Consider the following 57,671-nt stretch of genomic DNA (forward strand, 5'->3'; position numbering starts at 1 on the left):
GCCATCGCCGCCGTGCTCGCCCCGCGGCTGACGGGCCCCGCCGGATGACGCCCACGGGCCCCGCGCCGCACCTCGCACCGGCGGGCGGCCCCGGCCCCCGCGCCGCGGAGTTGGCGCGGGGCCCGTGGCTGCGCCTCGTCACGGCGGAGGCGCAGGGCGAGGACGGCGTGGCGCTGCTGGACGCGCGGGAGCGGCAGCGGGCGGCGGCGCTGCGCCGCCCGGCCGACCGTGCGCTGTACATCGCCGTCCACGCGGAGCTGCGCCGGGTGCTGGGCGGGTTGCTGGACACGGCGCCGGACGCGGTGGAGCTGGTGCGGCTGGCGTGCCCGGGGTGCGGCGGCCCGCACGGGCGTCCGGCGGTGGCGGGCGGGGCGGTGCACTTCTCGCTCGCCCACGGCGACGGTCTGGCGTTGCTGGGGCTGGCCGCCGACCCGATCGGCGTCGATGTGGAACGCGTCCCCGGCGCCCGGTTGGCGGCGGACGCGTCCGCCGCGCTGCACCCGGCCGAACGGGCGGCGTTGGCGCACCTGCCGGCGGACGCCCGTCCGGCCGCCTTCGCCCGCTGCTGGACCCGTAAGGAGGCGTACCTCAAGGCGACCGGCGAGGGCCTGTCCGGCGCCGCGCTGCACGGCCGTCACCTGGGCTGCGGCCCCCGCCCGGAGCCGGTCCCCGGCTGGACGCTCATCGACGTACCGGTCCCCGGCGGCTGGGCGGCGGCCTGCGCGGTCCGGGGCCGGGGCGCGGCCCCGCCTCCTTAGACTCGCGTCCATGGGTACGGGGCGAGGCGGGACGGCGGGCACGGTCGCGCGGCTGTGGACGGCCGGTGAGATGCCGTACGGTGACGCGCTCTACCGGCCGGACGACACCGCTCTGGAGCTCCATGTCGAGGGCCCCGGGCGCTACCACCCGGACGCCGGACAGCCGATCCCGTTCCGTCTCGGCGGGCCGGTCGAGGTGGCCCGGATCGTCGCGGAGTGCGGCACCACCGAGGTGGATCCGGCGTTCGAGAGCGCCCTGCCGGACGGTTCCGGGTGGCTGTGCGGCGGCGGCAGCGGTATGGGCAACGTCGGTTATCTCGCCCGCCTCGCCCCCGACCGGTCGCTGCGGTGGGTGGCCGTGATGTGGAGCTCCAACCCGTTCGTGGCGGTGCGTCACGAGGGCACCACCGCCGTCTGCTTCAACGACTGGGGTAACCGGCTCGCCCTCGACCTCACCGCCCCCGCGCTCGCCCGGGACGGGTGCGGGAGCTGATCCCGCTCACGGAGGAAGCGGTCCGGGAGGCGGGTCAGCGGTGGGCCAGTACGTTGACCACCCGGCCGCCGGGGTCGCGGACGAAGAACCTCCGCACCCCCCACTCCTCGTCCTGCAGCGGGTGCACGATCTCCGCGCCGCTCGCCCGCAGGGCGGCGTAGGCCGCGTCCACGTCGTCGACCTCCACGCTCATGTCGGGGACGAGCGGCGCCGTCCGGTCCTCGGCCATGACGCTGATCTGCGCCGCCGGGCTGGTCGGGGAGGCGAGCGTCATGATCCAGCCGTGGTTCATCACCTCCTCGAACCCCAGCAGGCCGTAGAACTCCCGGCTCTCCTGCGCGGCTTCCGATCGGATGGTGGGCACGACGCGGCGAACGGCCATCGGACGACTCCAAGGGAGGGAGGGCGGATGTGTCTCGGGAACCCCCAGGAGTACTACGGCACCGGCGCCACCGCACGCACTTGTGTCCCGGACGCCGGGGCGCGGCAGGGCGGGACACGGTCCGGCCGCGAGTTCAGTCGATCGTTTTGATCACCCGGGCGGGGACTCCCGCGACCAGGGTGCGGGCGGGCACATCGCGGGTCACCACCGCACCCGCCGCGACCACGGCACCGGCGCCGACGGTCACCCCTTGCAGGATCACGGCGGACGTGCCGATCCAGACGTCGTCCTCGACGACGATCGGGGCGAGGGAGAGGTAGGCGCGGCGCTCGGCGAGGCGCAGCGGGTGCCCGCCGGTGATCAGGCTCACCTTCGGGGCGATCATGACGCCGTCACCGATGCGGATCCCGCCCCGGTCCATGAAGGTGCATCCCTGGTTGACGAAGACGTTCTCGCCGAACGCCGTGTTCAGCCCGTACTCGGTGAAGAACGGCGGATAGATCGTCACGGACTCCGGGAGCGGGCCGCCGAACACCACGGACAGGAGTGCGGCACGGCCCTCGCCGTCGCCGAACGGCAGCACGTTCAGCCGGGACGTCGCGTCCGTCACCTCCGCGACGCGCTCCACGTGGCGGGCGAACTCGGGCGTGGGGACGGGGAGGACCTGCTCGGTACGGGGAGACATGCGGCGATCCCACCACCGGCGGAAGGCGCGATCAAACAACCGCACGGCCCACCGGCACCACCTCCCGTTGTGTCCGTAGCCTCGGGGCATGGATGTGGAAGCGCTGCGGACGTTCGTGGCCGTCGCCGAGGCCGGTCAGTTCCAGGCGGCGGCGGACGCGCTCGGGATCAGCCAACAGGCGGTCTCCAAACGGATCGCGACCCTGGAGAGACACCTCGCGGTCACGCTCCTGGTACGCACCCCGCGGGGCTCGCGGCCGAGCCGGGACGGGCAGGTCCTGCTGCCGCACGCCAGGAAGGTCGTCGCCGCCGTCGAGCAGGCGGAGCGGTCGGTGCGCCCCGGCGGTCGGCCGTTGCGTATCGACGTCCTCCACCGGCGCATCGCTCCGGCCCGGGCCGTCCACCGGTTCTACCGCGCCCGTCCCGGGACGGCCCTGGACGTGGTCACGCTGAGCGACGAGAACGCCGCGCAGGCCGCGCAAGCGGTGCTCGAAGGGACCGTCGACGCTTCCTTCCGCGCCCTGCCGGTGGATCAGGTCCCGGCCGGGATCAGCGCCGAACGGCTCCTGAACGCGCCCCTGGAGCTTCTCGTCGGGCCCGGCCACCCCTTCGCGGACGCCCCCTGGGTCAGGCCCGCGGACCTGGCCGGTCACCGCATCTGGATCCCCGGGATCAGGCCGGGCACGGAGTGGGCGGCGTTCTACCGGGCGCTGTCCGGGGCCTTCGGGCTGAGCATCGACGCGCTCGGCCCCCACTTCGGTGACGACGCCCTGATGGACGCGCTGGCCGACTCGGACTCGTCGGCCACCCTGGTCGGCAGGGGCGACCGGTACCGGTGGCCCCGGAGCCACGCTCTGCGGCGCATCCCGCTGCGCCGACCGACGCCGGTCTACCCGCACCTGCTGCTGTCCCGCACCGGAGACCGGCACCCCGTACTGACCGCGCTGCGGGACCAGTTGCGCACGTCAGGGCCTCGCCTCCCGGACGACGCCTGGGTACCGGACGGGTTGGACCACTGACGGCGGGCCCCGGGCGCTACCGGACCGGGAGGTCGGCCCCGTGTTCCGCCGCGGGCCGGGGGCCGTGGATCCGCCGGTCGGCCTCGGTGATTTCGAGGTCGTTGATGCTCGCCTCCCGGCGCCGCATGAGCCCGCGCGCGTCGAACTCCCACTGTTCGTTGCCGTAACTGCGCCACCATCGGCCCTCGGTGTCGCGGCACTCGTACTGGAAGCGGACGGAGATGCGGTTCCCCTGGAACGACCAGAGGCTCTTGCGGAGCGCGTAGTCGAGTTCGCGCTCCCATTTCCGGGTCAGAAAAGCGACGATCTCCTCGCGCCCGCTCAGGAACGTGTCGCGATTGCGCCACACCGAGTCCGGTGTGTAGGCGAGCGCCACCCGGTGGGGGTCGCGGGTGTTCCACGCGTCCTCGGCCGCCTGGACCTTCTGCCGGGCGGTCTCCTGCGTGAACGGCGGGTGGGGCGGGCGGTCTTCCGGCACGGTGGCCTCCTCCGGTCGTACGCGTACGGTGTCCGCCGCGGCCCGGCGCGCCGTACGCTCCGGCCGCGGCGGCGACCACCCTATGCGGAAGGACCGGCCCCGATCCGGCTGCCCGCGCCGAGCAACTCCACGAGTCCGTCGGCGAGTTCGTCGCGCCAGCAGAGGTAGTCGTGGCCGCCGTTGAACTCGTGGTAGGTGGCGTCGTCGTACCCGGCGGCGGCGAGCGCGTCGCGCAGCCGCCGGGCGGCGGGCAGGGCCACCCACTCCTGGGCGCCGGAGGAGAGCCGGAAGCGGACCGGCCGCCGCGGGGTGGCGGCGAGGCGGGCGGTGAACCATTCCGCGTCCGGGCCGACCGGCCACCAGAACGAGCCGGACTGGGAGAGGACGTTGCCGAACCGGTGCGGTGCGGTGAGCGCCGCGTACGCCGCGGTCAGTCCGCCCAGGCTCTGCCCGGCGACGACCGTACGCGCCGGGTCGGCGGTGAGCGGGAGCCGTCCGGCGGCCCACGGGAGCAACTCCTCGTCGAGGAAGGCGACGAACTCCGGGCGGCAGGTCAGCTCCCGCCAGCGGGTGGTGGCGTCGACGGACTCCGGGAGGAGGGCGGCGACGGGCGGGATCCGGCCGTCGGCGACGAGATTGTCGAGGAGGTGCGCGAGGCCGAGCCGGGGCTGCCAGTGTTCGCCGTCGAGCAGCACCAGGACCGGCAGCGCGGCGTCCGGTGCGGTGTGCGGCGGCCGGTAGAGCCGGACCCGGCGGGCGCCGCCGAGGTGGCGGCTGGGCACGTCGTGGGTGGTGACGGTGCCGCGGGGGACGCCGGGCCGCGGCTCCCATCCGGCGTCCCGCGGCGCGCCGGGCAGCCGGGCGCAGGAGACGCCCGGACCGCCCCAACGGCCGGGCAGTGTACGGGAGTTGAGCGGGTCGGGGTGGCGCCGGGTGCGGAGCCAGGAGGCGTAGCCGTCGTCGTCCGGTGCGGGTCCGTCGCCCTCGTCCACACAGAACTCGTAGGTGCCGTACCAGTCGCGGCGCAGCCGGAGCGTCCAGTGCCAGACGTCGGTGCCGGGCAGGTGCTCCATGGAGTTGGCGTCGGGGGCGCGGGGGTCGACGAGCTTGTTGGGCAGCACCTGGACGGCGCGGGTGGCGGGGGTGCCGCGCCACAGGAAGGTGACGGCGGCGTGGTCCGGGTCGCCCTGCGGGTCGGGCCCGACGAGCGGGGTGCCGGTACGCGCCGCCTCGGCCCAGAACTCCGCGACGCGGTCCGGTGCGGGCAGGGCGGGGCCGGTGGCGATCCTCGGCAGCGGCTGCGGACGGGCCACGCGGGGCGGGTGGTGGGCGGTGCCCTCGGGCGACGCGGACGCGAGCATGCGGCGGAACTCCGGTGACGGGGGCGGGCGGCCGTGGGGCCGCGCGCCCGGGCGGACCTCCGGGGCGCCGCTCGGACACCCCAGACACTTAGGGTCACCTTACCTTTGCCGCCACGGCGCGCCCGAGGGAGGCCACCCGCACCTCACCTGTGACACGAGCCACACCGTTTCGGGCTCAAAGTTAGGTAAGCCTAAGCTAATTTTATTGCCAGCTCGCTTCTCCGCGAACACCCCCAAACGGCATCCCTGCCAAGGAGACTGACGCCGCATGTCCGCACTGCCCCTCCGCATCCGCCGACTCGCCGCCACCGCCGTGGCCCTCGCCGCGGGCGGCACACTCACCCTCACCGGCGCCGCCCACGCCGCCACCGCGACGCCCGCCGCCCACCCGGTGGCCGCCACCAAAGCGGCGCCCGCCACGGCGGCGCCTCTGGTCAAGGGCCTCTACCAGTCCGCGTACTCCGAGCGGAACCACGTCCTGTGGGCGACCGCCTCGGTGGGCCGCCCGCCGGTGACCCAGTCCGCGCTGGTGAAGGTCGACCCGCGGACGATGGCGGTCCGCGCCTCCTACACCCCGCCCGTCACCGACCGGGCCACCGGCGCCGTCGAGGCGGTCTACGGCATCGACGTCGACGACCGGCACAACACCGTCTGGACCACCAACACCCGCGACAACTCCGTCGCCGTCTACAGCCAGCGCACCGGCAAGCACCTCGCCACCCTGCCCGGCGTCAACCACGCCCGCGAGGTCGTCGTCGACGAACGCCACCACACCGCCTGGGCCAGCGGCTTCGGCGACGGCACGCTCGTCGCGTTCGACACCCGCACCTACAAGGAGAAGAAGCGCGTCACCGTCGAGGGCGCCGGTACCGCCGGACTCGCCGTCAACGAGCGCACCGGCACCGCCTACGCGACCGACCTGAACGGCAACCAGATCATCGAGGCGAGGCCCGGCGCCAAGAAGCCCCGGCTGATCCCCACCGGCGAGGGCCCGATCTCGCTCGCCCTCTCCCGCGACGGCCGCACCGCCTACACCGCCGACCAGAAGGCCGGTACGGTCTCCGTCGTCGATCTGCGCAAGGGCTCCGTCGTGAAGACCGTGGCGACCGGCGAGGGCACCCTCGCCGTCGCCAGCGACCCGCGCACCGGCACCGTCGCGGTCGCCAACCGCACCGCGGCCACCGTCTCCCTCATCAACCCCCGCAAGGGCACCGTCGTACGGACCGTGACCACCGGCGCCAACCCGAACCACATCGAGATCGCCCACGGCACCGCCTACGTCGTCGACAAGTCGGGCACCGGCCCGCAGGGCGAGGACCAGCTCAACCGGATCCGCGTCACCCGCTGACCCGCTCCCCCGGTACGCCGTGGCCCCGGTGCCCCGCCCCCACGGGCGGGCACCGGGGCCACGGCACATCCGGGCGGGCGCGCCGCTACCCGCCGCCGCCCAGCGTCTCCCGGAGCAGCGCCGCCAGTTCATCCGACGCCACCTCGCCCAACTCCTCGAACGCGCCGGAGCGGCGGCCCAGCACGATGCCGATGACGGCGGCGACCACGATCTCGGCGCGCAGCCGGGGCTGCTCGCGGCCCTCCGCCGCGAACCGGCGGTGCAGCGGCTCCACGAGCCGGTCGTGGAGCGCGGCGCGGGCCGCCTCGTCCGCCGCCGGATCGCTCAGCGGCTGCACGCCGACCTGGAGGATCGGGACGAAACCGCGGCGGGCGGCGCCTTCGAGGACCTGTTGCAGCCGGTCCGGGGCGAGGAGGTCGCTGACCGGCGCGTCGCCCCGTTCGGCCTCGACGGCGGCGAGGTAGAGCTGCGTCTTGCCGCCGAAGTAGCGGGCGATCAGCGCCGGGTCCACGCCCGCGCGGCGGCCGATGTCCCGGGTGGTGGTGCGGTCGAAGCCGCGTTCCGAGAAGAGTTCGCTCGCCGCGTGCAGCAGCGCCTCGCGGCTGCGCGCGGAATCCCTGCGGCGCGCCTCCTGAGTGCCGGTCACCGCCGTGCCTCCACATCCTCCCGCCCCGCGGGCTCACCCTCGACCGGTGCCACCCTATGCGCCGCGGCGACCGGCACCGCCCCCGGGGAGCCGGGTGTCGTCCGCGCGGACCCGCCGCGGACCAGCAGATATCCGAGGAGGGCGGTGACCACCCAGACACCGCAACCGGCGATCCCGGCCACCCGGTAGCCGTGCTCGGCGGGCAGTCCGCCGGTCCCGGGGTGGGCGGCGAGGACCGCCGCGGTGAAGGCGCTGCCGGAGGAGTAACCGATGTACTTCACCACCTGGTTGAAGCTGAGCGCGCTGCTGGTCTCGTGCGCCGGGACCGCGCCCACGATCAGCGCGGGCATCACGGACACGGTCACCCCGGCGCCCAGCCCGATGATCCCCATCGCGACGAACGCCTCCCACAGCCCGCCCCGCACCCAGGTGAACAGCGCCGTGCCGCCCAGGCAGACCAGACAGCCAAGCGGCAGCATCCGGCCCGGCGACACGGAGCGGGACGCCAGCCGCACCAGCCGCCCGGAGACCATGCTGGCCACCGAGAACGGGGTGAGGATCAGCCCGGCGATCACCACCGAGGCGCCGAAGCCGTACCCCGCCGAGCGCGGCGTCTGCACGTACTGCGGCACCATCGACAGCATCACGTACATACCGACGCCGGAGAGGACCGCGGTGAGGTCGGCGGCGAGCACCGGCCGGTCGCGGACCAGACGGACGTCGACGAGCGGATGCGGGGTGCGCAGTTCGTGCACCACCCACCAGGCGAGCAGCGCCACGGACACCCCGGCCAGCGCGATCAGCTTCGGCGAGGTCCAGCCCCAGCGGCCGCCCGCGGTGGTGGTGAGCAGCAGCCCGGCCATGCCCACGGCGAGCAGCAGCGCCCCGGTGAGGTCCAGCGGATGCTTGGGCCGGGCCGGTGAGGGCGGCAGGATCACGGCGAGCGCCACCAGCGCCAGCGCGGAGGCGAGGGTGGCGAACCAGAATCCGGCGTGCAGACCCAGGTACCGGGCGAGGACGCCGGTGAGCGGATAGCCGAGGCCGACGCCCGCGGCGGCGGTCAGCGAGAGGGTCGCCACGGTGTGCCGGGCCTTCTCGGGCGGCAGCGCGTCACGGGCGGTGGCCATGGTCAGCGGGGTGAGGGCGATGCCGACGCCCTGGAGCGCCCGGCCCACGAGCAGTCCGGAGAAGCCGGTCGGCAGCGCCGCCAGCAGGCTGCCGACGAGCGCCAGCGTCAGCCCGCCGAGGATCACCCGGCGCCGGTGCGGCCCGTCCCCCAGGCGTCCCATCAGCGGGGTGACGACCGCGCCGACCAGCATCGTCACCGTCAGGGACCACTGGGCCACCTCCAGAGAGACATGGTCGACCCGGGCGATGGTCGGGATCAGCGGTGCGCCCAGGCTGCTGATGATCGCCACCAGCATTCCGACCGACACCAGCACGGGCACCAGGGCCCGTTCCTTCCACGGGGACCTCGTTCGGGCGGCTTCCACGCCGGCTCCTCCTGTTCGGTGGCGCCGCCATGTCAGCGGCTGATGTCATCGTACGATGACATGTACGAATTCCGGGCGCCGCGGCCCCCCGGAGTGACCCAGGACACGTGGGCGGGAACGCGGAAAGGGCGGCGGCGCACGGTGGGAACCGTGCGCCGCCGCCCTTGGGGGCGACCGGCCGCTACTCGGGCCGGATCGCCTGGATGTCCAGCTCCACGCGGATCGTCGCGCCGATCGCGGCGATGCCCTTGGCCAGCATCTTGCGCCAGTCCAGGGTGAAGTCCTCGCGGTGCAGCTCGGTGACGGCCTGGCAGGCGGTGCGGGTCTCGCCCGCGATGCCGGTGCCGATCCCGAGGTAGCGGGTGTCGAGCTGCACGGTGCGGCTGACGCCGTGCAGCTGGAGCACGCCCTGCACCGTCCAGCGGCTGCCGCCCTTGTGCACGAACCACTCCCCGGCGAACTGCAGATACGGGAACCGCGTCACGTCCAGGAACTCCGCCGACCGCAGATGCTCGTCCCGCATCCGGACGCCGGTGTCGATGCTCGCCGCCTCGATGGCCACCTCGACCCGCGAGTCCTCCATCCGTTCGCCGATCCACAGCCCGCCCTCGAAGCGGTTGAACCGGCCGTGGATCTCGGCGAGCCCGATGTGCCGGGCGGTGAAGCGGATGGCGCTGTGGTCGGGGTCGATCCGCCACTGTCCGGCGGCGGGCAGCGGCAGCGCCGGGGCGGGCTCCAGGGCGATCGGGCGCGGCGCGGTCCGCTCGCCCGCCACCACCTCGACCTCGCTCCGCTCCGGCCGGAACCCGTCGGAGGTCACCACGAGCCGGTACGTACCGGGCCGCAGCGTCACCGTCAGCCGCCCGTTGGGGTCGGTCCGCCCCCGCGTCACCTCCTGACCGCCGAGGTTGCGGACCGAGACCGCGACCCCCGCCATCGGCAGTCCGACGGGATCGTCCACCCGCAGATCCAGCGCGCCCGCCCCGCCGGGAAGCGGCGAGGGAGGGCTGTACGGCATTCGGTCGCGCAGACGGTTCAGGAAGGCGAGAGGCATGGCAGGACGGGGCCCATCGGTTGTGCGGTACGGCGGGAGGGAGCGGAGCGCGGAGGGGAGCGCGCAAATGGTGCGGTTTCCCCCCTCTTCCCCTTCCATCCTTTCATTGCCGCCACGGCGAAATGATCCCGAGCTGTCATGAGCCGCCCAAAGGTGACCTTTCTCGCACCTCGCCACCGACGGGAGCCGATCACCCCGTTCCACCGTCGCGGACGCCCGCCACTCCCCCGTCCACCCCCTGCCACACCGCGGACGGTTCCGCAACCCCCGTACGGATCCGGGCACTACACGATCGTGCACCGCGGTGGCCGCCCGTGGTCCGCGCAACGGACAGGCTGGAGAGGACCGCTGGAACCGATCCCGCGGGTCGTTCCGGTCTCCCCCGCTCACGGAAGGCGGTTCGCCTCAATGTCCGCGACTGTGCTCCCACCGCACCCCGACGACCTCGGCGGCATCCCCGTCGTCGACGTCTCCCACACCCCGGCCCGCACCCCGCTGCTGCGGACCATGGCCCTGGCCCGGCAGCACGGTCCGGCCTTCATCCAGCGGCAGCACGGCCGGGACACGCTGTTCGTCAGCAGCCTGGAGCTGGTCACCGAGCTGTCCGACGAGCGACGCTTCGGCAAGGCGATCGGACCGGCGCTGGAGAACGTCCGGGAGTTCACCCACGACGGACTCTTCACCGCGTACCACGACGAGCCCAACTGGGCCAAGGCGCACGACATCCTGATGCCCGCCTTCGCGCTCGGCTCGATGCGCACCTACCACCCGGTGATGCTGCGGGTCGCCCGTCGGCTGATCGCCTCCTGGGACCGCCGGTGCGCGGACGGCATCCCCGTCGACGTGCCCGACGACATGACCCGGATGACCCTGGACACCATCGGACTGGCCGGATTCGGCTTCGACTTCGGCTCCTTCGACCGGGACGAGCCGCACCCCTTCGTCGGGGCGCTGGTGCGCTGTCTGCACTGGGCGATGACGAAGCTCAGCCGCGACCCGGAGCTGGACCACACGGAGACCGACGCGGCGTTCCGCGCCGACGCCGCCTATCTGGCGTCGGTGGTGGACGAGGTGATCGCGGCCCGCACCGCACCGGACGCCCCGGCGCCCGACGGCGAGGACCTGCTGGGCCTGATGCTCGGCGCCACCCACCCCTCGGACGGCACCACCCTCGATCTGGCCAACATCCGCGACCAGGTCATCACCTTCCTCATCGCCGGACACGAAACCACCTCCGGCACCCTCTCCTTCGCCCTCCACAACCTGCTCAAGCACCCGTCCGCGCTGCGGCGGGTGCAGCGTGAGGTGGACGAGCTGTGGGGCGACGAGCCGGACCCGGAGCCGACGTTCGAGGACATCGGACGGCTGCACCACACCCGGCAGGCGCTCAACGAGACGCTGCGGCTCTTCCCGCCCGCCCCCGGCTTCTCCCGCCGGGCGCTCGTCGACACCGAGCTGGGCGGCGTACCGCTGCGGGCCGGGCAGTGGGCGACGGTGCTGACACCGATGCTCCACCGGGACCCGGCCTGGGGCGACAACCCCGAGCTGTTCGACCCCTCGCGCTTCTCCCCCGAGGCGGAGGCGGCCCGCTCCCCGCACGCCTTCAAGCCGTTCGGCACCGGCGAACGGGCCTGCATCGGGCGGCAGTTCGCGCTGCACGAGGCGACCATGATGCTGGCCATGCTGGTCCACCGCTACCGGCTGCTCGACCACGCCGACTACACGATGGACCTCAAGCAGGCACTCACCATCAAGCCGGACGGCTTCACCCTCGGCCTCGCCCCGCGCACCCCGGCCGACCGGGCCGCCCACCGCGCCGCACGGCCCGCCGCGCACGGGACGGAGACCCCGACCGACGCCACCCTGCCCACCCGGGTGCGGCAGGACACCGGGGTCCTGCTGCTGCACGGCTCCAACTACGGGACCTGCCGCGACCTCGCCGCCCGGCTGGCCGACACCGCCGCGGAGACCGGCTGCGCCACGGCCCTCGCCCCGCTCGACGCGCACACCGGCGCCCTCCCCACCGACCGGCCCGTCGTCATCGCCGCCGCCTCGTACAACGGCCGCCCCACCGACGACGCCGCCGCGTTCGTCCACTGGCTGGAGACCGCCGGGCCCGGCGCCGCCGAGGGGGTCACCTACGCGGTCCTCGGCGTCGGCGACCGCAACTGGTCCGCCACCTACCAGCGCGTCCCCACCCTCATCGACGACCGGCTGGCCGCCCTCGGCGGCACCCGGCTGCTGCCGCGCGCGGCGGCGGACGCCTCGGGCGACCTGAACGGCGCGGTCACCGCGTTCACCGGCGCCCTGCGCACCGCGCTGCTCACCGGCTACGGCGACCCCGCGAGCGTCGGCGCCGCCGCCGCACCGGAGGGCCCCGCCTACACCGTCACCGAACTCACCGGCGGGCCGCTGGACGCGCTCGCCGCCCGGCACGGCATGACCGCGATGACGGTCACCGAGACCGGCAGCCTCACCCACCCCGACCACCCGCGCGCCAAGCGGTACGTCCGCCTCGCCCTGCCCGACGGGCAGACGTACCGCACCGCGGACCATCTGACGGTGCTCCCGGCCAACGCCCCGGAGCTGGTGGAGCGGGCCGTCCGGATCCTGCGGGTGGACCCGGAAGCCGTCCTGGGGATCACCGCCCACCGGCCGCGCCGCGACGGCCTCGCGCTCGACCGGCCGGTCACCGCGCGCCATCTCCTCACCCGCCACGTCGAGTTGCAGGACCGGCCGACCGCCGGACAGCTGACGCTCCTCGCCTCGCTCAACCCCTGCCCGCCCGAGCGGACGGCCCTCGCGGCGCTGGCCACGGACGAGGCGGCGCGCGCCGCCGACCCGCGCGGGCTGCTGGACGTCATCGAGGACCATCCGGCGCTGGCCGCGGAGCTGACCTGGCCGGTGCTGCTGGAGCTGCTGGAGCCGATCCGGCCGCGCCACTACTCCGTCTCGTCCTCGCCGACCGCCGACCCGCACCACGTCGACCTGATGGTCTCGCTGCTCCAGGCGCCCGCCCGCTCGGGCCGCGGCACCTACCGCGGCACCGGCTCGGGGTATCTGCACACCGTGCGCCCCGGCGACACCGTGTACGCGCGGATCCAGCCGTGCCGGGAGGTCTTCCGGATCCGGCACGACGCACGGACCCCGCTGATCATGGTCGCGGCCGGTACCGGTCTGGCCCCGTTCCGCGGCGCCGTCGCCGACCGGCTCGCCCTCGCCACGGACGGCGCCGAACTCGCCCCCGCGCTCTGCTACTTCGGCTGCGACGCCCCCGACGCCGACTATCTGCACTCCCGGGAGCTGCGCGCCGCCGAACTGGCCGGGGCGGTCCAGATGCGCCCGGCCTTCAGCGCCGCCCCCGTCGACGGCCGACGCTTCGTCCAGCACCGCATCGCCGCCGAGTCCACCGAGGTCTGGAAGCTGCTCGACGCCGGGGCGCGGGTCTACGTCTGCGGCGACGGCGCCCGGATGGCCCCGGGCGTCCGCGACGCCTTCCGCGCCCTCCACCTCGCCCACCACCCCGGCGCGGCCGACGCCGACGCCGCCGCCTGGCTCGACACACTGATCGCCGACGGCCGGTACGTCGAAGACGTCTACGCCGCCGCCTGAGCCGCCCCTCCCCGCCTCGGAACCCGGAGGTTCCTCCCATGACCACCATGCTCGCCGGACGGCTGCACCTCGCCGACACCACCTTCCGCGTCGAAGAGGTACCGGTGCCCGAACCCGGGCCCGGTGAGGTCCTGATCGAGGTCAGGGCCGCCGGGGTGTGTCTGTCCGACGTCCATCTCATCGACGGCAGCCTGAAGCCGTTCGTCCCGGTCGACGCGATCACCCTCGGCCACGAGGTCGCCGGGGTGATCCACACCCTGGGCCCCGGTCTCCTCGGCGACTGGACCCCGGGGACGCGGGTGGCGCTCCAGGCGGGCCAGAGCTGCGGCCGGTGCGCGAACTGCGCCATGCGCCGCACCCCGTGCCTGAGCCCGCACACCCGCGGTGTCGACTACGACGGCGGCTGGGCGGAGTACGCCCTCGCCCGTGAGGACACCCTCTGCCCGATCCCCGACCACCTCCCCTTCGACCAGGCGGCGATCATCCCCGACGCCGTCTCCACCCCGTACGCCGCGGTCGTGGAGACCGGCGGGGTCCGCCCGGCGCACGCCGTGGGGGTCTGGGGCGCGGGCGGTCTGGGCGCCCACGGCATCCGCCTCGCCCGGCTGGCCGGGGCGGCGCCGGTGATCGCCGTCGACCCGCTGCCCGGCGCCCGCGACCGCGCCCTCACCTTCGGCGCCGACCTCGCCCTGGACCCGGCCGACCCCGGCTTCGCCGCGGCCGTACGGCACGCCACCGGCGGACGCGGGCTGGACTGCGCGTTCGACTTCGCCGGGGTCCCGGCCGTCCGCGAACAGGCGGCGACCGTCCTGCGCCGCGGCGGGATCATGGTCCTGGCCGGGCTCACCCCGCACCCGCTCACCGTCACCGACGGCACCCGCTTCAGCTGGAACCGGAACGAGATCCGCGGCCACTACGGGTCCTCGCCGGTCCATGTCGAACAGCTCATCCGGCTGGCCTCGACCGGCCGCCTGGATCTGGGCCCGTCGATCACCGGCCACCTCCCGCTGGCCGACGCCGCGGAGGCGGTGCGCCGCCTGGAGAACAAGGAGGGCGACCCGATCCGGCTGATCCTGGTGCCGTAGCGGACCCGGGCCGGACGCCGGTCCCTCAGGCTTCGTCGGCCGCGGCTGCCTCCCGCGCGGCCGACGAGGCACGTCGGCGCCGGTACACCACGGCCCCGCACACCGCGGCGAGCAGGACGGCGACCACCGCGACGCCGAGCGCCGTCCGCTCGGCGAAGAGCCGGGTCACCACTTCCAGCACACCGACCCCGACCGTCGCGTAGAGCAGCGCCCAGCACGCCCCGCCCACGAAGAGCGCGGGCAGATAGCGCGGCAGCGGCATCCGCATCGTCCCGGCGAGGAAATTGGCGGCGGTCTGGAACCCGACGGTCAGGAACGAGACGGCCACCACCGGCGCCCCCCACCGCTGGATCGCCCGCTCCGCCCGTACGAACCTGGCCGACGACAGCCGCTCCGCGAACCGGCTACGCCGCGCCCCGGCGGCGGCCAGCCACCCGACCGCAAAGGTCCCACCGGCCCGCAGCAGAACGATGACGTACAGACCGGCGGCCGCAAACACCACCTTCTCCACGCCACACCGCCCTCACCGCCGGCCCGCCCCTACCGGGACACCGCCGACTCCCGACCCGGCGCGGCTCAGCGCCCCGCCCAGGTTTCCGATACGACCCTGACCAGGGCCGTCCGCCACAGCCAGGGTAAGCGAACGGCCGCACCGGACAGGCCGCCCGTCGGCCATCCCCGAAGCGCGCGACCGTCCGGCCGGAAACCGGCGGCCCGCCTGCCCGGCGGTGCGGTCAGCCCTCCCGCCAGGGCCCCGAGGGCGCGCCGTCCGGTTCGATGCCGTCGGGCCGGCGGAGGGCCCACAGCGGCTCGAAGCCGCGCAGCCGCCACACCGCCGGTCCGCGGTCCGCGGCCTCCCGCGCCGCGGACTCGGCGCTGTAGTGATCGCCGTCCCGCAACCGCAGCCGGGCGATAGGGGCCCTGATCGCCTCCCAGCAGGCCCGGGTCCTGCCGGTGGACGCCTCCCCCACCAGGACACACAGCTGGCTGCGGCCTCCCGCGGCGGCGGAAACCACCTCGGCGAGATTCGGCATCGTGCTCCCTCGGCACATAGGCCGGAAGCGCGTCCGCCGTTCCCTCCGTACCGAGGGAACGGCGGACTTCGAGAGCGGTCGGACAGCAGGAACTGATACGACGGCGGAGGATTTCCGGCGGTATCGAGGACCCGGCATGCGTGCCACCGCGGCCGAACGTCAGGTCTCCGTGGATCGCCCCGTCCGGATCACGACCTCGGCACCACCACCGACCGTGTTGCCGACCGCCTCCGCCCCACCATGGGCGCTCTTGTCCGTCGGTGCCTTCGCCGTGGCCGTCCAGCATGTGAATGACCACATCCGGAAGGCTTCAGCAAATTTTGAGAGTGACGTGAGGGTTGCTTGACCCTGTCTTGAAAAGACCCTTCCCCGGCCTCCCTATGGTGACAGCGGACCGAGTACGACCCGAGTTGGGGGGCTCACACCATGGGCGGGGAATTCCGCACCGATCCGGACACGCTGTTCCATTACGCGACCCATACCGAGCAGCAGAAGGACGAAGTTCCCCGCATCGGGCGGGCGTTGGAGCATGTGGAGATTCCGTCGGGGGCCTTCGGCAAGCTGCCGGAATCCGATGAGCTGCACTCCTCGTACAACGAACACGCCACCGCGGCGCAGCAGAACATCCACGATCTCGCCGAGCTGTTGCAGGGTGTGGCCGAGGGGCTGCGGGCGACGGCGGGCGGGTACGTCCAGACCGAGTACGCGCAGCAGCAGACGTTCGGCGGTCACGGCGGGGGTGCGGCCGGATGACCGCCACCGATGCCTACGCGTGGGTCAACAAGGAGATCGAGAAGCTCCCCGACATCGAGCAGATCCACAACAACGAGGAGCACGGCCTCGACTCCGGTCTGGACGACGCCATCCGGTGGTTCCTGGACAAGGTCGGGCTGATGGACAAGCTCGAACAGGTCACCGGCATGCCGACGCAGCTGACGCTGGCCGCCCAGGAGTGGAAGGCGCAGGGCGAGGCGCTGCACCGGGTGTCGGCGGAGCTGCGGTCGGGGGCGCGGCGGCTGCCCGAGCAGTGGGAGGGCGACGCCTCCGAGGGCTTCGGCCACAGCATGGGCAAGATCATCGACGCGTTGGACGACACCGGCAAGGACATGGGCAAGACCGCCCAGATCCTCAGTCAGGCCGCCAAGGAGAGCAAGTTCGCCGAGGACTCCATCGTCGCCATCATCCGTGAGGCGATCGAGTGGGCGGCGATGACGCTGGCCGCGATGGTGGTCACCGACATCCTCACCCTCGGTCTGGCCACGGTGGTCGACGGGCTGGTGGCCGAGGCCGAGGTCGCGGTCTTCCTGGCCCGGGTGGAGAAGGTCTCGGCGGAGCTGGCGAAGACGCTGCGTGAGTTGATGAAGGCGGTCAAGGAGTTCAAGAGCGGCGCCAAGTCCTTCAACGAGGCGCGCAAGGCCGCGGGTACGCTGCGGAAGTTGGGCGGCCCGATGGGCAAGGGGGCCTTCCGCAGCAAGGACTGGTGGGCCCACCACATCGCGAGCGGGCAGATCGCCAAGCACGGCTCGAAGCCCCTGATCAACGAGGTCACCGGGCTCACCGGCGACTACAAGACCCCGGCGGAGGACGCGATCAAGCACTTCGGCGGGGAGGCGCTGGACGACAAGGGCCCGCAGGAGCCCGAGCCGTACCACGTGCCCAAGCGCAGTATCGAGGACACCTTCGGCTGACCGCCCGGGCCGACGGGCGGGCCGGATCCCGTGACGCGACGGCGACGTCGCAGCAGAGCGAAGAGAGGGACATGCACCCCACCCCCCTGGTCCCGGAGCGGGACGGCTGGCTCGTGTCGCACTCCGCGCCGTTCCTCGGCCCCGGTGAGACGCTGCGCGGGGCGCTGCCCGTCCGGCTCGATCCGCTCGCCCCGGACACCGTTCCGAAGGCGCTCCGCAGGCCCAAGCCGGAGGCCGAGCGGAAGGCGCGGTTCACCGGGTGGCAGCGGATCTTCCTGCCGGTGACGTTCGTGATGTGGCTGGTCTCGCTGCCCGCCGGTTTGCTGGAGGTCGGCGCCCGCCGCACCTGGCGCGGATTCCGCCGGATCTTCCGGGGCCGGGTGTGGGCCGGCGGCTGGGAGAGCGCCGCGGGCCGTTTCGTCGTCGACGCCCGTACGGGGACGGCGGAGGTCGCCGGGTACGACCACACCCGGCTGGCGCTGGCCGTCACCGACCGGCGGCTGTTGCTGCTGACCGAGCCGACGCTGCCGGAGCGGGAGGCGGCGCAGCTGCTCGGCGCGGTCCCGCACGGGAGTTACGGGCCGCGCCGGGAGCCGCACCCGCCGCGCCACCGGGGCCGGGTGGACCTGGCCTTCGCCGACGGGTCGTGGCTGGCGCTGGACGTACCGGACCGGCGTCAGGTGGCGTGGCTCGGCGAGCTGTTGGCGGCGGGGCGGTAGCGTCCCGGCGGCGGGCGGGCCCGGGCGTCAGGGGGTCTTCGGTGTGCGCCCGGCGCGGCACCGCAGCAGCGGTTGGATGCGGGTCCCGAAGTTCTCGATGCCTTCCAGGAAGTCGTCGAAGACCAGCATGATCCCCTTGGTGCCGGGCACCTCGGCGATCTCGTCCAGCATCCCGGCGACCGTCTCGAACGAGCCGACGAGGGTGCCCATGTTGAAGTTGACGGCGCCCTCGGGCAGCGCGATGGTCCGGGCGGTGGCGGAGGCGTCGTCCGTGGCGTCGGCGTCCGTCTCCCCCGACATGTAGGCCAGCGCCGCGTGGTCGGCGTGGTCGTGGTAGTCCCGCCATTTCGCGTGGGCGGCCGCGTCGGTTCCGGCCGCGATGATCATGAACAGGGAGAGCGCGCCGACGTCGCGGCCGGTCCGCCGTGCCTCGGTCATCAGCGCCGCGGTGGTGTCCGCGAGGGCGAGCGGGGTGTTGACGCCGCTGCCCAGGACGAAGTTGTAGTCGGCGTGTTCGGCGGCGAACCTCATACCGTTGCCGCTCTGGCCCGCGGCGACGATATCGATGTGGCCGTCGGCCGGTCGTGGGGAGAGCACACAGCCGTCCATCGTGTGGAACTCGCCCCGGAAGTCGCTGCGCCCCTCGCGCCACAGCTGCTTCAGCACGGTGACGTACTCGGCGGCCCGGGCGTAGCGGTTGCCGAAGTGGGCGTCGCCGGGCCAGAGGCCCATCTGGGCGTACTCGCCGGGCGCCCAGCCGGTGACGATGTTGACGCCGAACCGGCCGGGCGCGATGGCGTCGACCGTGGCCGCCATCCGCGCCGCCATCGCCGGTGGCAGGGCGAGGATCGGCGCGGAGGCGTACAGCTTGATCCGCTCGGTGACGGCTGCCAGCCCGGCCGTCAGCGTGAACGATTCGAGGCAGTGGTCCCAGAACTCCGTCTCCCCGCCGAACCCCTTGAGCTTGATCATCGACAGCGCGAAGTCGAGGCCGTACGCCTCGGACTTCTGCACCACCGCCTTGTTGAGGGCGAAGGTCGGCAGGTACTGCGGGGCGCTCTTCGAGATGAGCCAGCCGTTGTTGCCGATGGGGAGGAACACGCCGATGTCCATACCGCTCCTGTACGGGTCCGGGGAATCGTGCGGTCCCTTCCCCGCGCCGCCGGAAAGACACCCGGGCCGGGGTGGCGTCACCCGGGGAGGGTGAGGCGGAAGGTGGTCCGTCCGGGGCGGCTGGTGACGGTGGCGGTGCCGCCGTGGGCGGTGGCGACGGCGTGGACGATGGCGAGGCCCAGCCCGGTGCTGCCGGTGGCGCGGGAGCGGGCGTGGTCGGCGCGGACGAACCGGCCGAAGACCTCGGGCCGGTCCTCCTCGGGGATGCCGGGGCCGGTGTCGCCCACCGCGACGGAGACGCCGTCCGGCCCGGTGGTGAGGGCGACGGTCACCTCGGTGCCGGGCGGGGTGTGGGTGCGGGCGTTGGCGAGGAGGTTGCCGATGGCCTGCTGGAGGCGGTGGGCGTCGCCGGTCACGGTGACGGGTTCCTCGGGGAGGTCGAGGATCCAGTGGTGGCCGGGGCCCGCGGCGCGGGCGTCGTCCGTCGCGTTCAGGATGAGCAGGGTCAGATCGACCGGTTCGTGTTCGAGGGGGCGTCCGGCGTCGAGACGGGCGAGGAGCAGCAGATCGTCGACGAGGCGGGTCATCCGCCGCGATTCGCCGTCGATCCGTTCCAGGGCGTGCCGGACGTCGGCGGGGACGGGGCCGCGGTGGCGCAGGGCGAGTTCGGCGTGGCCGCGGATGTTGGCGACGGGGGTGCGCAGTTCGTGGCTGGCGTCGGCGGCGAAGTGCCGTAGCCGCTCCTCGCTCGCCTGACGGCGGGTCAGCGCATCCTCGACATGGCCGAGCATGTGGTTGAGGGCCGTGCTGACCTGGCCGACCTCGGTACGGGGGTCGGTGTCGGGGAGCGGGCCCGGCATGGCGATCTCCCCGCTGGCGAGCGGCAGTCCGGCCACCTCCGCCGCGCGGGTGGTGACGTTGCGCAGCGGGCGCAGGGAGATCCGCACCCACTGGGCCCCAGCGATACCGGTGGCCACGAGGGCGATGCCGAAGAGCGTGGCCTCGACCGCTTCGAGGCGTTCCACGGTCTCCTCCACCGGGTGCAGGGGCAGGCCGGTGAGGAGCACGTCCCGGTCGTCGCCCCGGACGGCGGTGACGCGGTAGGAGCCCAGCGCGGAGAGGCGGAGGTGGTGTCCGTGTCCGTCGGCGGGGACGGCCGCCAGGGCGCGGCGGTCCCCGGCGGTGAGGGTGAGCGTGTGGTCGGTGGCGTCGCGGACGACGGCGGCTTGGGTGACGGTGCCGTTCAGCAGGCGGGCGCCGAAGGTGGCGTCGGCCTGGCCGCGGGTGTCGGGGCGGTTGTCGGCGTCCGGTCTGGCCTCGTGTTCCAGGCTGGCGGCGAACCGGCCGCCGGACGCGGTGAGTTGCTCGTCCAGGCGTCCCAGGAGGAAGTCGTGGAGCGCGAAGGTGGTGATGGCGCCGACGCCGAGGCAGGCGAGGGCGAGGAGGGTGACGAGCCCGGCGGTGAGCTGACCGCGCAGGGTGCGGGGCAGCAGCCGCCTCACGGTGCTTCCGGCTTGAGGACGTACCCGACGCCGCGCACCGTGTGGATCATCGGGGCGCGTCCGGCGTCGATCTTCTTGCGCAGATAGCTGATGTACAGCTCGACGATGTGGGCGCGGCCACCGAAGTCGTAGGCCCAGACGCGGTCGAGGATCTGGGCCTTGGAGAGCACCCGGCGCGGGTTGCGCATCAAGAAGCGCAGCAGTTCGAACTCGGTGCGGGACAGATCGACGGCGGTCTCACCGCGCCGGACCTCCCGGGCCTCCTCGTCCATGGTCAGCTCCCCGACGACGAGCCGGTTGGTGCCGGGCTCGGCGGTCATCCCGGCGCGCCGCAGAAGCCCGCGGAGCCGGGCGAGGACCTCCTCCAGGCTGTACGGCTTGGTGACGTAGTCGTCGCCGCCCGCGGTGATACCGGCGATACGGTCCTCGACCGCGTCGCGCGCGGTGAGGAAGAGCACACAGATGCCCGGCTCCTCGCGGCGCAGCGCCCGCAGGACCTCCAGTCCGTTCAGATCGGGCAGCATCCGGTCGAGGACCACGGCGTCGGGGCGGAAGTCGCGGGCGGCGGCGAGCGCGCCCGCGCCGTCCGCGGCGGTACGGACCTGCCAGCCCTCGCCGGTCATCGCCCCGGCCAGGACCTCGGTGACATCGGGCTCGTCGTCGACGACGAGGACCCGTACGGGATCTCCGTCGGGGCGGTGCAGGGGCGGTGCGGTGTGCGGCTCGTTCATGGTGTCTTCAGCATGCCTCGGCGCCGGTCACGGCGGGGCACGGCCTTCCTCTGAGTTTCCTCTGAACCGGCGCCGGGAGAGGTCGGCGGCGCCTTTTCAGAGGCGGCACAGAGCGGAGGCTGTGAGGCTGGGCCGCCCTCACCGGGACGCGTCCGCCGAGAGAAACCCGGCATTCACTGCCCGTGCGGTAGAAATCGGACGCCCGCCCGTGGCCGACGCACCGTCGCGGGCGTCGCGGCACCCCGCCCGCCTCCCGACCGGCCCGCACACCGACCCCGAAGGAGCCCCCCGTGGGACTCGACCTGATCAACGGCCTCCCCGCGCACGTCCTGCTCGTCCATGTCGTCGTGGTCCTGGTACCGCTCACCGCCCTCGCGCTGATCCTCTCCGCCGCCCTGCCCTCGGTCATGCGCCGGTTCGGTCTCGCCCTGCCGGCCCTCGCGCTCGTCTCGCTGATCAGCGTGCCGCTGACGACCGACGCGGGCGAGTGGCTGGAGCGGCATGTGGCCGGCGATCCGCTGGTCCGTGCCCATACGGAGCTGGGCGACGGGCTGCTCCCCTGGGCGCTGGCGCTCTTCGTGGTGGCCACCGCGGTGTGGTGGTGCTACCGCCGCGCCGCCCACCGCGCCCCCGCCGCGCCGGGCCCCTCCGGCGGGGTGGCCCTACCGCTGCGCCTCGCCGCCGCGGTGCTGTCCCTGGTCGTCGGGGTCGGCGCGGGCGTGCAGGTCTACCGGATCGGCGACTCGGGCGCCAGGGCCGCCTGGCACGACAGCTTCTCCGCCAAGGGCTGACGGGGCCCGCCTCGCCGGGACGAGGACGGCGGGCGTCGGCCCGTGACGTGGTGTCCTCGCCCCTCCGGGAATGCCCCGGAGGGGCGGTGCGTTACCCCTGGGGGTATCGAGTGAGGAGTCGTGATGGAACTTGATCTGGCGGCGGAGCTGAAGTCCGTGCTCAACCGGCTGCGGCGGGCACAGGGGCAGATCTCCGGGGTGATCCGGATGATCGAGGAGGGCCGGGACTGCGAGGACGTCGTCACACAGTTGGCCGCCGCCTCCCGGGCCCTGGACCGCGCCGGATTCGCGATCATCGCCACCGGTCTCCAGCAGTGCCTGACCGACATGGAGAACGGCAACCGCTCCGGCGAGGACCCCGACGAGATGCGCGCCAGGCTGGAGAAGCTCTTCCTCTCGCTCGCCTGACGGGCCGCACCGGGCGCGGGACGGGGCCGGGGCACTCCCGGAGCCACCCGGCACCGGGTCCCGGCCTCGGTCCCCGGTCTCCATCGCGCCGACGGACACCGCGGGCGGCACGCCCACCGCGATGCTCCTTTCGCGCGACACCTCGCCGGGGAGAGCGGAGCCGCCGCGCTCTCCCGTCCCCGCCGGGGTACATTCCGCCGCTGTGCCCGCCCTTCCCCGGCCCGTCCGGACGGGAGACCGCGGGCCTCCCGAAGACCGGCACCGGCCCACGGCCGCTCCCCCACGAAGAGGCGATGACCATGCCGTACGACCGCACCGTGCGCCTGAGCGGCGGCTTCGACGAGACCGTCACGGCCGTCCGGGCGGCGCTGGCGGACCAGGGTTTCGGCGTGCTCACCGAGATCGATGTGCGCGCGACGCTGAAGGCCAAGCTCGACCACGAGATGGAGGACTATCTGATCCTCGGGGCGTGCCACCCGCCACTGGCGCACCGGGCGCTGCAGGCCGACCGTTCCGTCGGGCTGCTGCTCCCCTGCAACGTCGTCGTCCGCGCCGAGGGCGACCACACCGTCGTCCAGGCCATCGACCCCGGCACCATGGTCACGCTCTCCGGTGTCGCCGCCATGGCCCCCGTCGCGGAAGAGGCCACCCGCCGCCTCGACGCGGCCCTCGCCGCCCTGCGGGACGGCGGCGTCTGAGGGTCCGGCGCCCCGCGGACGACCGGACCGTCGGCGGCCGGTCCGCCCCGCTAACAACGGCTCCGTGGACCATAGTTGGCGGCGCCGGTATGGCTCCTCCGCACATATTTCTCCCCGGCCGACCCGCCTAGGTTCGACAGCTCCAGGAGTCGGCCGGGCCGTGGATACGGGCGGTTCCCGGTCGGTGGAAGATTCCCCCACACAAGGGAGCCGGTCATGTTCTCCGCACGCCCTCGGCGCCTCGCGACGGGTGCCGCTCTTGCCGCAGCCGCGCTGGTGGCGCTCGGTGTCCCGGCGCGGTCCGCCGCGGCGCAGCCGGTCAGCGGCTCGTTCGAGCAGGTCACCGGCTTCGGGTCCAACCCGGGCAACCTACAGATGTACACCTACGCCCCGGCGGCGCTGCCGAAGGGCGCGCCGGTGGTGGTCGCCCTGCACGGCTGTACCCAGAGCGCCGCCGACTACTACGGCCACTCCGGCTGGCCGGAGCTGGCCGACCGGTACGGATTCGCGGTCGTCTTCCCCCAGACCACCGCCGCCAACAATCCGCAGTCCTGCTTCCGGTGGTTCGACGCGGGCGAGAGCCGACGGGACAAGGGGGAGGCCGCCTCCATCAAGCAGATGGTGGACAAAGCCGTCACCACGTACGGCTCCGACACCACTCGGGTCTTCGCCACGGGGCTCTCGGCCGGGGGCGGCATGACGGCGGATCTCCTGGCCGACTATCCGGACGTCTTCGCCGGTGGCGCCGTCAACTCCGGTCTCCCCGCGCAGTGCGCCACCACCATCCTGGGCGCGAGCGGCTGCCAGCTGGCCGATCAGCATCTGTCGCCGCGGCAGTGGGGCGACAAGGTCCGCGCCTCCGCCCCCGGTCATGAGGGCGGTTGGCCGCGGGTGGCGATCTGGCAGGGCGGCGCCGACCACACGGTCGCCCCCGTCAACGGCACCGAGCTGCGCGACCAGTGGACCGATGTCCGCGGGGTGGGCAACCGGCCCACGGCCACCCGCCAACTGCCCGGTGACACCACCGAGACCGTGTACGGCGCCGACCCGGACCGGCCCGATGTGGCGCTGTTCTCCGTCGCCGGGATGGGGCACGGGCTGGCCGTCGCCCCCGGTGACGGCGACACCCGGTGCGGTTCCACCGGCGCCTACTTCCTCGACACGATCTGCTCCTCGTACCACACCGCCGTGTTCTGGGGCCTCGACAGCCGGTAGACGGGCCGGGGCTCAGCCGTGCGGGGCGGCGACCGTGTGCAGGCGTAGGGCGAGGTGGAGTTCGAGGGCGCGGTCGGGGCTGTTCCAGTCGGCGCCGAGCAGGTTCTGCACCCGGGCGAGGCGCTGGACGACGGTGTTGACGTGGACGTGGAGCAGGTCCTTGGCGCGGGTGAGGCTCCGGCCGGTGGCGAAGTACGCCTCCAGGGTGCGGACGAGTTCGGTGCCGCGCTCGGCGTCGTAGGCGAGCAGCGGGCCGAGGGTGGCGGCCACGAAGGTGCGTGTGTCCCGGCTCTCGCCCAGGACGACGCCGAGGAAGCCGAGTTCGCCGATGTGGGCGCCGTCGCCGGTGCGGCCGAGCGCGTGCAGGGCGCGCAGGCAGCGGGTGGCCTCGGCGTGCGCCTCGACGACCGCGGTGAGGCCGGAGGCGGGACCGGCGGCGGCCACCGTGACCGGGGCGCCGACCGCGCGGCCCCACTGCCGGGCGAGGTCGCGGGCGAGCCGCCCGGGTTCCGCGGCGAGGGCGTCCGGGCCGTCCGCGCCGTCCTTCCGGGCGAGCGACCGGAGCAGGACGAGGGAGCCGTGGTGCTCGGCGCTGACGGTGCCGGGGTGGTGGGTGAGGTGGGAGAGGCTGGCGAGGTTGAGCCGTTCCCGGGCGCCCTGGGCGGTGCGGGCGACGAGGACGAGGTGCGGGCGGCGCAGGTCGATGCCGAGCCGACGGCCCCGCTCGATCAGGGCGCCGGGGTCCTGACCGGGGGCGTCGAGCAGGTCGGCGACGAGGTTGCCGCGCAGCCGGTTCTCGGTCTCGGCGGCCCGGCGGCGCAGCATCACGAGCAGACCGGTGACGACGGAGGCCCGTTCGAACAGGCGCCGGTCGCTGTCCTCCAGCGCACGCGGGCCGTGCAGGACGAGCGTGGCCAGGATCTCCGGCCCGGCCAGCACCGCGCACACCCAGTGCCCCGCCCGGTGCACGGCGCGCGCCCGCCGCCGGGAGTCCTCCGACGCCGTCGGCAGCCACTCGGCCACGGTGTCGTCGAGCGGGAAGGCCGCGCCGTGCCCGTCGGTCGCCGCGAGGGGGACGCCCTCCGGGTCGTGCAAGGAGATGGGGCCGTGCAGCAGTCCGGCGAGGGCGGCCGTGACCTGGGGTATGTCGCCGCCGCGCAGCACCAGGTCGGTGAGGCGGTCATGGGCCTCCTCGGCCCGGTGCAGCGCCTCGGTCTGACGGCGGACGGTCTCGTTGGCGGCGGCGAGTCCGTCCAGCGCCTGCCGGGTCTCGGCGATGCTGCGGGCCGTGTCGATGGCGACGGCGGCGTGGGTGGCCAGGGACTGGAGCAGGGCGATCTCGTCCTGGCCGAAGGACCGGGCCGCGCGGTCCGCGGCGAACAGCACCCCGACGACCTTGTGGGAGGAGTCGGTGCGCGACCCCAGCAGCAGCGGCACCCCGAGGATGGAGACCAGCCCCTCGTCCAGGACGCCCGCGTCGATGCTGCCGGTGTGGTGGAAGCGCGGGTCGATGCGGTAGTCGGGGGTGGCGTAGGGCCGGGCGGTCTGGGCGACGAGCCCGCCGAGACCGTCGCCGAGGCTGAGGCGGAGCCGCTGGAACGCCGGTGAGACGGAGCCGTCGGTGACCCGCATGTAGGTGTCACCGGCCTCCTCGTCCGGCAGCGTCAGATAGGCGGTGTCGGTGCCCAGCAGGCTGCGGACGCGGTGGACGATGGCGCGCAGCACGGTGTCCAGGCCGGTGGCGGCGGCCAGATCTCCGGCGGTGTCGAACAGCGCGGTGAGTTCCCGCTCGCGGCGCCGGTGCTGGCAGAGGGTGCTGCGGATGCGCTGCGCCGTCGCGGCTGCCCGCTCCACCTCCCGCAGCTCCGCGGCGGGCAGGCCCTCGGCGCGGGCGCGCGCCACCTGCCCGCTCAGCTCCTCGGCGGGGGCGCCGCTCTCCAGCAGTTCCAGCAGGGCCCGCAGGTGCGGGGCGGCGCGGGGCGGCTCGGGCATGGGGACACCTGGGGTCGGCGGGCCGGACGGGCGCGGAGGACAGCGGCAACTATAGACAGCGGCGGCGCGGGGGCCTCGTGGTCGTCACGAGGCCCCATGGCGCCTACGCGGTGGGCGCGTTGGGGCGCGCGGCGGGGGCGGCGTCACCCGCCGACGGGGGCTCCTCGGCGGTGTCGCCGACGGCGGCGAGGTCGCTGCCGCGCGTCTCCCGCGCCAGGAGCACGGCCACCACCGTGATGACCGCGGCGACCGTCACGTACAGCGCGATCGGCCCGGGACCGCCGTACGCCCCCAGGAGCGCCGTCGCGACCAGCGGGGCGGAGGCGCCCGCGGCGACGGAGGAGAGTTGGGCGCCGATGGACGCGCCGGAGTACCGCACCCGGGTGGCGAAGAGTTCCGCGAAGAAGGCCGCCTGGGGTGCGTACATGGCGCTGTGGAAGACGAGTCCGACGACGACGGCGAGGGTCAGCGCGGCGAAGGACCGGGTGTCGGCGAGCGCGAAGAAGGCCCACACCCAGCCGCCGGTGCCGACGGCGCCGACCAGGTAGACGGGGCGGCGACCGATGCGGTCGGAGACCGCGCCGAACAGCGGGATCAGGCAGAACTGCACGGCCGAGCCGATCAGTACGGCGTGGAGCGCGGTCTGTTCGGGGAGCTTCAGATGGCCGACGCAGTAGGCCAGGATGAACGCGGTGAGGATGTAGTAGGAGATGTTCTCCGCGATCCGGGCGCCCATCGCGACCAGGATGTCCCGCCAGTGGTGGCGCACCACGTCGACCATCGGCGCCCGTTCGTCGGCGCCCGCCGAGCGGCGTTCCTCGGCCCGGGCCAGCGCCTCCTTGAAGAGCGGCGACTCGTCCACGCTCAGCCGCACCCACATGCCGACCAGGACGAGGACGCCGGAGGCGAGGAAGGCCACCCGCCAGCCCCAGGTCTCGAACGCGTGGGAGGTGGTGGTGCCGGTGAGCAGGGCCAGCACGCCGACGGCGAGGAGGTTCCCGGCGGGGGCGCCGCCCTGCGGCCAGGAGGCCCAGAAGCCGCGGTGCCGGGGGCTGCCGTGTTCGGAGACGAGCAGGACCGCACCGCCCCATTCGCCGCCGAGGGCGAAGCCCTGGAGCAGACGCAGCAGGGTCAGCAGCACCGGAGCCGCCGCCCCGATGGCGTGGTAGCTCGGCACACAGCCGATCAGGACGGTGGCGCCGCCCATCATCAGCAGGCTGGTGACCAGGAGCTTCTTGCGGCCGATCCGGTCGCCGAAGTGGCCGAAGACGAGGGCGCCGACGGGGCGGGCCACGAAGCCGATGGCGTAGGTGAGGAAGGAGAGCAGGGTGCCGGTCAGCGGGTCGGAGTCGGGGAAGAACACCTTGCCGAACACGAGCGCGGCGGCGGAGCCGTAGAGGAAGTAGTCGTACCACTCCACGGTGGTGCCGACCAGTCCGGCCGCGACCACACGGCCGAGGCGCGGGGGTCTGGGGGTCTTTCCGTTCACGGGTCGTCACCTTCGTACGAGACGGCGGGGAGGCACGGACGGGGAGATAAGGCATCCGGTGGCGGGTCCGGGGCCCGGGGGCGGGCGGTCAGTGGGCGGTCCAGCCGCCGTCCATGACGAGGTCGGTTCCGGTGACGGAGGCGGCGTGCGGGGTGCAGAGCCACAGCACCGCCCGGGCCACCTCGTCCGGTTCGACCAGCCGTTTGACGGCGCTGCGGGCGAGGAGGACGCCGTTCATGACGTCCTCCTCCGGGATGCCGTGGGCGGTGGCCTGTTGGCTGATCTGCCGCTCGACCAGCGGGGTGCGCACATAGCCGGGGTTGACGCAGTTGCTGGTGACACCGTGGCCCGCGCCCTCCAGGGCGGTCACCTTGCTCAGCCCCTGGAGCGCGTGCTTGGCGGTGACGTAGGCGCTCTTGTACGGGCTGGCGCGCAGTCCGTGCACGGAGGAGATGTTGACCACCCGGCCCCAGCCCCGCGCGTACATGCCCGGCAGGGTGCGGTGCAGGATCCGGAACGGCGCCTCGACCATGATCCGCTGCATCCGGGCGAAGCGGTCGGGGTCGAACTCGGTGATCGGGGCGATGTGTTGCAGACCGGCGTTGTTGACCACGATGTCGGCGTCGGCGGGCAGCTCCGCCACCGCCGCCGGATCGGCCAGATCCACCACATGGACGGTGGCGTCGATCCGCGCCGCGGTCCGCGCGGCGGCTTCCCCGTCGACGTCGACGACCCGGACGCGGGCGCCGGACGCGGCCAGCGCCAGCGCGCACGCCCGGCCGATACCGCTCGCCGCGCCCGTGACCAGCGCCGTCCTGCCGTGCAACGGGCCGGGCACGGCGTCCGGTTCGGGGCCGGTCGCGGAGGCGGCGCGGACCCGGGTCGCTTCGTCTGGGGGAACCATGCCGTTCACCGTAGGAGCGGCCGGGGTAGCGGCCCATGGTTGCCGGAACCACAAGCGGCCCCCGGAAGGTGGTGTTCCGACCCATGGAACACCCGGAGGCCGGAGGCTTTACTTGACGCCTTCGGGAGCCGTCGGCCGCACCCGGTGGGCCACGGCGCCGCGCGGGAGCGGCCGTCGCCCCTGCCCGCCTCCGCACGCCGTGACCGTTCTCCAGGAGCCCTCCGATGCGCCCTGCTCTGCGCCGGTTCACCCTCGCGGCCCTCGCCCTCGCCGCCTGCGCCACCGGCCCCGCCCCGGCCCACGCCCGCACCGCCGACGCCCCCGCCTGCGCCCGGGCGGTGGCGGTGCCGGGCGCCGCCCATCAGCGCCACGCCTGTCTGCCGGACCTGACGACCACGGCGCTCGCGGGCACCCCGTACACCGACACCGCGGACCAGACGGGCCTCGCCGCCCGCGGCACCCGCAACCCCAGCGGGGTGCCCGGCGTCCAGATCGACGGCTACTTCCCCGACACCTCCCGCACCAACGCCGAGCACGGCTGGCACCACGACGCGCAGTTCGTCCTGCGGCTGCCCGCCCGCTGGAACGGCGGTCTCGTCGTCACCGGCGCGCCCGGCAACCGCACCCAGTACGCCACCGACGCCCTCATCTCCGACTACGTCCTGGCCGCCGGTTACGCCTACGCCGCCACCGACAAGGGCAACACCGGCCCCGACTTCTACCGGGACGGCCACCGCCCCGCCGATGCCGTCGCCGAGTGGAACCGGCGCACCACCCAACTCACCCGCGCCGCCCGCACCACCGTCCACCGCTTCTACGGACGCCCCGTCCGCCGCACCGTCATGACCGGGATCTCCAACGGCGGCTACCTCACCCGCCGGCAGCTCGAACACCACCCCGAGCTGTACGACGGCGGCATCGACTGGGAGGGCACCCTCTGGACCGCCCGCGGCCCGAACCTGCTCACCCCGCTGCCGACCGCCGTCGCCTGGAGCACCGGCACGGCCACCGAGGACGACATGTACGGGCGGGGTTCGCCCGCGGCTCCGCGTTCCTGTGGCCGTACCACCGCGGCACCTACTGGGGGCTGACGCAGAAGGCGTACCGGGCCGCCGTCGACCCCGGCTACGATCCGCGGTGCCCCGGCACCAGCGCCGGATCCACCCCGGAGCAGATCCTCGCGCCCTGCCCGTCCGACGCCCGCTACGCCTACGCCGCCCGCCCGGCGGCGGTGCACGACGCGGTCTCCCGGATCGCCCTGACCGGCGCCCTCACCCGGCCCCTGATCACCCTGCACGGCACGCTGGACGCCCTGTTGCCCAAGAGCACCGACTCCGATGTCTACCGGCGGATGGTGACCCGCTCCGGCCGCGCCGACCTGCACCGTTACTACGCCGTCGCGGGCGGCAACCACGTCGACGGGCTCTACGACACCTTCCCGGACCGCCTGCGCCCGATGCTGCCGTGCTACCGCAGCTCCTTCGACGCCCTCGCCGCCTGGCTCGACCACGGCACCCCGCCGCCCCCGGACCACACCGTCCCCCGCACGCCCCACACCGACCTCGTCAACACCTGCTCCCTGCGGTGACGCCGAACGGGTACACCGCGCACGCCCCCGCACCACCCCTCCGGCCCGCGCATCAACTCATCCCGAAGGCAAGGGACTTGTAGGAACGCACGCGCCGCCGCCCCCTCCCCGTACAGGTGAGAACACTGTGCGTGACAAGAAATGTACTTCCGGCTTCCCGGGCCCCTCTCTACCCTCCCGTTCTCATGACAACGGAACACGCGCAGCAGCCCGAGGGGCGCAACGGACAGAGCCGCAGGCGCTTCCTGGCGGCGACCGGCGGAGCGGTCGCGGGGGTCGTCGGCGGGGCCGCGCTCGACGCCTCGGGAGCCACCGGCGCCGTGGCCGCGGCCCGCACCGGGAAGCGCGTCGCGGTCCTCGGCGGCGGGGTGTCCGGCCTCAGCGCCGCCCATGAACTCGCCGAACGCGGCTACGCGGTCACGGTCTACGAGTACTACGACATCCTCGGCGGCAAGGCCCGTTCGATGGACGTCCCCGGGACCGCGGCGGGCGGCCGCAAACCGCTCCCCGGCGAGCACGGCTTCCGCTTCTTCCCCGGCTTCTACCGGAACCTGCCGGACACCATGCGCCGCATCCCCTTCCCCGGCAACGCCCACGGCGTCCACGGCAACCTCCGCAACAGCACCGAGGCGCTCTTCGCCCGCGGCTCGGGCCGCCCGGACCTGCACTTCCCGCTCCGCCGGGTCACCACCCCGCCCGCCCTCGGCGACCTCACCCCGTCCTGGCTGCGCGACCAGATCCTCTCGGTGCTCGACCTCGCCACCCATCTGCCCGCCCACGAGGCCGCCTACTTCGCCAACCGCCTCCTGGTCCACCTGACCAGCTGCGACGCCCGCCGCGAGGGCCAGTGGGAGAAGGTCACCTGGTGGGACTTCATCCGCGCCGGTGAGATGAGCCGCGAGTACCAGGTCCTCCTCGGCATCGGCCAGACCCGTAACCTCGTCGCCACCCGCGCCGAGATCGCCTCCACCCGCACCGTCGGCCGCGTCATCATCGAAGCCCTCCTCCTGTGGGGCCTGCTCGGCCGCGGTATGGACGGCGACGCGGACATCGACCGGGTGCTGAACGCCCCGACCAGCGAAGCCTGGATCGACCCCTGGGAGACACATCTGCGCGACCGGGGCGTCGAGTTCGCCCTCGGCACCGAGGTCCACGAGGTGCTGTACGAAGGCGGCCGGGTGACCGGCGTACGGGTCGCGGCACGCGACGGCAGCCATCCGCGCACCGTCACCGCCGACCACTACGTCTCCGCCCTCCCCGTCGAGCACGCCCGCCCCACCTGGGGCCCGGCCCTGCGCGCCGCCGACCCGCAGCTGGCCCGGTGCGACGCGCTGAAGTCGGACTGGATGACCGGCGTGATGTTCTATCTGCGCACCCCCACCCCCGTCGTACACGGCCACATCAACTGCCTCGACTCCCCCTGGGCGGTCACCGGAATCGGCCAGGCACAGTTCTGGGACGGCCGGGACTTCGCCCGCGACTACGGCGACGGCCGGGCCCGCGAATGCCTGTCCACGATCATCTCCGAATGGGACAAGCCCGGCATCCTCTACGGCAAGACCGCCCGCGAGTGCACCAAGGACGAGATCGTCGCCGAACTGTGGGCCCAGCTGAAGGACGGCCTCAACGACTCCGGCAGGACGACCCTCCGCGACGAGGACCGGCTCGGCTGGTTCATGGACCCGGCGGTGACAGACCTCGGTGGCCCCCACCCCCGCAACCGCGAGCAGCTCCTCATCCACCCCACCGGAACCCTCTACCACCGCCCGTCGGCGAAGACCGCGGTCCCGAACTTCTTCCTCGCCGGTGACTACGTCCGCACGGACGTGGACCTGGCCACCATGGAGGGCGCCAACGAATCCGCCCGCCGCGCCGTCAACGCCCTCCTGGACGCGGACGCCTCGCCCGCCGAACGCTGCCCCGTCTGGCAACTGTTCCGCCCCCCGGAGCTGGAACCCCTCAAGCGCATCGACGAGACCCGGTACCGGCTGGGGCTGCCCAATACGTTCGATCTGGGGTGAGACGGCGGGCCGGGTCCGGGCGGGCCCGGCCGTCGTGGTTCCGGTTGCGGGGGTGCGGGGAGCCGTCGGGGAAGGATGTGCGACGTGCTCGCACAGGACCTCCGCAAGTGGTGACGTGAAAGGTCCTTGACCCGTCAACTCCCCGTGAAACAAACTGCGTTGCGCGCTTACGCATCAGGAGTCACAGGTTCGGGGCCGCGCGCCCCGGACTTGGTCCCGTGCAGGTCGGGCCACGGATCGCGGGTCGCCTTCGCACCGGATGCGGACGGGGGAACTTGATGGGCCGCAGGGGGATGTACGACCACGGACGGCGCGGGGCGCGGCCGTGGACTCCTCCGCACCCGCCGTCCCTCCCCCTTTCTCGATTTCTTGGTGTCCTCACACTCGGTGCCTGAAGGGATTGGAGGGGGAATGCCGACACCTACCGCCGATCAGAAATACCCCGGCGTCCATGTCGAAGAGCTTCCCAGCAGCATCCGCAGCATCACCACCGTGACGACGTCCGTGACCGCTTTCGTCGGCCACACCCGGCGCGGGCCGCTCGACCAGCCGGTCCGGATCACCAGCTTCACCGACTTCGAGCGCCGCTTCGGCGGCCTGACCTCCCGCAGCCCGGTCTCCCACGCGGTCCACCAGTTCTTCGGCAACGGCGGCGCCGTCGCGGTGATCGTCCGGGTCGCCCGGACCGGCAGCGGCGCGGAGGCACACGTCACCCTGGAGTCCACCGAGGGCCGCAGCCAGTGCCCGGTCCTGGAGGTGTACGCCAAGGAGCCCGGCGTCTGGGGCGACGGCCTGCGGGTCGCCGTCGACCACGACACCCCCGCCCACCGCCCGGCAGGCGGCGGCCCGCGCCACCCCTCCGATCCGGACGAGACCTTCAACCTCCAGGTCTTCGACGCGCACGGCGCGGCCCGGGAGTCCTTCACCGGCCTGTCCATGGACCCCGGCAGCGGCCGGTTCGTGGAGACGGCCGTCAACTCCGCCTCGGCGCTCATCCGGGTGGCCGTGGTCGGCGAGGGGCGCCCGGACCCGTCCGGCACCGTCTCCAAGCCGTTCCACCACCCACTCCCCGATCTCGACGTCGAGTTGACGGTGAAGATCGGTGAGGTGGAGCGGGAGTTCACCCTCTACGAAGCGGAGTGCGACGGCGAGCCGCCGTGCGATGTCACCGGGCTGGCACTGCTGCTGGAGCAGAAGCTGCGGTCGCTGCCGGACGCCCCCGGCAAGCACGCCTTCGCCGGTACCCGGGTGATCCCCTTCGGGCGCCGCCTCCAGGTCGTGGCCGGCTCCACCGACCCCTGCGACGTGGTCCGCTTCGTCGGCGAGTGCGCCAACGACCTCGGTCTGGAGGCGTCGGTCAATCCGCCGGTCTTCGCGCTGTGCGGCGGCGCGGACGGCGACCCGCCCGGCCCGCGCGACCTGATCGGCAGCGAGGCCCGCAAGAGCGGTCTCCAGGCGCTGCGCGATCTGCCCGACGTCAATCTGCTCGCACTGCCGGAGCTGGCGTCGTACGAGTCCGTCGACGACATGCTCACGGTGGTCTCGGCGGCCCAGCGGCTGTGCCAGGAGCGGCGGATGTTCCTGCTGGTCGACGCGCCCGCCACATGGGGCGGTGTGGACGCCGCCCGGGCCGGGATCGGCGCGTTCGACGCGGTGCGCGGCGACCACGCCGCCCTGTACTTCCCGCACCTCCAGCTCATCGACCCGCTCACCGGGCGGCTGCGTTCCTTCCCGCCGTCCGGTGCGCTGGCCGGGGTGATCGCCCGTACCGACGGCGAGCGCGGGGTGTGGAAGGCTCCGGCGGGCACCGAGGCGCGGCTCGCCGGTGTGCACGGGCTGACCGTCAAGCTCACCGACCGCGAGAACGGTCTGCTCAACCCGCTCGGCATCAACTGCCTGCGGACCTTCCCGATGGTCGGCCCGCTGGTGTGGGGCGCCCGCACGCTGGCGGGCTCGGACGCCCTGGACAGCGAGTGGAAGTACGTCCCGGTGCGGCGGCTGGCCCTGCATGTCGAGGAGAGTCTGCTGCGCGGTCTGCAGTGGGTGGTCTTCGAGCCCAACAACGAGCAGTTGTGGCAGCAGATCCGGCTCAACGCCTCGGCGTATCTGCACTCCCTCTTCGAGAAGGGCGCCTTCAAGGGCGGCACCCCGCGGCAGGCGTACTTCGTCAAGTGCGACAAGGACACCACGACCGAGGCGGACATCGAGAACGGGACCGTGAACGTCGTGGTCGGCATCGCGCCCGTCAAACCGGCCGAGTTCGTGATCGTCAAGATCCAGCAGATGGCCGGTCAGTTCGATCTGTAGGGCGTGGGGCGCCGGGTCCGGCCGACGGCCCCGGCGCCCGTACGCCCCACGACGCCGATGTGCAGGAATCCGACATGAAGGAATCCGATGGCTGAGTTCAAGATCAACGCCCATCGCTTCGACCCGTACAAGAACTTCAAGTTCCTGGTGCTGTGGGACGGCCGTACGGTCGCGGGGGTCAGCAAGATCAGCCCGCTCAAGCGCACCACCGAGGTCGTCAAGCACCGCAACGGCGGCGACCCCAGCTCTCCGCGGAAGTCCCCGGGCCGTTCGGAGTTCGAGGGCATCACCCTGGAGCGCGGGGTCACCCACGACCCGGAGTTCGACCGCTGGGCCAACAAGGTCTGGCAGGTCGGCGCGGGTCTGGGCTCGGAGGTGTCGCTCGCCGACTTCCGTAAGGACATCGTCATCCAGGTCCTCAACGAGGCAGGTCAGGTCGCCGTCTCGCACAAGATCTACCGGTCCTGGCCGAGCGAGTACCAGGTCCTGGGCGAGATGGACGCCAACGCCAACGCGGTGGCCATCCAGAGCCTGAAGCTGGAGTGCGAGGGCTGGGAGCGCGACTACGAGGTCCCCGAACCGCAGGAGCCCTCCTTCACCCACCCGGCCTGAGCGGACGCGACGAGTGGTGGCGAGGTGGCGGATGGCGGTCACCGGGCCGGGGGAACTGCTGGCCACCTGGGAGGCCGGGCTGGCCGAACAGGACGCCGGGCGGGCCCTGTTGCTGCACCGGGCGGCCCGTCCCGGCGAGTCGGCGCACACCCTGTCGTCGGCGCCGCTCGGGGAGCGGGCGGCCGATCTCTTCGCGCTGCGCCGGGCGCTGTTCGGCGAGCGGATGGAGGTCACGCTCGACTGCGCGGCGGACGGGTGCGGCGCGGCGCTGGAGTTCACGTTGGACGCCGGGGAGCTGGCGGCCGTCCGCCCGGCGCCGCCGGAGGACGGGCTGCGGGTGGCGGAGGACGGGTGGAGCGTGCGGTTCCGGCTGCCCGGCCCCGCCGATCTGGCCGCGGTGGCCGCCGCCCGTCCGCCGGACGCGCTGCACGCCGGGCGGCTGCTCGCGGCCCGCTGCGCCCTCACCGCCCACCGCGGCGGCCACCTGGCGACCGATGAAGACCTCGCCCAGCTGCCCGAACCGGTGCTCCGGCGCTTCGCCGAGGCCGCCGAAGCGGCCGACCCCGGAGCGGAGTTGACGCTCCGGGTCGCCTGCGCGGAGTGCGGTGCGCCCACCGCCGCGGAGCTGGACATCGCCGCGTACCTGTGGACCGAACTGGACGCCTGGGCCCGGGACCTGCTCCTCGACGTCCATCTGCTCGCCTCGGCCTACGGCTGGAGCGAGCCCGAGATCCTGGCGCTCAGCCCGCTGCGGCGCCGCTACTACCTGGAGCTGTGCGCGGATGCCTGAGCTGCCCGAACCGACGCCCGCCGGGTCCGGCGACTACCTCGGCCGACTGCTGGCCCGGTACGCCCCTGCGCCGCCCGCCGATCCCTTCGGCCCGCCCGGGGGCGCCGACGGGCCGGGGCGGCGGGCGCTCGTCCGGCCGCGGCTGCCCGGCCCGTTCGAGCGGGTGGAGGCGGTGCGCGGCCCGGCCGACGGCGAGGCGGCCGACGACGGGCTGTCGTCCCCGCGGGCGGCCGGGCGGCCCGTACCGGCCCCGTCCGCCGGGCAGCCGCCGCGTACCGCGCACCGGTCGGAGATCCACACCCGGGCCGAACGGGAGACGGTGATCCGCACCGAGGCGGCGCCGGAAGCCGACCGCGGGCCGGTCGCCCCGGGGCCGGTCCCCGCCCCTGCGCTCCGCCCCACGGCGACGGCCACACCCGCCGCCCGGGCCACCGCCACCGAGGGCGTACGGCCGCGGGGCCGGGCGGCGGCTGATCCGGCACGACCGGCGGCGGGCCGGGAGGCGGCGCCGTGGGACGGGTCCGGTCCGGCGCCGTCCGGCGCGCTGCGGCCACGGGCCGACGCCCCGGTCGCGCCCCGCCGCACCGCACCGCCCCGCACCGCCGCCGCGGGCGGCCGACGTGGGGCGCGCGGTCCCGCCGAGCGGGTGGTGCACGTAGAGATCGGTCGGCTGGAGGTCAGCGCGGCCGGTGCCGAACGGCCCGCGGCGGGTGGCCGCCCGGCGCGCCCGGAGCGGCGCGCGCCCGCGGTGAGCCTGGCCGACTACCTGGCCGACCAGGAACGGACTTCAGGGGGACGGTCCCATTGAGCAACGCACTCGCCCTCGCGACGGTCACCCAGGCCCTTGCGCTGCTGATCGAGCACAATCTGCACCCCGAGATCGACATGGCCGTCTCGGTGGAGACCCGTAAACCGCCGTCCGACCCGCCGACCGACCCGACGATCACCGTCTTCCTCTACCAGGTCTCCCACAACCCCTCGATGCGCAACAGCGATCTGGTCACCCGCGCCTCCGACGGCACGCTGCTCAAGCGCCCGGCCGCCGCCGTCGACCTGAACTTCCTGATCAGCGCGTACGGGGAGGAGCAGGAGCTGGTCGGGCAGCGGCTGATCGGGAGCGTGGTACGGACGCTGCACGAGATCCCGGTGCTGCCGCGGGAGTTGATCGAGGAGGCGGCCGAGCGCCCCTATCTGGCCGGGAGCGATCTGGCCGGGTCACCGCAGCGGGTCCGCTTCACACCGACCCAGATGGACGTCGACGAGACCTCCAAGCTCTGGGGGATGTTCAACAACACGCCCTACGCACTGTCGGTGAGCTACCAGGCGTCGCTGGTGCTGCTGGACGGCCACCGGAAACCGGCACCGGCCCGCCCGGTGCGGCGGCCGGAGGTGGCGGTGGCGCCGGAGGTACCGCCGGAGGAGCCGTTGGCGGACGCGCCGCCCGGACCGGCGGCGGCTGCGGGCGACGGGCAGGGGCCCGCCGGTCCGGCGGCTTCCGGGCCGACCGGGGACGCCGCCGCGGACACCGCCCCGGGCCCCGCCGAGGGGACCGCGCGGAAGGCGGCCGGGAAGACCGCGAAGAAGGCGGCGGGCGGGCGGCCGTCACCGCGGAAGGCGACCGCGGCGCGGGAGAGCGCGGGCGGCGGACGGTCGGGGGGCCGGGCCCGTAAGGCGACCGGCGGCCGGGCGGGGGACGCGGACCGCGCCCCCGGCACCGGTCGGTCCGCCGACCCGCACCGTACCGACGACGGCGGGGAGGGCTGAGGCGCGGTGCGGGGGACGGGGGCGGAGGGCGACATGGCGGGCAGCGGCGGAACGGGCCCCGGGGCGGCGGACGACGAGGCGGAGGGCGCGGCGCTGGCCGCCGCCGTCCGCGCGGTCCTCGCCCGGCTGGACGCGCATGCCGCACGCACCCGCGGGAACGGCGACGGCGCGGGGCGGGCGGAGGGGCCCGCGGACGGGGACGGTCCGCGCGGCGGCGCCGACCGCGCGCCCGCCGCGGCTTTCCCCTCCCCCCGGGCCCTGGACGACCTCACCGCCTGCTTCGGGCTCACCGCCTTCGAGCGGGAGGTCGTCCTGCTCGCCGCGGCAGCCGAGCTGGACCCGACCACCGGGGCCCGCTGCGCCGCCGCCTGCGGTGATCCGGAGCGCCCGCACCCCACCTTCTCGCTCGCCCTCGCGGCGCTCGACGCACCCCACTGGAGCGCGCTGACCCCGGTCGCCCCGCTGCGCCGCTGGCGGCTGGTCGAGCTGGCGGACGAGACCCGGCTGACCACCGGTCGGCTGCGCCTGGACGAACGCATCCTGCACTTCCTCGCCGGTGCCCCGTACCTGGACGCCCGGCTCCACGGCCAACTGCGCCGCACCGCCCCGCCGCAGACCCTGCCGCCCGCGTACGAGAGGGCGGCGGGCCGGGTGGCGGCGGGGTGGACGGGCGGCGGGCCGGACGCCCCCTTGCGGGTCGAACTGGTCGGCGGGGAGCTGCGCAGCCGTGCCGACATCGCGGCGGCCGCGGCGCGCCGCAGCGGGCTCGGCCTGTACACGATGGCCGCCGAGGACATCCCGACCGACCCGGCCGAACGCGACCGGTTCTCCCGGCTCTGGCAGCGGGAGGCGATCCTGCTGCCCGCGGCGCTGCTGGTCGAGGTCGGCGAGTTGGACCGCGAGCAGCACGCCGCGGTGGACGCCTTCGTCGCGGGCGCCGCCGTCCCGCTGGTCGTCACCGGTCGGGACCCGCGGCGGACCGGCCATCCGCGCGGCGAACGCGTCACCGTCCCCCTGCTCTCCGACGAGGAGCAACTGGGCCTGTGGACGGCCGCGTTCGCCGATGTCCCCGAGATCACCGAACGCCATCTCACCTCCCTCGTCGCGCAGTTCCAGCTGCCGCCGCACGTCGTCCGTTCCGCCGCCGCCTCCGTGCGGCGCGATCTGCCGGGCGCCGACGGGCTCGACGCCGCCGGGCTCGCCTGGCGGGCCGGTCTGACCGAGGCCCGGATGGGGCTGGACGAGTTGGGGCGCCGCATCGAGCCGCGGGCCGGCTGGGACGATCTGGTCCTCGCCGACCGGCAGGTGCGCATCCTCCGGGAGATCGTCGCGCAGGTACGGCAGCGCGCCACCGTCTACCGGGACTGGGGTTTCGCGAAGGCGCTGCGCAACGGCCTCGGCGTCACCGCCCTCTTCGCCGGTGGCTCCGGAACCGGCAAGACGCTGGCCGCCGAGGTGATGGCCGAGGAACTGGGCCTGGACCTCTTCCTCGTCGACCTCTCCCAGGTCGTCAGCAAGTACATCGGCGAGACCGAGAAGAACCTCAGCCGGGTCTTCGACGCCGCCGAGCGCGGCGGGGCGCTGCTCCTCTTCGACGAGGCGGACGCGCTGTTCGGCAAACGCAGCGAGGTCAAGGACAGCCACGACCGCTACGCCAACCTGGAGGTCAGCTATCTGCTGATGCGGATGGAGGCGTACCGCGGGCTGGCCGTCCTCACCACCAACATGAAGAAGGCCCTGGACCCGGCCTTTCTGCGCCGGATCCGCTTCGTCGTCGACTTCCCCTTCCCCACCGAACGGGAGCGGACCGAGATCTGGCGCCGGGTGCTGCCCGCCCGGGCCCCGACCAAGGGCATCGATCCGGCCCTGCTGGCCCAGCTCACCGTCGCGGGCGGGTCGATCCGCAACATCGCGCTCTCCGGTGCCTTCCTCGCCGCGGAGGAGGGCGACCGCCTCCAGATGCGGCACATGCTGGCCGCGGCGCGCACCGAGTACCTGAAGCTGGAACGCTCTCTGACACCGTCGGAGGTCCACGGATGGGTCTGACGCACGAGGTCGGCCACGGCACGGTACGGGCCACCGCCCCGCCGCCCGGCACCGCACCGCCGCCGCCCTCCTCCCCCGCCTCCCCCATCGGCACCTTCCATATCGACATCGGGGAACTGGTCCTGGACGGTTTCGACGCCCGCGCCGTCGATCCGGACCGGGTGTCGGCCGCGTTCCGGGCCGAGTTGACCCGCCTCGTACGGGAGCGCGGCGTCCCGCTGGCCGCGCGCTCCGACGGCGCGGGCGTCGCTCTCGACGGGGTGGCCGGTCTGCCGCCGCTGCCGCCCACCACCCACCCCGTACGGCTGGGTGAGGCGCTGGCCCGCGCGGTGCACGCGGGTCTGGCGGGGCGGGGTGAGGCGCGGTGAGCCATCCGACCCGGTCCGCCTCCCAGGACGCCCGCGCCGCCCGCGACGACCGGCGCCGCAGGCGCAAGGAGCGCGCCGTCAGGTCCGCGGCGCCCGAGCCGAAGAACATCGTCAGCGGCGCCGGGCACCCCCTCGACCTGAGCATCCGCCGGGAGTTGGAGGAGCAGCTCGGCCACGACTTCAGCCAGGTCCGGCTGCACACCGGCCGCGACGCGGGGCGGTTGGCCGAGCTGATGGACGCCGACGCGTTCGCCGTCGGTCAGGACGTCTTCTTCCGCGAGGACGCCTACCGTCCGGGCACCGCCGCCGGCCGCCGTCTCCTCGCCCACGAGCTGCTGCACACCGTCCAGAACCCGCACGGTCTGGGCGCCCTGCGGGCCGGTCGCGATCTGGGCGCGGTCAGTCTGCCCCAGGAGGCGGCCGAACGGGAGGCGGAGTCCGCGGCGCGGGAGTCCGTCCGCTCCGCGATGCTCGGCGCCACCCGCGAGGACGACACCGCGCCCCCGGTGGAGCCCGGCCACGCCACCCCCGGCTGGCTCCGCTACGCCACCGTCGACGCCGACCGCCGCCGCCGGGAACTCCTCGACCCGGCGACCCTGGTGGACCGGCTGGCGGGCGGGGTGGTGCGGTCGCTGCGGGGTGACCCGGAGGACCGGTCGGGGCGGGTACGGCTCGAACTCGCCCGACTGGCACCGGAGTTGCAGGAATCCGTACTGGACCGGCTGGAGGTGCGGCTGCTCAGCTCCGACTTCGACCGGCTGCTCGATCTGGTGGCGGAGTCCGAGGTGCCGCCGGTCGGCTTCCAGCCGTCGCCGACGCCGGAGCCGGTGCCGGACGCCGTCGACCAGGTGCACGAGGCGCGGACGGGCCGGGAGGAGCGTGCCGAGGGCGCCGCGCGGGCGGAGAAGCAGCGGGCCGCGGACGCCCACGAGGAGAAGAAGGACGGCAAGGGGCAGGCGGAGGCGCGCGGTCAGGAGCAGAGCCGGGCGCAGCGCGACGCGGCGGCGGAGCGGCAGGAGGCGGGCGAGCGCACCGCCCACGAGGACGCCCGCGCCGTCGAGGGCGCGGACGCCCGGCAGGAGCAGCGGCAGGCCGAGGAGGAGCAGGGACAGGAGCGTCAGGAGGCCGATCAGGCCGACGCCGCCAAGGCCGACCGGTCCCGGGACGGCGCCGAGCGCACCAAGGAGGAGCGCAAGGCGCAGCGGGAGCGCGAGGAGGCCGACCCGGAGCAGGCCAACCGGCCCGGCGCCGACAAACGCCGCCGCGCGGACGAGGCGAGGAGACCGGCGGACGGCTCGAAGCAGGAGGAGCTGGAGAAGAAGAAGCGGGAGCAGCCCGGACCGGTCCGCCCGGAGAAGGTCGACGAACGGGCCGACCAGCGCGACAGCGCACTCTCCGAGCACGGGCTGAACCCGCAGGACGAGGAGGACGGCCCGCCGCGCGAGGAGGAACAGCCGATCGGGCTGGAGGCGGGCGCCGAGAAGGAGATCGGCGCGGGTGGGGACGGCGGTGCGGCGGCCAAGGGCGGCACCGGACCCGGTGAGGCGGCGCTGCGGCCGGAGGACTTCCTCCCCGGCGCCGACCTGGATGTCTCGTCCGTACCGACCGCCGACCGCCCCGATGCCGCGCTGCCGACGTTCCCCGCTCCCCCGCCCACCAAGGCGGAGCAGGTCCAGCGGGAGCGCGAGAACGCGGCGGACGACGAGGAGCACGAGGACGGGCCGGAGGCCGAGGCCAAGGCGCCGGGTGCGGAGTTGGGGCCGGTCGAGGGCGAGGCGCCGCAGCCGGAGCACGGACCGGCCGCCGGGGCCGGGGACCGTACCGAGAAGGATCTCCAGCCGTCGATGCCGGTCGAGCAGGAGGTCGGCCCGGATCCGGAGGCCGAGGACCGGCAGGCCCAGGAGCCGGAGGCCGAGGAGAAGCGGGATCCGGAGCAGGCCCAGCAGAAGGACGAGGACGGCACCCGCCAGGCCAAGCAGGACGCCGACGACAAGGACGCGGACCGCGACGCGGAGGGCGGCACCGGTGAGGAGGCGCCGGACGCCAAGGAGGCCCAGGACGAGCGGACGGAGAAGAAGGAGCAGGACGCCCAGGCGGAGAAGCGGGAGGCGCAGGGGCAGCCGGAGGGCGCGGCGGCGGGAAAACCGGCCGGGGTGCCGTCGGACGGCGCGGCGGGCGCGGGCGGGGACTCCGCCGCGGCCCCGCCCGCGGGTGCGCACACCGACCGCACGCCGTCCGAGGACCGGCGGCCGTCCCCCGCCGCGCGCCGGGGCGCCGAGCCCGTACGGGCCGAGCGGGACGCGCCGGACGCCAAGAGCGCGGTGCCGAAGGAGTCGGGGCCGGGGGCGGCGCCCGCCGGGGCGGTGGGCGGGACCGAGCCGGGCAACGCGCCGTCGGCCGCCGCCGGTCCCGGAGGGGCGCCCTCCGTCGCCCAGGCCGCGGTCGGTCCGGCGGACCAACAGGCCGACACCCCGGGGAAGATGGGCGCCCCGGCGCCCGAGGGGGCGAAGGCGCAGCCGGACGCCTCGTTGGAGAAGGGCGGCGGCGGGTGCGCCCCGCCGGCCCCGGCCGCCGAGAAGGACGAGGGCGGTGGCGGCGGCTGCGGCGGGGGTGGCGGCGGGAAGGCCGTCCAGGAGAAGAAGGAGAAGCCGCCGGACGTCTCGGCGCAGGATCCCCGGTCGGCGCTGACCACCGTCGGTCAGCTCGCGCCCGACCAGGCACAGGAGGCGCTGCCGGGGCTGGACGGCGCGGCGGACCGGAAGGTCGGCGACGAGCAGCGGCGGCTGGCCGCCCATCCGCCCACCCGTGAACGTCCTTCGGGCGCGCCGCAGACCCTGCACGGGAAGCCGCAGGAGGAGGCTCCGGAAACCCCGGTGACGGGGCAGCTGGAGAAGGTCGGTCCGGCGGGCCAGGGCGAGAAACAGCAGGCCAAGGGGAGTGAGAAGGCCCAGGGAGCCAAGCCGACCGACAACATCCCCACACCGCAGGTGCCGCCCTCGAAGGACGGCAAGCTGACGGAGCAGGACGCGCAGAACGTGGCCGCGGCGGCGGACCAGGTCCCCACCACCGACCCCGAGCTGCACAACAAGACCGTCGGCCCGGCGCCCAAGATCAAGCTGGAGGGGGAGAGCGACCCGCAGCGCACGGACAAGCAGGCGTCCAAGCTCAAGGAGAAGCAGGGCAAGATCCAGGACACCGGGCGCGCGGACGCGTCCAAGCCGCTGGGCGAGGACAAGATCTACCCGGACGCGCCCAAGGAGCAGCTCCGGGGGAAGGCGCCGGGCGGCCGGGCCGGGGGCGGGGGCGGCGCGGCGGCGGGCGGCGCGGCGAAGCCGGGCGCCGGGGCGGTGGCGAAGCAGGAGCGCGGCGGCGAGATCAGGAGCGCCACCGGCCGGGCCGGTACGCAGGTGGCCGCCGAGGAGAAGGAACAGCGGCAGGGCGAGCAGAAGGCCAAGCAGGAGAAGCAGCAGCAGATCGACACCGAGGTCGCGCGCAACACCGAGCAGCAGACGGCGCAGCGCGGTCAGGTGGCGGACCGGGCGCGGACGGAGCGTCAGAACTGGCGCGACGAGCAGGACAAGAAGATCGGGCAGGCCGACAAGGACACCGACAAGGAGCACAAGGACGGCAACGACAAGATCACCAAGCAGCGCGACACCAAGGACAAGGAGGTCGAGGGCCGGAAGAACAACGACAACAAGGACATCGACGGCAAGGCCGATCAGGCGGACAAGGACGCCAAGAAGAAGAAGGAAGAGAAGAAGAAGGGCTCCGACAGCCTCTTCGGCAAGATCGTCCATGCCGTCGCCGACTTCTTCAAGGACCTTCTCGACGCCGTCACCAAGATCTTCGATGAGGCCCGCAAGGCGATCAACGGCATCATCGACACCTTCAAGGACTGGGCGAACAAGGCGATCGACGCGGTCCGCGACTTCGCCGTCAAGGCGATCAACGCGGTGGCCGACGCGCTCATCGCCATCGGCGACGTCCTGCTGGCCGCGTTCCCCGAGCTCCGCGACAAGTTCCGCAAGGCCATCAACGACCTGCGCGACAAGGCCATCGCCACGGTCAACAAGCTCGCCGAGGGCCTGAAGAAAGCCGTCAGCGCCTTCCTCGACGCCCTCGCCGCCGGTCTCCACGCGCTCCTCAAGGTCCTGGAGGCGGGCCTCAAGGCCGCCGTCAAGATCTTCCGCGACGCCATCGTCGGCGCCCTCAAGTTCGCCGAGGCCGCGATCCAGGCGCTCGGTCAGTTCGCCGCTCTCGTCGCGGACATCGCCCCGGACCCCGGCGGCTGGCTCGCCAAGGCCGGTAGCGCCGCGAAGACCGGTATCCAGGAACACCTCTGGGGAGCGATCAAGAGCGCCGTCAGCCAGTGGTTCACCACCAAGGTGGAGGGCATCCTCGGCCTCGGCAAGGCCATCATCAACGTCCTGATCAAGGGCTGTATGTCCTTGAAGCAGATCGGCAAGATGGCCTGGAACGCGGTGGTCGCCGCCCTTCCGATGATGATCGCCCAGCTCGTCATCGAGAAGGTCGTCTCGATGATCATCCCCGCGGCGGGCGCGATCCTCACCATCGTGCAGGGCCTGATGGCCGCCTGGCAGTCCATCAGCGCGATCCTCTCCGCGTTCGGCAAGTTCTTCGCCTTCCTCAAGGCGGTACGGTCCGGCCCCGCCGCCTGCCTCTTCGCGGTGGCCGTCGCCGCCGGTGTCGTCGCCCTCCTGGAACTCATCACCAACCTTCTGCTGGCCCGCCTCGGCCGTGCCGTCAAGGGGGTCGGCAACCGCCTCAAGGGCATCGCCCAGAAGATCATGAAGGGCCTCAAGAAGGCCGGGAAGGGCGCCCGCAAGGCCGCCGGTGGCGCCGTCAACCGCGCCCGCGGCGCCGTCCGCAAGGCCGCCCAGGCGCTCCGCAAACCCACCGGGCCCGCCAAGCCGAAGGGCCCCAAGGTCCCGTCCCGCCCGGGCACCTCCACCGCACACCACCCCACCGCCCACCCGCACGCCAAGGGCCCCGCCACCTCCCACGACCGCCCCCACAGCCGCACCCCCGACAAGGAGCGCGACCGCCGTCGCGAGGAAGACGCCGCCAAACGCGAACGCGACGCCGAGGACCCGAAGAGGCACCCGGACGCGAAGAAGCCCGAGAGCGAGCACACACCCGCTCCGAAGAAACCCGCCAAGGACGAACCGGGCTCCAGGGCCCCGAAGAAGGAACACGAGGAGAAGCCCAAGGAGCGCAGGCCCGAACACGAGCCGGAGAAGAAGCCCGAGAAGCCCAAGAAGAAAAAGGAGACCGAGGCCCCCAAGCGCGCCAGGCCCCGGAAACCCACCTCTCCCCTGGGCCGCGCTCTCAAAAAGATCAAGGGCAAGGTCAAGTCCGCCCTCAAGAAGGTCCGCAACGCGGGCAAGTCCCTCGGCAAGAAACTCCGCAAGTCCAAGCTGGGCAAATCCCTGAAGAACAGCGCCAAGAAGGCCCGCGACTTCTTCAGGAAGAAGCGGGATCACTTCCGCGATCACAGGAAGCACCGGGCGGAACAGAAGAAGCGGCGCCGCGAGGAGCACAAGAAGAAGGAGAATTCCAAGGAGTCGAAGGAGGCCCGGCTCCAGAAGATCGCCGGACGCATCAGGCCGAAGCTGGACAGCATCCTCGAAAAGGGCGTACCCCGCCCGATCATGGCCGCGACCCTCTCCGGCATGCGCCTCTGGTATCGCCTCACAGAGCTGTCTCTGCACGGCGGCGACACCGGGGCCGTCAACGCTCGGCTCAACCCCGAAGTAAACACGAACAATTACGTCACCCAACAGCCGCTGACCAATGAACAGCGAACAGCGGCATCGGCGCACGAGGACGGACGGGCACAGCAGCAGAATCAGCAGAGCGCCGTCCAGCGACAGCAGCAGCAGGCGACCGCCCAGGGCTCCGCCGGAGGGCCTGCCACCTCTCGCGCGCACAACGCCCAGCAACTGAACTCCAGCCTGGCCGAGATCCTCGCCTACCCCTTCGAGCCGCACCCCACCTACCGCAAGTCAGGCGAGGTGCAGACCTACAAAGAGGCGGACACCCGACGGAGAAGAGAGAAGAGGTACAGGAAGAAGCAAGGGCTCAATAAGCGTAAGACGCAGCTGACGGCCGACCATATTCCCTCCGGTCGGGCTATCATCGCCCATCACCAACGACAGTTCATCGAAGAGCAGGCGCGAGGAAACAGGAACCTTCGACGCATGCTGGATGACGAGGCGGCCGGCGTCATCACGCAGCGGGACAAGGAGAAGCTCGACGCGGAACGCTTGCGGCTCCTCCGGAAGGAGAAACTGCTCGCAAAAGGCCAGGACGGCCTCAAGAGGCATCAGCAGAAGGCAAAAGAGAAGTATAACCAGGCCCTTACCGTCATGATTCCGGAAGAATCCGTGCATAAAAAGGGCAGGACCTGGGGATCGAAAAACACACCGGAGCAGTACGAGCGTGACGCCCTGGACCTGACCCGCGCGGCCAAGTTCGACTTCCAGCGGTACTTACAGTATCTCTCCACGCCACCTCAGGTACTCACCAAGGCCTACGTGGCCCACTTTGTGCGACTTTACAAGCAGCTCGTGGACAACGGCGTCATCAACTACTCTCGGGGGATCGACATGATGTTCCTGCACTACTGGGGAAAGGCGAAATGAATTCCAGCGAAGAGATCCAGAGGATCAACGCCAGTTCGCGGCTCGTCGGCCCGAAGAAGAGGGAGCGGATCTTCGCGTACCTCTCCACGCTGGAGGAGCACGGTGCGACCGCCGCCGCCGAGGAGCTGGCCGCGACCGACAGCCGCTACCTCGCCGAATACCTGGCGCAGTACCTGGAGTTGGTACCAGGCTACGCGGCGGAGAAGAGCCGGGCCGCAGAAGCCCTCAGGGAGCACGGTGAACTCGTCGGTGCCGCCGCGCGTCTGGTCCCCTGGCTCCCCGAGAAGACTCTCCAGGGCTTCATCGACGACTATGTCTCCACGGGCGACCCCGATGCCCCCGTGGCCAACGTCCTTTACACGATCGGCATTTACCGTCCCGAGCTGCTCCGTCCCGTCGCCGACCGGATCCCCGACGACAGCATGCGGCAGTCGATGCTGTCGGGGGCGCCGGACAGCGAGGTTCAGCGGCTGCTCGGCGAGTGGGAGGCCGACAAGAACCCGTATCACCTGGTCCGGCTGGCCTTCACCCGCACCCCGCTCGCGCAGGAGGCGCTGCTGGGTGTCCGGGACGAGTTCGACGGCTCCCCGGAGTGGGAAACCCTGTTGGAGCTCTCCGGCGCCCTGCCGGACTCCCCGCTGTCGGCGGGCTGCTCCCCCGCGTACATGGGGTTCGTCGCCGAACGCGGTACCGGTCCGCACCAGGTGGCCCGTCCGGTGTCGGGTGACGTTCCGGTGTGCCACCTGTGCGAGACGCCCGCCGGACATCTGCTGACGCTGTCGGCCGAGGACCTTCCCTACGGGCTGACGGCAGACCCGACGTTCTACTGGTATGCCTGCGGGTGCGACGGCACCGAGTCCACCACAGTGCGCAACGACCAGGGCCGGACCACGGTGTATTACGGTCCGCAGGGTCCCGCCGACCCGGACTTCAGTTTCGCGGGCGGCGAGCGGTCCCTCGTCCTGGAGCCCCATCCCAATCAAGTGGGCGTGACCACCCGGGGAGTGACGGAACAGTCCCTGCACCAAGTGGGCGGGCTGCCACGGTGGATCAGGCCCGACATCCACCCGCGCTGTCCCGAATGCTCGAAAGTCATGCGCTTCCTCGCCTTTATGGACAGCGCCCGGACGCCCTTCGGGCAACTTCGGCTCGGCGGGATCGTCTACTGCTTCTGGTGTGACGGCTGCCGGGTGTCGAGTACGAAGATTCAGTACTAGGAAGCATGGGGGATTTCATGACCCGCTACCCCGACATACCCAAACCCATCCGTTCCGGAATAGTCGTCGTCGACCCCGATCTGAACATCCCGCGGCGCGTCATTGTGTTGCAGTTCAACCCGGACACGTTGGAGCGGCAGGTGGCGCCGCAGGCTGCCGGGGGTGAAGGGGATGCCGGGGGCGGCGGGGGCGGGAGCGGAGGGGACCGGAACGAGGCGCTTCGGCTCAAGGGACCGGCCCAGGAGACCTGGAAGTTCACCGCGGAGATCGACGCCACCGATCAGCTGGACGTGGCGGCACCGGACGGGATCCATCCGGAGCTGGCGGTGTTGGAGATGTTGGTGCAGCCGACGACCGCGCAGTTGTTGGCGGCGTCGAAGCTGACCAAGAAAGGGACGATCGAGATCAGTCCCATCGAGATGCCGTTGACGCTGTTCACGTGGGGAAGTAAGCGCGTGATGCCGGTGCGGCTGACGGAATTGTCGGTGAATGAGTCGGCGTTCGATGTGCATCTCAATCCGATTCGGGCCTCGCTCAGCGTCGGAATGAAGGTGTTGACGGTGAGTGATCTGCCGGCCGGGCATCCCGGCGCCGCGCTGTATCTCGCGCATCTGGCGCAGAAGGAGCAGTTGGCGCGGCGGGCGCGGGGCGGGACATTGGCGCAGTTGGGGCTCGGGAGGGGGATCTGAGGCGTGGGCATCGAGCCGTACGAGAGCGCGTTGGACGAGGTGCCCGGGGCGCATCCGTATCCGCGGAGCAGTCGCTATGCGGGGATCGGCATCGGGGTGCACACCGGGCCCGACGGGATGGAGGTGCGGTATGCGAAGCGGCGGTTGTTGCCGCCACCGGCGGAGGCGGACGACGAATCCGTACCGCATGTCGTCGGCAGCGGTGAGCGGCCGGACCAACTGGGGCAGCGGTATTTCGGGGATTCCGCGCAGTGGTGGCGGATCGCCGACGCCAACCCGGTGTTGGAGCCCCGGGAATTGACCGCGGAGGCGGGGGCGGAGATCGCCGTGCCGTTGCCCGGCGGTTTCGCCGACGGGCCCGGCGGGCCGGGGGTGGGGCATGGCTGAGGGGGACGAACCGGTCGGGCGGGGGCCCATTCATGTCTCGCTGTACATGGGGCCGAAACTGGCGCGGCCGGTTCCCCAGGAGGTGGTGGAGGCGCTGTTGTCGGCGCAGATCACCAGTACGGCGGGGGAACGGAGCGGATTTCAGCTGGCGTTCGACCTGACGAAGAAAGGGGCGATCGTCGAGCGGTTGCTGCCGGAGGGTTTCTTCGATCCGAAGACGCGGGTCATTCTCGGCGTTTCCGTCAAAGGGACACCGATGGTGTTGCTGGACGGGGTGATCGTGCGGCAGGAGGTGGGGAGCAGCAACCATCCCGGGCAGAGCACGCTGACCCTCACCGGCGAGGATCTGACGCTGCTGATGGACCTGGAGGAGCGGACGGACCGGTATCCGAATCTCGCGCCGTCGCAGCGGGTCGAGCGGATTCTCGGGAAGTACGCGGATTACGGGATCGAGGCGCGGATCATCCGGGAGCAGATTCCGCAGCCGCCGCGGGAGCAGATGCGGGTCGATTACCAGACGGGGACGGATCTGCAGTATGTGAACGAGCTGGCGCGGGCGAACGGTTACACCTTCTATCTGGAGCCGGGGCCGGTGCCGGGGCGGTCGACGGCGTTCTGGGGGCCGGAGCAGCGGTTGGGACAGCGGCAGCACGCGCTGAACGTGAACATGGACGCGAACTCGACAGTGGACCAGCTGACGTTCGCGTACGACGGGACGGCGCGGGAGGAGCCGCAGGCGCGGGTGCAGGACCCGGTGACGCGGCAGGCGCCGTTGCTGGCGCAGCCCGACATCAGCCCGTTGCGGCCGCCGTTGGGGCTGCGCGGGTCCCCGGCGCTCAAGCGGAAGACGTTGAGCGGGACGGCGAAGATGGACGAGGGGCTGGCGCGGGCGGAGGCGCTGGGGCGCGCCGCCACCAGCGCGGACGCGATCTCGGGGTCCGGTTCGCTGGATGTGACCCGGCACGGCTATGTGCTCCGGCCACGGGAGTTGGTCGGGGTGCGCGGCGCCGGGGTCACCTATGACGGCGACTACTACGTGAAGACCGTGACGCACCATCTGCGGCTCGGCTCGTATCTCCAGAACTTCACGCTGTCGAGGGAGGGGCTGATCGCCCGCAGCGGCACCGTCCGTCCGTAGCGGCCGGGCCGCGGCGGTACCGGCTCCGTCCCGCCGGGGCACACCGGCGGATCCGTATCCCGGTTCCGTGGGGACCGTAAGGAGAGAAGCCACGTATGGCTGCTGCACCGAACAACCGCTTCCTCGGCAAGTTCCGGGGCCGGGTGGCGGCGAACGACGACCCGATGGGAGTCGGGCGGTTGAAGGTCCAGGTCCCGGATGTGCTGGGCGACGAGGTGTCGACCTGGGCGCTGCCGTGTTTCCCGTTCACGGGCCCGCAGGCCGGGCAGGTGGTGGTGCCGTCGGTCGGGGCCGGGGTGTGGGTGGAGTTCGAGCAGGGCGACCCCAGTTTCCCGGTGTGGGTGGGGTGTTGGTACGGGCGGCGGGAGGAGCTGCCGGAGGACGCGCAGCGGGATCCGGCAATCGCGCATCCGGTGGTGATCCAGACGCCCGGGAAACACAAGATCGTGATGTCGGACGTGCCGACCGAGGGGATCTCCCTGGAGGCGCCGGGCGGCGCGTCGGTGCGGATCGACGCCACGGGGGTCCACATCGACAACGGGCACGGCGCGTCGATCTCCATGGTCGGGGAGCAGGTCGACCTGAACGGCGGCCGGTTGACCGTGCCGCGGAAGCACTGAAGGCGACGGGGAGGCGGAGCGGATGGGACACGGAAACGTCCTCCATGGCGGTGTCGTCATGGGGTGTCCGCACGGGGGGCTGGTGGTGCCGGTCCCGGGCGGGGGCGGCGGCACGGACACGGTGCGGATCGACGGCGCGGCGGTGGTGACCGCCGCGGATCCGTTCACCGTCAGCGGGTGCGCGCACACGGTCGCGGGGCGTCCGCGGCCCTGTGTCGATGTGCGGTTCGTGCCGGACGGCGGCGGTGCCGGGCAGGTGTGTGTCGACGGGGTGCCGGTGCTGCTGGAGACGGCGGCGGGGATGTGTTTCGGCGCCGGACCGGTGCCGCAGGGCCCGCCGGTGATCGTGTCCGCCGGTCGGGGACGGCCGGGCGGCGTCGAGGGGGTGGCGTGCCGGTGAGGGCCGCAGCACAGCACGGACGGCGGACGGACCTGGCGTTCCCGTACCGCGTGGACCGGCGGGGGCGCACCGCGCACGCGCGCTACGACGCCCATGTGCGGGATCTGGTCGAGCAGTTGCTGTTCACCGGCCCGGGTGAGCGGGTGATGCGGCCGGACTTCGGGTGCGGGCTGCTGGATCTGGTCTTCACGCCGAACAGTCCGGAGCTGGCCTCGGCGCTGGAACTGTCCGTACAGGCGTCGCTCCAGCGCTGGCTGGGCGAGCTGATCGAGGTGGAGTCGCTGGACGTGGTGAGCGAGGAGAACGTGGTGCGGGTGTACCTGCGGTACGTGGTGCGCGCCACCGCCAACCGCCGCGACGAGGTGTTCGAGGGGCGGGGGGCGCGGTGAGGGGCGGCGGCACGGGGGCGGTCGGGGTGAGCCGTCGGGAGCGGATCCGGCAGGCGCGGCGCAACGGTGTGGACGCGGTGGAGGTCGCCGAGGACGGGCGGACGCTGACCGTCACCTTCCTCGGCAAGGCTCCGCACGGGCTGCGTCCGGAGAACGTCCGGATCGACGGCGGGCGGCGGATCACCGGCATCGAGGCGCTGGAGATCACCGTCGAGCGGGAGGAGGATCCCGAGCTGGACGACCGGCTGGTGGTGACGGTGGACCGGACCGGGGACTTCTCCGTCTACCGGCTGTCGGTGGTGGAGACCGACCCGTACGGGCGGCCCGGCACCGAGCCGTTCCGCGGCTTCGACCAGCGGTACTTCCGGGCGGAGTTCTCGTTCCGCCCGGACTGTCCGTCCCCGTTCGACTGCGCGGACGGGGAGGGCGGCGGGGTCGCGGACCGGCTGCCGGAGGCGTTCCGGCCGCCCGCGCCCGTCATCGACTACACCGCCCGGGACTACGGCACGCTCCGCCAGGTCGTCCTGGACCGGCTGCGGCTGACGACCCCGGAGTGGCTGGAGCGCAATCCGGCCGACCTCGGTACGACGCTGGTCGAGCTGCTCGCGTACACCGCGGACCAGATCAGCTACCAGCAGGACGCGGTAGCCACCGAGGCGTATCTGGACACCGCGCGGCTGCGGACGTCGGTGCGGCGGCATGTGCGGCTGATCGACTATCCGATGCACGACGGGTGCACGGCGCGGGCGTTCGTGACGGTGGCGGTGGCGGCGCCGCTGACGCTGCCGCCGGGCACGTTCCGCTTCGCCGCCGTCGACCACCGTGCGGACGGGCCGCGGGACCGGCCGCGGCTCGGCCCGGTGATCGACGACCGGGAGCTGGCGGGGCTGGCCGAGCGCGGGTCGTTGGAGGTGTTCGAGCCGGTGGTGCGGGACGCGCCGCTGGCGCTGCTGCCCGGGCACAACGCGGTCCGGCTGTGGACCTGGGGCGGCGAGGTGTGCGGGCTGCCCAGGGGCGCGACCGCCGCCACCCTCACCGACGGGTGGGCCGACGAGGAGGGCGGCGCACGGGAGTTGGCGTTCGCGCCCGGTGATCTGCTGCTGTTCGAGGAGGTGCGGGGGCCGCGGACCGGGACGCCCGGCGACCAGGATCCGACGCACCGGCAGGTGGTGCGGCTGACGTCGGTCACCCCGGCCGTCGACCGGCTCGTGGGGCAGCCCGTGCTGGAGGTCACCTGGGCCGCGGCGGACGCGCTGACGTTCCCGCTGCGGCTGACCGTCCGCGGCGGGCGGGAGTGCGCGCCCGTCGAGGATGTGAGCGTGGCGCGCGGCAATGTGGTGCTGGTGGACCACGGGCGGTCGCCGGACGGGGGCGAGGGGCACGTTCCGGAGGCCCTCACCGTGCCGACGGTCCCCGCGGTCCTGCCGTCCTGCGGGCCCCCGGCGTTCGGCTGCCCGGACGGCGGACACGGCGGCAACGAGGTCGCGCAGCTGCTCGGCGGTCTGATCGACCGGGCCGAGGGCGGGCGGGAGCTGACGCCCGACGACGTCCGGCGGCTGTTCGCCGCGGTCGGTACGGAGGCGGCCGAGCGGGCCGGGATCGGGCTGGAGTCGGCCGGGCAGCGGACCGAGCAGGTGGTGCCGGGGACGGCGTACGCGCAGGCCGCGGCGGTACGGGCGCTGCTGGCGCAGTCGGTGTATCCGGGGATCGGGCCGCGGTTCCGCCCGGTGCTGGGGCGTGCGCCGGTCGTCCAAGCGGTGCCGTTCCCGCAGCCGCGGCAGGTCGCGGCCGGGCAGGCGGAGCGGCTGGCGGCGATCCCGGAGCGGGTGCGGGAGCGGCTGGTGGAGCTGTGGCGCGGTGCCCGGGACCGGGACGGGCTGGACGAGGCGGAGATCGCCGAGCTGACCGTGCTGTTCGGGCCGCGGAAGCTGGCGGAGGTGGACCCGGCCCGGCATCCGGTGCGGGCGCTGCGGGAGTTGCTGCACCGCAGCCCGCGGCTGCTGGACGGCAAGCTGCGCCGGTTGGCGGTGCTGGCGGCGCGGGCGCGGGCCGGGACGGTGCTGGACGGGCGGACCGCGTGGGAGATCGCGCACACCTGGGGCGCGGAGTACGCCGTCGGGCTCCATCCGGACGAGCCGGTGCTGCACGGTCCGGCCGCCGCCGTCCGCCAGGACCCGCGGGAGGCCCTTCCGGCGCTCCACCTCCGGGAGGAGCGGGCGGACGGCGCGGCGGGGGACGGCGGGGCGGCGGGCGCCGTCTGGCTCCCCCGCCGTGACCTGCTCGGCAGCGGGCCCCGCGACCGGCATCTCGTCGGGGAGTTGACGGACGACGGGCGGCTGGCGCTGCGGTTCGGCGACGGGCACCACGGGGCCCGGCCGACGCCCGGCGGTCGGCTCGTCGCCCACTACCGGATCGGCGGCGGCACGGCGGGCAACGTCGGCGCCGAGTCGATCGGCCATCTGGTGCTGCGGTGCGACCCGGAGGAGCCCGGGGCCGACGGTCCGCCCCCGCGCCCGGCCGTGCTCGCGCGGGAGGTGTCCGCCTCGGTCGCCGGGGTCCGCAATCCGCTGCCCGCGGTGGGCGGCACGGAGCCGGAGCCGCTGGAGCAGGTGCGGCAGCTGGCGCCGCTGGATCTGCGGCGGACCCGGCTGCGGGCGGTGACCGCGCGGGACTACGCGGCGCTCGCCGGGGAGCTGCCGGGCGTGCAGCGGGCGGCGGCCGAGATCCGGTGGACCGGCAGCGTCCAGGAGGCGCATGTCGCCGTGGACGCGTACGGGACCGGGGAGCCCTCCCCCGCGCTGCTGGACGCCGTCGGCCAGGCGCTGGAGGGCTACCGCCGGATCGGGCACGACCTGGTGGTGCAACCGGCGCGGTGGGTGCCGCTGGACGTCGCGCTGTCGGTGTGCGCGGAGCCGGGGCACCAGCACGGGCAGATCCTGGCCGAGCTGTACCGGGTGCTGGGCGGGCGGGCGGGCTTCTTCCATCCGGACGCGCTGACGTTCGGGGAGCCGGTCCGGCTGAGCGGGCTGGTCGCGGTGGCCGCGGCGGTGCCGGGCGTACGGAGCGTGGTGGTGACCCGGCTGCGCCGGATGTTCCACGCGGACCGGGGGGAACGGGAGGCGGGGGTGGTGCGGCTGGGGCCGCTGGAGATCGCCCGCTGTGACAACGACCCGGACCGGCCGGAGAACGGTCGGCTGGTCATCGAGTTCGGGGGTGGACGATGACGGAGTACGAGAGCTGCGGCTGCGGCTGCGGCGGGCACGACGAGCGGCGGGCCGACCCCGCGCTCCACAACCCGCCGGGCCGCACCGCCCTGAACTACCGCGTCGGGGACCACGGTTCGTTCCTGGCGGCGATGCTGGACCGGCTGGCGTCACCGGCGTATCCGGCGCTGCGCGGGCTGACCGTCCGTACCCCCGACGACCCGTCCGTCGGGCTGCTGGACGCCTGGGCCGTCCTCGGCGACCTGCTGACGTTCCACAGTGAGCGGATCGCCGACGAGGGGTATCTGCGGACCGCGAACGAGCACCGTTCGCTGGCGCTGCTGGGGCGGCTGGTGGGGCACCGGCCGCGGCCCGGCGTCGCCGCCGACACCCATCTCGCGTACACGCTGGACCGCGATCCGCGGGCCGGGGATCTGCCGGTGCTCATCCCGCGCGGGGCGCGCAGCCACAGCGTGCCCGCCGGGCCGGACGAGGAGCCGCAGACCTTCGAGACCGACGAGGACCTCACGGCGCGCTGGGCGTGGAACACGCTCGGGGTGCGGCAGCGGCGGCCCGCGCCGCTGACCGAGGAGGACCTCACGTCCCGCCCGGAGCTGCTGGTCGCGGGGGTGTCCACGGGGCTGACCGTCGGGGACCGGCTGCTGTTCGACTTCGGGGCGCGGCGGGTGCTGCTGCCGGTGGCGTCGGTGCGGGTGGACCGCACGGAGGATGTGACCGGGCTGGGGCTGCCGAAGGCGGCACCGGCGTCGCTGGCGGAGCTGGTCGCCGAGGTACGGGCGTGGATCACCGAGCCTCCGCCGTCGGTGGACCCGGACGATCCGGAGTACCCCGCGCCGCCCTCGCCGCAGGTCCCGAACCCGCGGCCGGTCAGCCGTTTCGTCGCCGACTTCGACGCGCAGGTACTGGCGCCGCTGCGGAAGGACCTGGACGCGCTGGCCACGCCGGAGGCGTTCGTGGCGCGGCTGGCCGGTCCGCACGAGCGGCTGGCGGAGGCGCAGGCGGTGGCGGCCGGGTATCCGGAGGTCGTCGCATGGTTCGAGGAGCTGCAGGCGGTCGTCGGTGAACTGGTGCGGCGGGCCGGGCAGTTGGCCGGGGAGCCGGTGGCGGAGCCCGCGCCCGGGGAGCGGGCGCCGACCGGTGCGCCCGCGCCCGGCGCACCGGATCCGGCCGCCGCTCCCCCGCTTCCGGCGGCGCTCGCCGCGCTCGCCACCGTGCTGCCCGCGCTGCGCACCCGGGTCGTCCGTCCGCCCGACGCGGTCCCGGACGGCGACCCCGGGCAGGCGTTCGGCGCCGGTGCCGATCTGGGCGCACGGCTGCTCCCGGCACTGGATCCGAGGGTCGCCGACGGCCTCTACCCGGCGTGGCGGCAGGCCGCGGCACCGGCCCGGACGGGCGCCGCGGAGCCCGCGGCCCGGCCGCTGCTGCGCGCCCTGCTCGCCATGCGGGTCACCGCCGCCCCGTTCGGTGCGACGGCCCCGCTCAAGCCCGTCCAGGACGACCGCGGTCGGGTCGTACGGACCGCGGACTGGCCGCTGACCGGGTCGGCGCTGACCACGGTGCGGGTGGTGTTCGACACCGCGGGGAAGGCCCTGGTGCGGGCCGAGCTGCAGCATGTGGCGGCCGGGAACTCGGTGCAGCGGGTGGAGAACCTGCCCACCGACACCGCCTTCGGCCTGGGCCCGGGCCATGTCGAACTGCACTCCCGGACCAGCCCCGAGCACGAGGTGAGCTGGCTGGGCCGACGCGCCGCGGACGGCCCGGAGGCGGGGGTGACCGTACGGCTGCTGGCCGGGCTGCCGGAGCGGACGCTGTTCGTGTCCCGTCCGGCCGAAGGGGGCGCCTCCCGTCCGGGCGAGGCGGAGAGCGGCGGCGGGCGGGTGCATGTCTCGGTCGACGGCGGTACGGCGCAGTCCTGGCAGTTGGCGCCCGGCGAGCACCGGCAGGTCACGGACGGCACGTTCGAGGTGCGGGTGCGGGTGGCGGCCGGTGGTGAGCCGCCGGGGGTGGAGATCGGGATCGCGACGGTGCCGACACCGGCCGACCGGCATGTGCTGGCGCTGGACGCGGTGTACGACGGGATCACGGTCGGCAGCTGGATCGCCGTCGAGCGGCCCCGCAAGGGCGCCGACGGTCCGGACGGCGTCCCCGGTGACAAGAGGCTGGCGTTCGTCACCACCCGGGTCACCGCGGTCCGTACCGCGGTGCACGCCCAGTACGGGATCACCGGCCGGGGCACTCTGCTGACGCTCGCCGATCCGTGGCTGGACGAGCACGATGTGACGCTGGACGCGATCCGGGACACCACGGTGCACGCCGCGGGCCAGGAGCTGACGCAGGCGGACGAGCCGGTGGGTGAGGACGTCCACGGTGACCGGTTGGAACTCGCCGAGCTGTACGACGGGTTGCGGCCCGGGCGCCGGTTGGTCGTCTCGGGCGAGCGGACCGACATCCCCGGCGTGAGCGGGGTGCGCGGCACCGAACTGGCAGTGATCGCGGAGGTGGCGCAGGCCCTCGATCCGGAGCTGCCCGGGGACCGGGTGCACACCGCGCTCACCCTCACCCGGAACCTCACCTACCGCTACCGGCGGGGGACGGTCCGGGTGCAGGGCAACGTGGTCCCGGCGTCGCACGGCGAGAGCCGGGACGAGGCGATCGGCAGCGGCGACGCCGCGCGCGCCCACCAGACCTTCGCACTGTGGCAGTCCCCGCTGACCTGGCGTCCGGCCGACAATCCGCTGGGCGCCGT

The 57,671-nt window shown here is 73.6% G+C and carries 46 protein-coding genes and 2 pseudogenes (2 of these 48 cut by a window edge); 33 read left to right on the top strand and 15 right to left on the bottom strand.

Annotation, left to right across the window (positions count from 1 at the left end; genetic code table 11):
• The 3 genes in view from IF23_RS0102950 to IF23_RS0102960 are tightly spaced (at most 10 nt apart) and all read left to right on the top strand, a layout consistent with a single transcriptional unit that may run on beyond the window.
• Positions 1-48 carry the final stretch of a non-ribosomal peptide synthetase gene (locus IF23_RS0102950; RefSeq protein WP_030279404.1) on the top strand. The gene continues 3,882 nt to the left of window position 1, outside the view, so 48 of the gene's 3,930 nt are visible here — the last part of the coding sequence; the start codon falls outside the window, past its left edge; it ends in the stop codon at positions 46-48.
• Positions 45-758: a 4'-phosphopantetheinyl transferase family protein gene (locus tag IF23_RS0102955; protein ID WP_078653746.1), complete on the top strand. Its 714-nt coding sequence runs from the start codon at positions 45-47 to the stop codon at positions 756-758. Before IF23_RS0102950 ends, IF23_RS0102955 begins: the two co-directional genes overlap by 4 nt.
• Positions 759-768: 10 nt before the next feature.
• On the top strand, positions 769-1,251 hold the full coding sequence (locus IF23_RS0102960) for a hypothetical protein (RefSeq protein WP_030279408.1): 483 nt from the start codon (positions 769-771) through the stop codon (positions 1,249-1,251).
• A 34-nt stretch (positions 1,252-1,285) separates the two neighbouring features.
• On the opposite strand, the gene IF23_RS0102965 is transcribed toward IF23_RS0102960, so the two are convergent.
• Together IF23_RS0102965 and IF23_RS0102970 are read right to left on the bottom strand one after the other, a co-directional pair.
• A complete protein-coding gene (locus IF23_RS0102965; protein ID WP_030279410.1) occupies positions 1,286-1,633 on the bottom strand; it encodes a VOC family protein in 348 nt (115 codons plus the stop codon).
• Positions 1,634-1,766: 133 nt separating this feature from the next.
• Positions 1,767-2,318 carry a DapH/DapD/GlmU-related protein gene (locus IF23_RS0102970; RefSeq protein WP_030279412.1) on the bottom strand — a complete coding sequence of 184 codons (552 nt, stop codon included), beginning with the start codon at positions 2,316-2,318 and terminating at the stop codon, positions 1,767-1,769.
• Positions 2,319-2,406: 88 nt separating this feature from the next.
• On the opposite strand from IF23_RS0102970, the gene IF23_RS0102975 reads away from it, so the two are divergent.
• Complete coding sequence (locus IF23_RS0102975) at positions 2,407-3,336, top strand: LysR family transcriptional regulator (protein ID WP_030279416.1); 930 nt, start codon at positions 2,407-2,409, stop codon at positions 3,334-3,336.
• A 16-nt stretch (positions 3,337-3,352) separates the two neighbouring features.
• Here the strand turns inward: IF23_RS0102975 and IF23_RS0102980 are convergent, their stop codons facing one another.
• Positions 3,353-3,814 carry a nuclear transport factor 2 family protein gene (locus tag IF23_RS0102980; protein WP_030279417.1) on the bottom strand — a complete coding sequence of 154 codons (462 nt, stop codon included), beginning with the start codon at positions 3,812-3,814 and terminating at the stop codon, positions 3,353-3,355.
• A gap of 80 nt (positions 3,815-3,894) precedes the next feature.
• Entirely contained in the window at positions 3,895-5,175 is a 1,281-nt protein-coding gene (gene fes / locus IF23_RS0102985; protein ID WP_030279419.1) for an enterochelin esterase, read from the bottom strand.
• Between the two features lie 268 nt (positions 5,176-5,443).
• Here fes and IF23_RS0102990 point away from each other — a divergent pair, with 268 nt between their 5' ends.
• Positions 5,444-6,523, top strand: coding sequence for a YncE family protein (locus IF23_RS0102990; protein WP_030279421.1), 1,080 nt, complete (start codon positions 5,444-5,446; stop codon positions 6,521-6,523).
• Between the two features lie 85 nt (positions 6,524-6,608).
• Here the strand turns inward: IF23_RS0102990 and IF23_RS0102995 are convergent, their stop codons facing one another.
• From IF23_RS0102995 to IF23_RS0103005, 3 genes are all read right to left on the bottom strand, one after another.
• Positions 6,609-7,169, bottom strand: coding sequence for a TetR family transcriptional regulator (locus tag IF23_RS0102995; protein ID WP_030279422.1), 561 nt, complete (start codon positions 7,167-7,169; stop codon positions 6,609-6,611).
• Entirely contained in the window at positions 7,166-8,617 is a 1,452-nt protein-coding gene (locus IF23_RS0103000) for an MFS transporter (protein WP_245654868.1), read from the bottom strand. The genes IF23_RS0102995 and IF23_RS0103000 overlap by 4 nt, the downstream gene beginning before the upstream one ends.
• A 226-nt stretch (positions 8,618-8,843) precedes the next feature.
• Positions 8,844-9,716 (bottom strand): YceI family protein, encoded by an 873-nt coding sequence (locus IF23_RS0103005; RefSeq protein WP_030279426.1) that lies wholly within the window; start codon positions 9,714-9,716, stop codon positions 8,844-8,846.
• A 408-nt stretch (positions 9,717-10,124) separates the two neighbouring features.
• Between IF23_RS0103005 and IF23_RS0103010 the strand changes: the two genes are divergently transcribed.
• On the top strand, positions 10,125-13,328 hold the full coding sequence (locus tag IF23_RS0103010; protein WP_030279428.1) for a cytochrome P450: 3,204 nt from the start codon (positions 10,125-10,127) through the stop codon (positions 13,326-13,328).
• Between the two features lie 38 nt (positions 13,329-13,366).
• Positions 13,367-14,413: a zinc-binding dehydrogenase gene (locus IF23_RS0103015; RefSeq protein WP_030279430.1), complete on the top strand. Its 1,047-nt coding sequence runs from the start codon at positions 13,367-13,369 to the stop codon at positions 14,411-14,413.
• Between the two features lie 25 nt (positions 14,414-14,438).
• On the opposite strand, the gene IF23_RS0103020 is transcribed toward IF23_RS0103015, so the two are convergent.
• Together IF23_RS0103020 and IF23_RS0103025 are read right to left on the bottom strand one after the other, a co-directional pair.
• Positions 14,439-14,924 (bottom strand): DedA family protein, encoded by a 486-nt coding sequence (locus IF23_RS0103020; RefSeq protein ID WP_030279432.1) that lies wholly within the window; start codon positions 14,922-14,924, stop codon positions 14,439-14,441.
• 223 nt (positions 14,925-15,147) lie between these two features.
• Entirely contained in the window at positions 15,148-15,447 is a 300-nt protein-coding gene (locus tag IF23_RS0103025; RefSeq protein WP_030279434.1) for a hypothetical protein, read from the bottom strand.
• Between the two features lie 426 nt (positions 15,448-15,873).
• Here IF23_RS0103025 and IF23_RS0103030 point away from each other — a divergent pair, with 426 nt between their 5' ends.
• The 3 genes from IF23_RS0103030 to IF23_RS0103040 all read left to right on the top strand — a co-directional run bounded on the left by IF23_RS0103030 (position 15,874) and on the right by IF23_RS0103040 (position 17,854).
• The gene (locus IF23_RS0103030) at positions 15,874-16,200 is read left to right on the top strand and encodes a hypothetical protein (protein ID WP_030279436.1); all 327 of its coding nucleotides are present in this window, start codon (positions 15,874-15,876) and stop codon (positions 16,198-16,200) included.
• Positions 16,197-17,135: a WXG100 family type VII secretion target gene (locus tag IF23_RS0103035; protein WP_030279438.1), complete on the top strand. Its 939-nt coding sequence runs from the start codon at positions 16,197-16,199 to the stop codon at positions 17,133-17,135. The genes IF23_RS0103030 and IF23_RS0103035 overlap by 4 nt, the downstream gene beginning before the upstream one ends.
• A 71-nt stretch (positions 17,136-17,206) precedes the next feature.
• Positions 17,207-17,854: a hypothetical protein gene (locus IF23_RS0103040; protein WP_030279440.1), complete on the top strand. Its 648-nt coding sequence runs from the start codon at positions 17,207-17,209 to the stop codon at positions 17,852-17,854.
• Between the two features lie 27 nt (positions 17,855-17,881).
• Here IF23_RS0103040 and rutA read toward each other — a convergent pair whose 3' ends face one another.
• From rutA to IF23_RS0103055, 3 genes are all read right to left on the bottom strand, one after another.
• The gene (gene rutA, locus IF23_RS0103045; protein WP_030279442.1) at positions 17,882-18,967 is read right to left on the bottom strand and encodes a pyrimidine utilization protein A; all 1,086 of its coding nucleotides are present in this window, start codon (positions 18,965-18,967) and stop codon (positions 17,882-17,884) included.
• 77 nt (positions 18,968-19,044) lie between these two features.
• Complete coding sequence (locus IF23_RS0103050; RefSeq protein WP_030279444.1) at positions 19,045-20,469, bottom strand: sensor histidine kinase; 1,425 nt, start codon at positions 20,467-20,469, stop codon at positions 19,045-19,047.
• On the bottom strand, positions 20,466-21,200 hold the full coding sequence (locus IF23_RS0103055) for a response regulator transcription factor (protein ID WP_030279445.1): 735 nt from the start codon (positions 21,198-21,200) through the stop codon (positions 20,466-20,468). Before IF23_RS0103055 ends, IF23_RS0103050 begins: the two co-directional genes overlap by 4 nt.
• A gap of 290 nt (positions 21,201-21,490) precedes the next feature.
• On the opposite strand from IF23_RS0103055, the gene IF23_RS0103060 reads away from it, so the two are divergent.
• The 4 genes and pseudogenes from IF23_RS0103060 to IF23_RS0103075 form a co-directional block, all read left to right on the top strand.
• The gene (locus tag IF23_RS0103060) at positions 21,491-21,991 is read left to right on the top strand and encodes a DUF2231 domain-containing protein (RefSeq protein ID WP_030279447.1); all 501 of its coding nucleotides are present in this window, start codon (positions 21,491-21,493) and stop codon (positions 21,989-21,991) included.
• Positions 21,992-22,114: 123 nt separating this feature from the next.
• Complete coding sequence (locus tag IF23_RS0103065; protein WP_030279448.1) at positions 22,115-22,399, top strand: metal-sensitive transcriptional regulator; 285 nt, start codon at positions 22,115-22,117, stop codon at positions 22,397-22,399.
• Positions 22,400-22,698: 299 nt separating this feature from the next.
• Positions 22,699-23,097 carry a DUF302 domain-containing protein gene (locus IF23_RS0103070; RefSeq protein ID WP_030279450.1) on the top strand — a complete coding sequence of 133 codons (399 nt, stop codon included), beginning with the start codon at positions 22,699-22,701 and terminating at the stop codon, positions 23,095-23,097.
• A 216-nt stretch (positions 23,098-23,313) separates the two neighbouring features.
• Positions 23,314-24,303 (top strand): annotated as a pseudogene (locus IF23_RS0103075) (extracellular catalytic domain type 1 short-chain-length polyhydroxyalkanoate depolymerase); the annotation flags it as partial.
• Between the two features lie 21 nt (positions 24,304-24,324).
• Here IF23_RS0103075 and IF23_RS0103080 read toward each other — a convergent pair.
• From IF23_RS0103080 to IF23_RS0103090, 3 genes are all read right to left on the bottom strand, one after another.
• Complete coding sequence (locus IF23_RS0103080; RefSeq protein WP_030279453.1) at positions 24,325-26,304, bottom strand: helix-turn-helix domain-containing protein; 1,980 nt, start codon at positions 26,302-26,304, stop codon at positions 24,325-24,327.
• A gap of 103 nt (positions 26,305-26,407) precedes the next feature.
• Complete coding sequence (locus IF23_RS0103085; RefSeq protein WP_030279455.1) at positions 26,408-27,793, bottom strand: MFS transporter; 1,386 nt, start codon at positions 27,791-27,793, stop codon at positions 26,408-26,410.
• Between the two features lie 88 nt (positions 27,794-27,881).
• Positions 27,882-28,697, bottom strand: coding sequence for a 3-hydroxybutyrate dehydrogenase (locus IF23_RS0103090; RefSeq protein WP_051739134.1), 816 nt, complete (start codon positions 28,695-28,697; stop codon positions 27,882-27,884).
• Positions 28,698-28,921: 224 nt separating this feature from the next.
• Here IF23_RS0103090 and IF23_RS30865 point away from each other — a divergent pair.
• The 19 genes and pseudogenes from IF23_RS30865 to IF23_RS0103185 form a co-directional block, all read left to right on the top strand.
• A pseudogene (locus IF23_RS30865) lies at positions 28,922-30,285 on the top strand (tannase/feruloyl esterase family alpha/beta hydrolase).
• Positions 30,286-30,470: 185 nt separating this feature from the next.
• A complete protein-coding gene (locus IF23_RS0103100) occupies positions 30,471-32,306 on the top strand; it encodes a hydroxysqualene dehydroxylase (RefSeq protein WP_030279459.1) in 1,836 nt (611 codons plus the stop codon).
• A gap of 411 nt (positions 32,307-32,717) precedes the next feature.
• Entirely contained in the window at positions 32,718-34,613 is a 1,896-nt protein-coding gene (locus IF23_RS0103105; protein WP_030279461.1) for a phage tail sheath family protein, read from the top strand.
• An 87-nt stretch (positions 34,614-34,700) separates the two neighbouring features.
• A complete protein-coding gene (locus IF23_RS0103110; protein ID WP_030279463.1) occupies positions 34,701-35,225 on the top strand; it encodes a phage tail protein in 525 nt (174 codons plus the stop codon).
• A gap of 31 nt (positions 35,226-35,256) precedes the next feature.
• Positions 35,257-36,015, top strand: coding sequence for a hypothetical protein (locus tag IF23_RS0103115; protein ID WP_030279465.1), 759 nt, complete (start codon positions 35,257-35,259; stop codon positions 36,013-36,015).
• Complete coding sequence (locus tag IF23_RS0103120; protein ID WP_051739135.1) at positions 36,008-36,823, top strand: hypothetical protein; 816 nt, start codon at positions 36,008-36,010, stop codon at positions 36,821-36,823. The genes IF23_RS0103115 and IF23_RS0103120 overlap by 8 nt, the downstream gene beginning before the upstream one ends.
• Positions 36,820-37,779, top strand: a complete 960-nt coding sequence (locus IF23_RS0103125) for a Pvc16 family protein (protein WP_030279468.1) — start codon at positions 36,820-36,822, stop codon at positions 37,777-37,779. Before IF23_RS0103120 ends, IF23_RS0103125 begins: the two co-directional genes overlap by 4 nt.
• A 33-nt stretch (positions 37,780-37,812) precedes the next feature.
• Entirely contained in the window at positions 37,813-39,825 is a 2,013-nt protein-coding gene (locus tag IF23_RS0103130) for an ATP-binding protein (RefSeq protein ID WP_051739137.1), read from the top strand.
• On the top strand, positions 39,816-40,193 hold the full coding sequence (locus IF23_RS0103135; RefSeq protein WP_245654869.1) for a hypothetical protein: 378 nt from the start codon (positions 39,816-39,818) through the stop codon (positions 40,191-40,193). The genes IF23_RS0103130 and IF23_RS0103135 overlap by 10 nt, the downstream gene beginning before the upstream one ends.
• Positions 40,190-46,861 (top strand): eCIS core domain-containing protein, encoded by a 6,672-nt coding sequence (locus IF23_RS0103140; protein ID WP_030279479.1) that lies wholly within the window; start codon positions 40,190-40,192, stop codon positions 46,859-46,861. The genes IF23_RS0103135 and IF23_RS0103140 overlap by 4 nt, the downstream gene beginning before the upstream one ends.
• Positions 46,858-48,078 carry a hypothetical protein gene (locus IF23_RS31855; protein ID WP_051739139.1) on the top strand — a complete coding sequence of 407 codons (1,221 nt, stop codon included), beginning with the start codon at positions 46,858-46,860 and terminating at the stop codon, positions 48,076-48,078. Before IF23_RS0103140 ends, IF23_RS31855 begins: the two co-directional genes overlap by 4 nt.
• A 17-nt stretch (positions 48,079-48,095) precedes the next feature.
• On the top strand, positions 48,096-48,767 hold the full coding sequence (locus IF23_RS0103150; protein WP_030279483.1) for a hypothetical protein: 672 nt from the start codon (positions 48,096-48,098) through the stop codon (positions 48,765-48,767).
• Between the two features lie 3 nt (positions 48,768-48,770).
• Complete coding sequence (locus IF23_RS0103155) at positions 48,771-49,154, top strand: LysM peptidoglycan-binding domain-containing protein (protein ID WP_030279485.1); 384 nt, start codon at positions 48,771-48,773, stop codon at positions 49,152-49,154.
• Positions 49,147-50,292: a hypothetical protein gene (locus IF23_RS34740; RefSeq protein ID WP_030279487.1), complete on the top strand. Its 1,146-nt coding sequence runs from the start codon at positions 49,147-49,149 to the stop codon at positions 50,290-50,292. Before IF23_RS0103155 ends, IF23_RS34740 begins: the two co-directional genes overlap by 8 nt.
• A 95-nt stretch (positions 50,293-50,387) precedes the next feature.
• Positions 50,388-50,912, top strand: coding sequence for a phage baseplate assembly protein V (locus IF23_RS0103165; protein WP_030279489.1), 525 nt, complete (start codon positions 50,388-50,390; stop codon positions 50,910-50,912).
• Between the two features lie 22 nt (positions 50,913-50,934).
• Positions 50,935-51,312, top strand: coding sequence for a hypothetical protein (locus tag IF23_RS0103170; RefSeq protein ID WP_030279491.1), 378 nt, complete (start codon positions 50,935-50,937; stop codon positions 51,310-51,312).
• Positions 51,309-51,701: a GPW/gp25 family protein gene (locus tag IF23_RS0103175; RefSeq protein ID WP_030279493.1), complete on the top strand. Its 393-nt coding sequence runs from the start codon at positions 51,309-51,311 to the stop codon at positions 51,699-51,701. The genes IF23_RS0103170 and IF23_RS0103175 overlap by 4 nt, the downstream gene beginning before the upstream one ends.
• A gap of 26 nt (positions 51,702-51,727) precedes the next feature.
• The gene (locus IF23_RS0103180; protein WP_030279494.1) at positions 51,728-54,925 is read left to right on the top strand and encodes a putative baseplate assembly protein; all 3,198 of its coding nucleotides are present in this window, start codon (positions 51,728-51,730) and stop codon (positions 54,923-54,925) included.
• Positions 54,922-57,671 carry the 5' portion of a putative baseplate assembly protein gene (locus IF23_RS0103185; protein ID WP_030279496.1) on the top strand. Its footprint extends 1,201 nt past the window's final position, so only the first 2,750 of its 3,951 coding nucleotides appear in the window; it begins with the start codon at positions 54,922-54,924; the stop codon falls past the right edge of the window. The genes IF23_RS0103180 and IF23_RS0103185 overlap by 4 nt, the downstream gene beginning before the upstream one ends.

It is taken from the genome of Streptomyces catenulae (assembly GCF_000718015.1).
Lineage (GTDB): Bacteria > Actinomycetota > Actinomycetes > Streptomycetales > Streptomycetaceae > Streptomyces > Streptomyces catenulae.

Excerpts from the sequence above, each read along its gene's own strand:
- IF23_RS0103090 (WP_051739134.1), bottom strand. The coding sequence starts at position 28,697 with ATGGTTCCCCCAGACGAAGCGACCCGGGTCCGCGCCGCCTCCGCGACC.
- IF23_RS0103040 (WP_030279440.1), top strand. The coding sequence starts at position 17,207 with ATGCACCCCACCCCCCTGGTCCCGGAGCGGGACGGCTGGCTCGTGTCG.
- IF23_RS0103170 (WP_030279491.1), top strand. The coding sequence starts at position 50,935 with ATGGGACACGGAAACGTCCTCCATGGCGGTGTCGTCATGGGGTGTCCG.
- IF23_RS0102990 (WP_030279421.1), top strand. The coding sequence starts at position 5,444 with ATGTCCGCACTGCCCCTCCGCATCCGCCGACTCGCCGCCACCGCCGTG.
- IF23_RS31855 (WP_051739139.1), top strand. The coding sequence starts at position 46,858 with ATGAATTCCAGCGAAGAGATCCAGAGGATCAACGCCAGTTCGCGGCTC.
- IF23_RS0103100 (WP_030279459.1), top strand. The coding sequence starts at position 30,471 with ATGACAACGGAACACGCGCAGCAGCCCGAGGGGCGCAACGGACAGAGC.
- IF23_RS34740 (WP_030279487.1), top strand. The coding sequence starts at position 49,147 with ATGGCTGAGGGGGACGAACCGGTCGGGCGGGGGCCCATTCATGTCTCG.
- IF23_RS0103025 (WP_030279434.1), bottom strand. The coding sequence starts at position 15,447 with ATGCCGAATCTCGCCGAGGTGGTTTCCGCCGCCGCGGGAGGCCGCAGC.
- IF23_RS0103115 (WP_030279465.1), top strand. The coding sequence starts at position 35,257 with ATGGCGGTCACCGGGCCGGGGGAACTGCTGGCCACCTGGGAGGCCGGG.
- IF23_RS0103135 (WP_245654869.1), top strand. The coding sequence starts at position 39,816 with ATGGGTCTGACGCACGAGGTCGGCCACGGCACGGTACGGGCCACCGCC.
- IF23_RS0103130 (WP_051739137.1), top strand. The coding sequence starts at position 37,813 with ATGGCGGGCAGCGGCGGAACGGGCCCCGGGGCGGCGGACGACGAGGCG.
- IF23_RS0103080 (WP_030279453.1), bottom strand. The coding sequence starts at position 26,304 with ATGCCCGAGCCGCCCCGCGCCGCCCCGCACCTGCGGGCCCTGCTGGAA.
- IF23_RS0103005 (WP_030279426.1), bottom strand. The coding sequence starts at position 9,716 with ATGCCTCTCGCCTTCCTGAACCGTCTGCGCGACCGAATGCCGTACAGC.
- IF23_RS0103065 (WP_030279448.1), top strand. The coding sequence starts at position 22,115 with ATGGAACTTGATCTGGCGGCGGAGCTGAAGTCCGTGCTCAACCGGCTG.
- IF23_RS0103010 (WP_030279428.1), top strand. The coding sequence starts at position 10,125 with ATGTCCGCGACTGTGCTCCCACCGCACCCCGACGACCTCGGCGGCATC.
- IF23_RS0103015 (WP_030279430.1), top strand. The coding sequence starts at position 13,367 with ATGACCACCATGCTCGCCGGACGGCTGCACCTCGCCGACACCACCTTC.
- IF23_RS0103070 (WP_030279450.1), top strand. The coding sequence starts at position 22,699 with ATGCCGTACGACCGCACCGTGCGCCTGAGCGGCGGCTTCGACGAGACC.
- IF23_RS0102965 (WP_030279410.1), bottom strand. The coding sequence starts at position 1,633 with ATGGCCGTTCGCCGCGTCGTGCCCACCATCCGATCGGAAGCCGCGCAG.
- IF23_RS0103150 (WP_030279483.1), top strand. The coding sequence starts at position 48,096 with ATGACCCGCTACCCCGACATACCCAAACCCATCCGTTCCGGAATAGTC.
- fes (WP_030279419.1), bottom strand. The coding sequence starts at position 5,175 with ATGCTCGCGTCCGCGTCGCCCGAGGGCACCGCCCACCACCCGCCCCGC.
- IF23_RS0102970 (WP_030279412.1), bottom strand. The coding sequence starts at position 2,318 with ATGTCTCCCCGTACCGAGCAGGTCCTCCCCGTCCCCACGCCCGAGTTC.
- IF23_RS0103055 (WP_030279445.1), bottom strand. The coding sequence starts at position 21,200 with ATGAACGAGCCGCACACCGCACCGCCCCTGCACCGCCCCGACGGAGAT.
- IF23_RS0103110 (WP_030279463.1), top strand. The coding sequence starts at position 34,701 with ATGGCTGAGTTCAAGATCAACGCCCATCGCTTCGACCCGTACAAGAAC.
- IF23_RS0102960 (WP_030279408.1), top strand. The coding sequence starts at position 769 with ATGGGTACGGGGCGAGGCGGGACGGCGGGCACGGTCGCGCGGCTGTGG.
- IF23_RS0103105 (WP_030279461.1), top strand. The coding sequence starts at position 32,718 with ATGCCGACACCTACCGCCGATCAGAAATACCCCGGCGTCCATGTCGAA.
- IF23_RS0103165 (WP_030279489.1), top strand. The coding sequence starts at position 50,388 with ATGGCTGCTGCACCGAACAACCGCTTCCTCGGCAAGTTCCGGGGCCGG.
- IF23_RS0102955 (WP_078653746.1), top strand. The coding sequence starts at position 45 with ATGACGCCCACGGGCCCCGCGCCGCACCTCGCACCGGCGGGCGGCCCC.
- rutA (WP_030279442.1), bottom strand. The coding sequence starts at position 18,967 with ATGGACATCGGCGTGTTCCTCCCCATCGGCAACAACGGCTGGCTCATC.
- IF23_RS0103030 (WP_030279436.1), top strand. The coding sequence starts at position 15,874 with ATGGGCGGGGAATTCCGCACCGATCCGGACACGCTGTTCCATTACGCG.
- IF23_RS0102975 (WP_030279416.1), top strand. The coding sequence starts at position 2,407 with ATGGATGTGGAAGCGCTGCGGACGTTCGTGGCCGTCGCCGAGGCCGGT.
- IF23_RS0103035 (WP_030279438.1), top strand. The coding sequence starts at position 16,197 with ATGACCGCCACCGATGCCTACGCGTGGGTCAACAAGGAGATCGAGAAG.
- IF23_RS0103120 (WP_051739135.1), top strand. The coding sequence starts at position 36,008 with ATGCCTGAGCTGCCCGAACCGACGCCCGCCGGGTCCGGCGACTACCTC.